At 56.5% G+C, this 57671-nt stretch carries 47 protein-coding genes and 2 pseudogenes (1 of these 49 running past the window's edge); 17 read left to right on the top strand and 32 right to left on the bottom strand.

What is annotated here, in order from left to right; translation table 11 throughout:
- From ACR0JW_RS21150 to ACR0JW_RS21110, 9 genes are all read right to left on the bottom strand, one after another.
- A protein-coding gene (locus tag ACR0JW_RS21150; RefSeq protein WP_170825360.1) for a 2Fe-2S iron-sulfur cluster-binding protein crosses the window boundary here: on the bottom strand, window positions 1-2297 show its 5' portion. It extends 502 nt beyond the left edge of the window; the window shows 2297 of its 2799 coding nt (coding positions 1-2297); its start codon is at window positions 2295-2297; its stop codon lies off the left edge, out of view.
- Window positions 2294-2560, bottom strand: coding sequence for a sarcosine oxidase subunit delta (locus ACR0JW_RS21145; protein ID WP_170613930.1), 267 nt, complete (start codon window positions 2558-2560; stop codon window positions 2294-2296). The genes ACR0JW_RS21150 and ACR0JW_RS21145 overlap by 4 nt, the downstream gene beginning before the upstream one ends.
- A 9-nt stretch (window positions 2561-2569) precedes the next feature.
- A complete protein-coding gene (locus ACR0JW_RS21140; RefSeq protein WP_170613929.1) occupies window positions 2570-3820 on the bottom strand; it encodes a sarcosine oxidase subunit beta family protein in 1251 nt (416 codons plus the stop codon).
- Window positions 3817-4491, bottom strand: a complete 675-nt coding sequence (locus ACR0JW_RS21135) for a TetR/AcrR family transcriptional regulator (RefSeq protein ID WP_170613928.1) — start codon at window positions 4489-4491, stop codon at window positions 3817-3819. Before ACR0JW_RS21135 ends, ACR0JW_RS21140 begins: the two co-directional genes overlap by 4 nt.
- Complete coding sequence (locus ACR0JW_RS21130) at window positions 4492-6042, bottom strand: trimethylamine methyltransferase family protein (protein ID WP_480714404.1); 1551 nt, start codon at window positions 6040-6042, stop codon at window positions 4492-4494.
- A 4-nt stretch (window positions 6043-6046) separates the two neighbouring features.
- Window positions 6047-8449 (bottom strand): GcvT family protein, encoded by a 2403-nt coding sequence (locus ACR0JW_RS21125; RefSeq protein ID WP_170825361.1) that lies wholly within the window; start codon window positions 8447-8449, stop codon window positions 6047-6049.
- Between the two features lie 151 nt (window positions 8450-8600).
- On the bottom strand, window positions 8601-10331 hold the full coding sequence (locus tag ACR0JW_RS21120) for a hypothetical protein (protein WP_170682427.1): 1731 nt from the start codon (window positions 10329-10331) through the stop codon (window positions 8601-8603).
- A 103-nt stretch (window positions 10332-10434) separates the two neighbouring features.
- Window positions 10435-11145, bottom strand: coding sequence for an MBL fold metallo-hydrolase (locus ACR0JW_RS21115; RefSeq protein ID WP_480714403.1), 711 nt, complete (start codon window positions 11143-11145; stop codon window positions 10435-10437).
- Between the two features lie 21 nt (window positions 11146-11166).
- A complete protein-coding gene (locus ACR0JW_RS21110) occupies window positions 11167-11973 on the bottom strand; it encodes a gamma-glutamylcyclotransferase family protein (protein ID WP_480714402.1) in 807 nt (268 codons plus the stop codon).
- A gap of 109 nt (window positions 11974-12082) precedes the next feature.
- On the opposite strand from ACR0JW_RS21110, the gene ACR0JW_RS21105 reads away from it, so the two are divergent.
- Window positions 12083-17293 carry an AAA family ATPase gene (locus tag ACR0JW_RS21105; RefSeq protein WP_480714401.1) on the top strand — a complete coding sequence of 1737 codons (5211 nt, stop codon included), beginning with the start codon at window positions 12083-12085 and terminating at the stop codon, window positions 17291-17293.
- A 42-nt stretch (window positions 17294-17335) separates the two neighbouring features.
- On the opposite strand, the gene ACR0JW_RS21100 is transcribed toward ACR0JW_RS21105, so the two are convergent.
- Both ACR0JW_RS21100 and ACR0JW_RS21095 read right to left on the bottom strand, forming a co-directional pair.
- On the bottom strand, window positions 17336-18658 hold the full coding sequence (locus tag ACR0JW_RS21100) for a hypothetical protein (protein WP_170825362.1): 1323 nt from the start codon (window positions 18656-18658) through the stop codon (window positions 17336-17338).
- A 4-nt stretch (window positions 18659-18662) separates the two neighbouring features.
- A complete protein-coding gene (locus tag ACR0JW_RS21095) occupies window positions 18663-20861 on the bottom strand; it encodes an alkaline phosphatase family protein (protein WP_170682431.1) in 2199 nt (732 codons plus the stop codon).
- Window positions 20862-21493: 632 nt separating this feature from the next.
- On the opposite strand from ACR0JW_RS21095, the gene ACR0JW_RS21090 reads away from it, so the two are divergent.
- Window positions 21494-22072, top strand: coding sequence for a helix-turn-helix domain-containing protein (locus ACR0JW_RS21090; protein WP_480714400.1), 579 nt, complete (start codon window positions 21494-21496; stop codon window positions 22070-22072).
- 40 nt (window positions 22073-22112) lie between these two features.
- Here the strand turns inward: ACR0JW_RS21090 and ACR0JW_RS21085 are convergent, their stop codons facing one another.
- The 8 genes from ACR0JW_RS21085 to ACR0JW_RS21050 form a co-directional block, all read right to left on the bottom strand.
- On the bottom strand, window positions 22113-22685 hold the full coding sequence (locus ACR0JW_RS21085; RefSeq protein WP_170682434.1) for a thiamine pyrophosphate-dependent enzyme: 573 nt from the start codon (window positions 22683-22685) through the stop codon (window positions 22113-22115).
- Window positions 22682-23230: a decarboxylase gene (locus ACR0JW_RS21080; protein WP_170682435.1), complete on the bottom strand. Its 549-nt coding sequence runs from the start codon at window positions 23228-23230 to the stop codon at window positions 22682-22684. Before ACR0JW_RS21080 ends, ACR0JW_RS21085 begins: the two co-directional genes overlap by 4 nt.
- Window positions 23230-24324, bottom strand: a complete 1095-nt coding sequence (locus tag ACR0JW_RS21075; protein WP_170682436.1) for an aminotransferase class I/II-fold pyridoxal phosphate-dependent enzyme — start codon at window positions 24322-24324, stop codon at window positions 23230-23232. The genes ACR0JW_RS21080 and ACR0JW_RS21075 overlap by 1 nt, the downstream gene beginning before the upstream one ends.
- Window positions 24325-24566: 242 nt before the next feature.
- The gene (locus ACR0JW_RS21070) at window positions 24567-25499 is read right to left on the bottom strand and encodes an AEC family transporter (protein WP_170682437.1); all 933 of its coding nucleotides are present in this window, start codon (window positions 25497-25499) and stop codon (window positions 24567-24569) included.
- Window positions 25500-25685: 186 nt separating this feature from the next.
- Window positions 25686-26183: an aminomethyltransferase family protein gene (locus ACR0JW_RS21065; RefSeq protein WP_170682438.1), complete on the bottom strand. Its 498-nt coding sequence runs from the start codon at window positions 26181-26183 to the stop codon at window positions 25686-25688.
- A gap of 1 nt (window position 26184) precedes the next feature.
- On the bottom strand, window positions 26185-29055 hold the full coding sequence (locus ACR0JW_RS21060) for a 2Fe-2S iron-sulfur cluster-binding protein (protein ID WP_480714399.1): 2871 nt from the start codon (window positions 29053-29055) through the stop codon (window positions 26185-26187).
- Window positions 29042-29299: a sarcosine oxidase subunit delta gene (locus ACR0JW_RS21055; protein WP_170682440.1), complete on the bottom strand. Its 258-nt coding sequence runs from the start codon at window positions 29297-29299 to the stop codon at window positions 29042-29044. Before ACR0JW_RS21055 ends, ACR0JW_RS21060 begins: the two co-directional genes overlap by 14 nt.
- Before the next feature lie 13 nt (window positions 29300-29312).
- Window positions 29313-30563 (bottom strand): FAD-dependent oxidoreductase, encoded by a 1251-nt coding sequence (locus ACR0JW_RS21050; protein WP_170682441.1) that lies wholly within the window; start codon window positions 30561-30563, stop codon window positions 29313-29315.
- A gap of 354 nt (window positions 30564-30917) precedes the next feature.
- Here ACR0JW_RS21050 and ACR0JW_RS21045 point away from each other — a divergent pair, with 354 nt between their 5' ends.
- Complete coding sequence (locus ACR0JW_RS21045) at window positions 30918-31706, top strand: phytanoyl-CoA dioxygenase family protein (protein WP_480714398.1); 789 nt, start codon at window positions 30918-30920, stop codon at window positions 31704-31706.
- Between the two features lie 44 nt (window positions 31707-31750).
- Here ACR0JW_RS21045 and ACR0JW_RS21040 read toward each other — a convergent pair whose 3' ends face one another.
- Together ACR0JW_RS21040 and ACR0JW_RS21035 are read right to left on the bottom strand one after the other, a co-directional pair.
- Window positions 31751-32800 carry an aromatic ring-hydroxylating oxygenase subunit alpha gene (locus ACR0JW_RS21040; RefSeq protein WP_170682443.1) on the bottom strand — a complete coding sequence of 350 codons (1050 nt, stop codon included), beginning with the start codon at window positions 32798-32800 and terminating at the stop codon, window positions 31751-31753.
- 98 nt (window positions 32801-32898) lie between these two features.
- Window positions 32899-33852 carry a LysR substrate-binding domain-containing protein gene (locus tag ACR0JW_RS21035; protein WP_480714397.1) on the bottom strand — a complete coding sequence of 318 codons (954 nt, stop codon included), beginning with the start codon at window positions 33850-33852 and terminating at the stop codon, window positions 32899-32901.
- Window positions 33853-33923: 71 nt separating this feature from the next.
- Here ACR0JW_RS21035 and ACR0JW_RS21030 point away from each other — a divergent pair, with 71 nt between their 5' ends.
- From ACR0JW_RS21030 to ACR0JW_RS21020, 3 genes are all read left to right on the top strand, one after another.
- Window positions 33924-35009: a hypothetical protein gene (locus ACR0JW_RS21030; protein ID WP_170682444.1), complete on the top strand. Its 1086-nt coding sequence runs from the start codon at window positions 33924-33926 to the stop codon at window positions 35007-35009.
- A gap of 156 nt (window positions 35010-35165) precedes the next feature.
- Entirely contained in the window at window positions 35166-36122 is a 957-nt protein-coding gene (locus ACR0JW_RS21025) for a fatty acid desaturase family protein (protein WP_170682445.1), read from the top strand.
- Window positions 36123-36125: 3 nt separating this feature from the next.
- Entirely contained in the window at window positions 36126-36443 is a 318-nt protein-coding gene (locus tag ACR0JW_RS21020; RefSeq protein ID WP_170682446.1) for a non-heme iron oxygenase ferredoxin subunit, read from the top strand.
- 39 nt (window positions 36444-36482) lie between these two features.
- On the opposite strand, the gene ACR0JW_RS21015 is transcribed toward ACR0JW_RS21020, so the two are convergent.
- From ACR0JW_RS21015 to ACR0JW_RS21000, 4 genes are read right to left on the bottom strand one after another with little or no spacing between them, the layout of a single operon-like run.
- Entirely contained in the window at window positions 36483-37364 is an 882-nt protein-coding gene (locus ACR0JW_RS21015; protein WP_170682447.1) for an amino acid ABC transporter permease, read from the bottom strand.
- A 55-nt stretch (window positions 37365-37419) separates the two neighbouring features.
- On the bottom strand, window positions 37420-38253 hold the full coding sequence (locus tag ACR0JW_RS21010) for a transporter substrate-binding domain-containing protein (protein WP_170682448.1): 834 nt from the start codon (window positions 38251-38253) through the stop codon (window positions 37420-37422).
- Between the two features lie 36 nt (window positions 38254-38289).
- Window positions 38290-39132: an amino acid ABC transporter permease gene (locus ACR0JW_RS21005; RefSeq protein ID WP_170682449.1), complete on the bottom strand. Its 843-nt coding sequence runs from the start codon at window positions 39130-39132 to the stop codon at window positions 38290-38292.
- A gap of 1 nt (window position 39133) precedes the next feature.
- A complete protein-coding gene (locus ACR0JW_RS21000; RefSeq protein WP_480492299.1) occupies window positions 39134-39880 on the bottom strand; it encodes an amino acid ABC transporter ATP-binding protein in 747 nt (248 codons plus the stop codon).
- A 313-nt stretch (window positions 39881-40193) separates the two neighbouring features.
- Between ACR0JW_RS21000 and ACR0JW_RS20995 the strand changes: the two genes are divergently transcribed.
- From ACR0JW_RS20995 to ACR0JW_RS20980, 4 genes are all read left to right on the top strand, one after another.
- Window positions 40194-40772, top strand: a complete 579-nt coding sequence (locus ACR0JW_RS20995) for a peroxidase-related enzyme (protein WP_170682450.1) — start codon at window positions 40194-40196, stop codon at window positions 40770-40772.
- An 11-nt stretch (window positions 40773-40783) separates the two neighbouring features.
- Window positions 40784-41371, top strand: a complete 588-nt coding sequence (locus ACR0JW_RS20990; RefSeq protein WP_480714396.1) for a helix-turn-helix domain-containing protein — start codon at window positions 40784-40786, stop codon at window positions 41369-41371.
- A 12-nt stretch (window positions 41372-41383) separates the two neighbouring features.
- Window positions 41384-42760, top strand: a complete 1377-nt coding sequence (locus ACR0JW_RS20985) for an MATE family efflux transporter (protein ID WP_170682451.1) — start codon at window positions 41384-41386, stop codon at window positions 42758-42760.
- A 377-nt stretch (window positions 42761-43137) separates the two neighbouring features.
- A complete protein-coding gene (locus ACR0JW_RS20980; RefSeq protein WP_170682452.1) occupies window positions 43138-43974 on the top strand; it encodes a fructosamine kinase family protein in 837 nt (278 codons plus the stop codon).
- 189 nt (window positions 43975-44163) lie between these two features.
- Here the strand turns inward: ACR0JW_RS20980 and ACR0JW_RS20975 are convergent, their stop codons facing one another.
- From ACR0JW_RS20975 to ACR0JW_RS20960, 4 genes are all read right to left on the bottom strand, one after another.
- A complete protein-coding gene (locus tag ACR0JW_RS20975; protein ID WP_170682453.1) occupies window positions 44164-45516 on the bottom strand; it encodes an amidohydrolase family protein in 1353 nt (450 codons plus the stop codon).
- A 310-nt stretch (window positions 45517-45826) separates the two neighbouring features.
- Window positions 45827-47350 (bottom strand): tripartite tricarboxylate transporter permease, encoded by a 1524-nt coding sequence (locus tag ACR0JW_RS20970; protein ID WP_170613887.1) that lies wholly within the window; start codon window positions 47348-47350, stop codon window positions 45827-45829.
- A gap of 1 nt (window position 47351) precedes the next feature.
- On the bottom strand, window positions 47352-47843 hold the full coding sequence (locus tag ACR0JW_RS20965) for a tripartite tricarboxylate transporter TctB family protein (protein ID WP_170682454.1): 492 nt from the start codon (window positions 47841-47843) through the stop codon (window positions 47352-47354).
- A 76-nt stretch (window positions 47844-47919) separates the two neighbouring features.
- Window positions 47920-48903 (bottom strand): tripartite tricarboxylate transporter substrate-binding protein, encoded by a 984-nt coding sequence (locus tag ACR0JW_RS20960; RefSeq protein WP_170682455.1) that lies wholly within the window; start codon window positions 48901-48903, stop codon window positions 47920-47922.
- 108 nt (window positions 48904-49011) lie between these two features.
- On the opposite strand from ACR0JW_RS20960, the gene ACR0JW_RS20955 reads away from it, so the two are divergent.
- The 3 genes from ACR0JW_RS20955 to ACR0JW_RS20945 are packed head-to-tail and all read left to right on the top strand — an operon-like array spanning window position 49012 to window position 52008.
- Window positions 49012-49680 (top strand): response regulator transcription factor, encoded by a 669-nt coding sequence (locus ACR0JW_RS20955; RefSeq protein WP_170682456.1) that lies wholly within the window; start codon window positions 49012-49014, stop codon window positions 49678-49680.
- Window positions 49673-51022, top strand: a complete 1350-nt coding sequence (locus ACR0JW_RS20950; RefSeq protein ID WP_170682457.1) for a sensor histidine kinase — start codon at window positions 49673-49675, stop codon at window positions 51020-51022. Before ACR0JW_RS20955 ends, ACR0JW_RS20950 begins: the two co-directional genes overlap by 8 nt.
- Window positions 51001-52008 carry an ABC transporter substrate-binding protein gene (locus ACR0JW_RS20945; protein WP_480714395.1) on the top strand — a complete coding sequence of 336 codons (1008 nt, stop codon included), beginning with the start codon at window positions 51001-51003 and terminating at the stop codon, window positions 52006-52008. Before ACR0JW_RS20950 ends, ACR0JW_RS20945 begins: the two co-directional genes overlap by 22 nt.
- 146 nt (window positions 52009-52154) lie before the next feature.
- Here the strand turns inward: ACR0JW_RS20945 and sigZ are convergent, their stop codons facing one another.
- Window positions 52155-52712, bottom strand: coding sequence for an RNA polymerase sigma factor SigZ (sigZ, locus tag ACR0JW_RS20940; RefSeq protein ID WP_170682459.1), 558 nt, complete (start codon window positions 52710-52712; stop codon window positions 52155-52157).
- Window positions 52713-52843: 131 nt separating this feature from the next.
- On the opposite strand from sigZ, the gene ACR0JW_RS20935 reads away from it, so the two are divergent.
- Both ACR0JW_RS20935 and ACR0JW_RS20930 read left to right on the top strand, forming a co-directional pair.
- Window positions 52844-53554: a glutathione S-transferase family protein gene (locus tag ACR0JW_RS20935; RefSeq protein ID WP_480714394.1), complete on the top strand. Its 711-nt coding sequence runs from the start codon at window positions 52844-52846 to the stop codon at window positions 53552-53554.
- 87 nt (window positions 53555-53641) lie between these two features.
- On the top strand, window positions 53642-54685 hold the full coding sequence (locus ACR0JW_RS20930; RefSeq protein ID WP_170682461.1) for a PLP-dependent cysteine synthase family protein: 1044 nt from the start codon (window positions 53642-53644) through the stop codon (window positions 54683-54685).
- Between the two features lie 415 nt (window positions 54686-55100).
- Here ACR0JW_RS20930 and ACR0JW_RS20925 read toward each other — a convergent pair.
- Together ACR0JW_RS20925 and ACR0JW_RS20920 are read right to left on the bottom strand one after the other, a co-directional pair.
- Window positions 55101-55700, bottom strand: a pseudogene (locus ACR0JW_RS20925) (substrate binding domain-containing protein).
- Entirely contained in the window at window positions 55660-55998 is a 339-nt protein-coding gene (locus tag ACR0JW_RS20920; RefSeq protein WP_170682464.1) for a LysR family transcriptional regulator, read from the bottom strand. Before ACR0JW_RS20920 ends, ACR0JW_RS20925 begins: the two are co-directional and overlap by 41 nt.
- Before the next feature lie 85 nt (window positions 55999-56083).
- Here ACR0JW_RS20920 and ACR0JW_RS20915 point away from each other — a divergent pair, with 85 nt between their 5' ends.
- Both ACR0JW_RS20915 and ACR0JW_RS20910 read left to right on the top strand, forming a co-directional pair.
- Window positions 56084-56515: a VOC family protein gene (locus ACR0JW_RS20915; RefSeq protein WP_170682465.1), complete on the top strand. Its 432-nt coding sequence runs from the start codon at window positions 56084-56086 to the stop codon at window positions 56513-56515.
- 122 nt (window positions 56516-56637) lie between these two features.
- Window positions 56638-57671: pseudogene (locus ACR0JW_RS20910) on the top strand (IS3 family transposase); the annotation flags it as partial.

Below are 57671 nucleotides of genomic sequence, written 5' to 3'. Positions count from 1 at the left end.
AGGCTGCGCCCAGACGATGCAGGGACCGAGATTTCATAGCTGAGGTCGCCGGTAAAACTGACACGTGATACCCGAACAGAGGCATCATTGAAGCTCCCTTCGCGAAAGTTCATGTGCGGGAACCCCTGAGCGGACAGATCAATGCCCAGATCGAGAACCGTCAGGATTTCCCGGGCTTTGGGCCCGGTGACCGTAACCGTGACATATTGATGGGTCAGGTCGTGCACAAAAATACGATCGGGGTCGTTGCCATCCTGACGCCAGGATTCCAGGTGCATGCGCACGCTGTCCACGTGGCTGGACGAGCAGGAAATCACAAACCGGTTCTGATCCAACCGCGAGATCACCCCGTCATCATAAACGATGCCGCCTTCGGTCAGCATGAATCCGTAGCGGATTGCACCGGGTTTGAGTGTTTTGATGGTGTTATAAAAGATGAAATTCACAAAGGCTTCGGCATCCGGGCCCATTACCTCGATCTTGCCTAAGGGAGAGCCATCGAGAATGCCCGCGCTCTCGCGAGTGCGCACTGCCTCGGCCCGGATCAACTGTTCCGGCGTTCCGTTGCCGTACCATCCCGGGCGTAGCCACCCGCCATATTCACAAAGCGCCGCGTCAAGCGCGCGGTGCTGCGGTTCCAGCGGCAAGCGTTTCAGCGGATTGCAAAGTTCCTTGGTTCGCGCCCCATGGTAGGTCTCTATCGGGACCGGCACAAAGGGGGGACGGAAGGTTGTGGTGCCAACCTCGGGGATTGGCCGGTCCTGAATGGCTGCCATGGCCGCAAGCCCGGCCATGTTTGATGTCTTGCCCTGATCCGACGCCATCCCAAGTGTCGTGTAGCGTTTCAGATGCTCGACCGAGACAAAGTTTTCGCGGGCGGCAAGTTCCACGTCTTTGAGCGTGACATCATGCTGAAAATCGATCCACTGGCGCCCTTTCGAGCCGGGTGTTGGCCACAACGGGTTAAGGATAATAGTGGTGTCCGGACGTGTTGTAGTTTCGCCCCGACCGGCCGCACTTGCCTCATCCAGCGCTGCGTTCAGATCGTAGGTGCCGTTGGCCGCGCCGATTGCGACCATCCCGCCAGGTGCGGCACCAGGCAGGAAGGTCTGCCGCGTGGCGCACCAATCCAGTTTACCCCCAGCGTGCCGCCACAGATGCACCAGCGGCGTCAACCCGCCTGAGCTCAGCACGGTATCGACCGGATAGGTTCTGTCACCTGCAAAGATTGATTTCAGAGACTTGCCGCCAGAAACTTTGACCGGTCCCGTCGAAGGGTCGATTTGGACGACCCGCGCCCCGGTGTCCTTGAGCTTGGCAATGATCGGATCGGCCAATGAGTGATTGCTGAGAACCGCAACCTCCCGCCCGGCCAGAACACCATACCGCGCAAGATACTCGGCCGCGCCCATCAGCGACACCACGCCCGGCCGGTCATTGTTGGCAAACGTTATCGGCCGGTCCAAAGCCCCGCTGGCCAGAATGACGCGCCCTGCCCTCATCCGCCATAGGCGCGGAGCGGTGCCGAAAGGGCCGTTTTCAACCAGCCCAACCAAACCGTGGTCATAGACCCCAAAAGCTGTGGTCGATGTCAGGATGCGCCCGCCTGCCAACTCGATGGCCATTCTTTGCGATGTAACCCATTCTACCGGCGCCCCGGATTCAATCGCCTCGAACTGATAGGCGCTGCCGCCGGTTTCCGGATGATCATCGACCAGAACGACGTCCTGCCCGGCCTCTGCGGCAGTGCGGGCAGCGACCAGCCCTGCCGGGCCCGCGCCCACAACCAGCGTGTCGCAATGCGCATGAGTTTTGTCCGAGGAATAGCCGTCGAAAACGTCCGTCGACACTGCGCCCAATCCGGCCATTTTCCGGATCGATGGTTCAAACAGATGCCAGTCGGGCCAGATGAAGGTTTTGTAATAAAACCCGGCAGACAACCAACGGTGAAAGAAATCAAGGCCGCCCTTGATATCGAACTGTGCAGTGGGCCAGGCATTGACCGCGCGGACCTGCATCCCCTCCTCAAGATGCGTGGTTGTGGCCAGGCAATTGGGCAGTTCGCGGCCGTTCAAGGTGACTGTCATGATCGCGTTGGGCTCATCCACCCAGGCACTCCAGACACCGCGCGGACGATGGTACTTGAAACTGCGCCCCATCACACGCGCGCCGCTGGCCATCAGCGCCGAAGCCACAGTGTCGCCAGCAAATCCCTGATAGGGTTTGCCATCGAATGTGAAATTCAGCGGCCGGGTCCGATCAATCAGCCCGCCCGAAGTAGTGCGAAATGACGTCATGGCGCGACCTTTCTGAGAGGGGTCGAGCCAAGGACATCCATCGTCACACTGTCACGCTCCAACAGGAACACTTCGGCGCAGGTTGTGTGCATCCAGATTTCCCGGACCACTCCCTTATCGTTGCGGTGCATGTGCAGATAGCCTGCCCATTCCGCATCGGAAACCGCGCCGCTGGTATCCGGGCGGGTTTTTCCCGCCTCGGCTGCAAAGTGAAATTCGCGCTCGTCCCGGGGACCGCAAAAGGGACAGGGAAATATCTGCAATTCAACCTCCTAGTGCGGAATGCCAGAGGCCGCGCTTTCATCCACAAGCGCGCCTGTTGCGAAACGGCTGATGTCAAAGGGGCGGCTGATCTCGTGATGGCCGCCCGTGGCCATCAGATGTGCCAGCAGATACCCGCCCGCCGGGATCGCCTTGAAGCCACCGGTACCCCAGCCGCAATTGAGATAGATGCCATCCACACCCGACGGCCCGATTATCGGAGAACTGTCGGGCGTCACGTCGACGATCCCGGCCCAATGGCGCAGAAGCTTCACCTTGGCCAAGGCCGGCATCATCTCGGCCAGCCCGCCCAAAACGACTTCCTGCATCGGCAGGTTGCCGCGTTGACCGTAGGACGGCACTCGGTCCAGTCCGCCGCCGACCACCAGCCCGCCCTTGTCGGATTGGCTGACATAAGTTCCCAGTGCCGGGCATAACACGACGGTATCCAGAACCGGTTTCAACGGCTCGGACACAAACGCCTGCAGCGCATAGGAATGGATGGGCAATTTGTACCCGGCAATTTGCCCCAGAACAGACGAATGTCCGGCCACGGAAGCGCCAATCACGCCCGCGCGCACTTCACCCAATGACGTCTGCACACCGACGCAACGCCCGGCCTCCATCACAAAGCCTTGCACTTCGCAGTTCTGAATGATGTCTACGCCCAATTGGTCGGCCGCGCGCGCATATCCCCAGGCAACCGCGTCGTGCCGACCGGTTCCGCCACGCGGCTGATTGACACCACCATGAATCGGATAACGCGCATCGTCCCGGAAGTTCAGAACAGGAACCCGCTTGCGGATCTCTTCCCGGCTCAGCAGCTCGGCATCTATGCCATTCAGACGCATGGCGTTGTACTGCCGCGCGGCCATTTCCATGTCATGCTCGGAATGAGCGGTCACAAGCATACCGCGTTGCGAGAACATGACGTTGTAGTTCAGCTCTTTGGACAGGCGTTCGTACAACCGGACCGAAAAATCATAAAGCGCGGCGCTTTCAGGATAAAAGTAGTTGGAGCGGATCGCGGTGGTGTTTCGCCCGGTATTGCCGCCGCCAAGCCAGCCTTTTTCAAGTACGGCGACATTGGTCATCCCGTGGTTTTTGGCAAGGTAGTAGGCGGTTGCCAACCCGTGCCCGCCACCGCCGATGATCACCGCATCATAGGCTGGTTTCAGCGTGGCAGACCGCCAGGCTTTGGCCCAGCCTTTCTGACCGCGCAAACCTTCGCGAAAAACCTGAAATGCCGAATACCGCGTCATTCTTTCTTATCCATTGCCAGTGAATAGGCCACGAAACTCTGAATCAACTCAGCTGAAGGTTCCTTTCCGGTAAAACCCTTCAGGAACCCTTCGATCCGGCTGACCCGCACCTCCATGGTTTCGCGCATTTCTGCCGCGTGATATCCGATCTGCATGAAATACAGGATGCGGGCCCGCGCATCTGCGTCGCCTGCGTCGTAGCCGTGGCGCGCGTACATTTCGGTTATGGCGTCCAGTCGGGTTTTATCGGCGGCGTCGATCAGAGCATTGACCTGATCGTCCCGGCGCGCCCATTCCCGCACCGCAAAATCCAGCCCCTGATCGAACAGATCCGAGGTCACAAAGCAGCGGAAGAAATTGCAAACCGCAGCACAGATATCTGGCGCGGGTTTTGCGCAGTGGGTTACGATCGTTTGCGTGTTCCGCGCCTCCCACTCCTCCAGAAGCTTTGCCAGAAGATCGGCCCTGTCCTCGAAGTACCAGTAAAAGCTGGACCGCGAGACCCCAAGCCGACGGGCCAGAGACAGTATCTTCAGCTCGGCAACACCTTCGTGAACCAGAACGTCGCGCGACAGGTTCAGCCAGTCTTCACGCGTGACCTTGATGTTTCCGACCAGCGGGTCCTTTTCCGGGTCATCCCGGTTCAAAATGGGTTGGGCACGCTTGTTCATTCAACTCTCCGGCGGTGCACCGCCTTCCGCCGTGCGCTTTGCGATGAACTGTTTCAGGTTTTCGACCCGTGCACCATCCAAATCGGGTCTTTTGTCTGCAGCAAGAATATCTTTCCAGACCTTGGTCGCCCGCACCGAGGCGTCAACTGAGCCGCGTTCGCTCCAAGTCCCGAAATTGGCATAGTCGTGCACAATCGGTTCATAGAATTCGGTGTTGTAACGCTCCATTGTCTGCGGCGCGGCAAAGAAGTGTCCACAGGGTTCTACCTGCGACAGTGCCGAATCCAGTCCGATTTCATCGGCCCCCGCCGCGCGCCCGGCGCAAAGTTCGGCCACCATGTTCAGAACCTCGGCGTCGGTGATGAGTTTTTCGTAGGAAACACTAAGCCCACCTTCGAGCCATCCTGCGGAATGAATGATCACCGTTGCCCCGGCCATCAGGCATCCCCACAGGCCAAACTGGTTTTCGTTTGCCGCCTGCACGTCGTTCAGATTGGACGCTGAACCGGCAGCCGAACGCCAGGGCAAACCTATGAAACGCGCCAGCTGCCCGGCCGCGAGCGAGGCGTGAAAATGCGCAGGTGTCCCAAAGGCGGGCGCCCCGGATTTCATGTCGACATTGGACGTGAACGTGCCGTAGCAGACCGGCGCACCCGGACGGGCCAGCTGGGTCAGCGTGATCGCCGCCAGCGCCTCGGCATGGCTGAGCGTAATCGCCCCGGCCACCGTGATCGGAGCCATCGCACCCATCAGCGTGAAGGGCGTGACAATCGAAAGTTGCCCGTGTCGGGCAAAATCGATCAGGCCCTGCGCCATCGGGATGTCGAGTGTACGGGGACTATTGGTGTTAATAATCGTGTATGCATGTGGCGTGGCAAGGAATTCATCGTCCGACAGACCCCGAAAGTTCCTCAGCATCTCAAAATTGTCCATTGCCTGCGGTGTGCCACGGGAAAACAGGAACGGAAACTTGTCTGACAGCGTCAGTTGAACTTCGGTCGTGAAATAGTGCCGCAGATGGGTCGGCACATCCTGAGGTTCGACCGAAGGTGACAGCATCTGAAACACATCGAAGTGGTGGTTGATCTGCGTGTATTCCTTGTAGTCCCGCGCTGATCCCGCGCGCCGCCCCCGTTCGAGGTCGGTCGCGTTGGGTGCCCCTGCCCCGGCCTGAAATACAAGGCTGCCAAGCTCCAGTGTCACATCCCGATGTCGCGCCCCCGCGCGGCAGGTGATGGACTTTGGCGCCGTTGCCAGCGCCGCGTCGACCATGTCGCGTCCGATATACACCATTTCGGTGTCCTCATCGACGCGAGCACCGCCCTCTGCGAAAATAGCCCGTGCCTCGGGCAGCAGAACTTTCACGCCCAGCTCTTCCAGCAATCGCAAGGCAGTTGCGTGCATGTTTGCAATCTCATCTGCCGAAAACACGTCCATCGCCGGAAACGGGTTTTTGAGCTGGCGGTAGTTCACATCGCGCGCCGGGGCCTTATCAGCCTTACCTCCGCGTCCCCTGCGCCTGCCACCCCGGCCGTTGCTTTCTGGGCTCATCGCATCACCCTCTCATCGCCAGACCTTGGGGATCATAGGGCGATGCGGCGATCACACGCGCCGTTTTTTCAACGCCCACCACATGGATCTGCAACTTGGTCCCTTCCTCGGCACATTCCCGATCCACCATGGCCATTGCCAGCGATTTCCGTACTGTGTGCCCGTATCCACCCGATGTGACAAAGCCCACGCGCCTGCCATCTTTCCAAACAGGTTCATAACCGCTGGCATCCGCATCCTGACTGTCGATCTCAACCGTGACGATGACCTGATCCGGTGTGGCCGTGCGTTCCGCTTCGGCCGCGGACTTTCCGATGAACGATTTGGACCAGTCGATCCAGCGATCCATTCCCGTTTGCGCGGGCGTGTACGCCTGCGTAAACTCGGCCGACCAGACGCCAAAACTCTTTTCCAGCCGCAGTGACAGCAACGCGTTGAAACCAACTTCACGTATGCCCAGATCCGCTCCGGCCTTCAGAAGGGTTTTTCGCAGAGCGATGTGTTCAGCCGCTCGACAGTGGATTTCGTATCCCAGCTCTCCCGCTACTGAAAGCCGGCCGACTTTGGCGCGGATCAGTCCGATATCGAACGTACCGCACCCCATAAACCGAAGGTCGTTGATAGGGCCATCCGTCAGTTTTTCCAGAACCTTGCGGCTGTTTGGCCCCGACAGGCTGAACCCAACAATATCATCGGCAATGTCGCGGATCGTGACACCATCGGTCAGGTAGGTATTGAACCAGCGCATGTGCCATTCGCGCAGGTAGTAGCTGCCCATGATCCACCATGTGCCGTCGCCCCAGTTGAAGACTGTCAAATCACCTTTCAGCTTGCCTTCGGGGGACAGCATTGGGGCCAGTCTTGCCCGTCCGGGTCCAGGCAACTTGCTGGCCATCAGATTGTCCAGCCAGGCTTCTGCATTGGGACCAGAGATTTCGAAACGCGAGAATCCGGAGATGTCCAGCAGCCCGACGGTTTCTCGAACGGCTTTACACTCCTCGGCCACGAGATCGAATGCGTTGGATCGTTTAAGGGTTGGTGTTTCTGCAAAACCCTTGTCGGGGGCGAAGTACAGCGGAACCTCAAGTCCCCAACTGGCGCCCCACTGGCAGCCCGCTTCGGTCATGTCCGAATAGGCAGGCGCCATTTTCAGCGGCCGGCCGGCCGGCAATTGCTCGTTCGGATAGGTCATCACAAACCGCCGGGTGTAAAACTGACCGGTGGTTTCCTTGATGTATTGTCTGTTCTCGGCAAATGGCCCGTAGCGCGCGACATCCATGCCAAAGACATCCGCCTCGGGCTCGCCATGGATCATCCATTCCGCCAGCGACTTCCCGACGCCGCCGCCTTGCAGAAAACCTGCCATCACCGCGCAGGCACACCAGTAGCCGGGCTTGCCGCGTACCGGACCGACCAGGGGGTTGCCGTCCGGTGAAAAGGTAAAGGCGCCGTTCACCCATGTTTTGACGCCCACATGCTGAAGATCCGGGAAACGCTCAAAACCCAGCGTCAGTTCTTTTTCAATCCGATCCGGGTCCTCCTGCTGCAACTCGAATCCGTATTCCCAGGGCGCGCCGTCCATCATCCAGTGTTCGTGATCGATCTCGTAAATGCCCAGCAGGATGCCGTTCTGATCCTGCCGCATGTAAGTAAAGCCCTCGAGATCCACGACCAACGGCAGTTCTCGTTCCAGCTTCTCGACGGCCGGGATCGTGTCGGAGATCAGGTAATGATGGTTCAGCGGCGAGACCGGCAGTTCGATACCGGCCATGCGACCCACCTGCTTGGCCCACAGGCCCGCGGCGTTGACAACATGTTCGGCGTGGATCGTCCCCTTTTCGGTCACAACCTCCCATCCGCCCTGGGCCTGGTTCAATTCCAGAACTCGGTTGTGTTCTATGACTTCTGCACCGTGCTTCCTGGCCGCGCCCGCATAGGCATGGACCGTGCCGGTGGTGTCGATATATCCTTCGCGCTCGGCCCACATGCCGCCCAGAATCCCGTGATCGGACATGATCGGGCACAGTTCTTTGGCCTCTTTGGGCGACACGAGACGCACGTCGTCGATGCCGATGGCCTGAAATGTCCGATACGCCGATTGCAACCATTCCCATCGGTCGGGTGTTCCCGCCAGGGTGAGGCCACCAGTCATGTGCATCCCGACGGATTGTCCGGATTCCTTTTCGATTTCGGACAGCAGGTCGATCGTATAGGCCTGCAATGCAGCGATATTAGGGTCCGCATTCAGGGCGTGAAAGCCGCCTGCGGCGTGCCAGCTTGAGCCCGCGGTCAAAATGTTCCGCTCGATCAGACAGACATCTTTCCAGCCGAATTTGGCCAGATGGTACAAAACAGACGCGCCGACAACGCCGCCACCAATAACGACCGCACGATAGTGTGACTTCATCGGTCCATTTCCTTCCCTGAGTGCTTTTGATCCGGACAGGCACAGTACTGTTCATAACTGTCCATTAGAGAACAGCATCAATAGACAGCTCTGTCCAGTGTTTTCTGCAAGGTACCCTTCGGGCACAAGCCCGCTTAAACTCGGACGCGGCCTAGTAGGATACCTTCAGGGTGTCACCGGTGATCACAAATGTCGGTGAATTGCCATCTATGGCATTTCCAACGAATTGCGCCACATCCAGTTCAGCCATGTTCGGAGCCTGAAGAACGGGGTACTCAACCCCGTTTTTCAGACCATGGCCGCGAGGGAAGGAAAAAACCAACGTTACCGGGGAACGATTTACGTTTACGGCCCCGGAAACACTGAGCGTTGTGGGGTTCGTACCAAGCTGGACCTTCAGTATGCCATTGGTCAAATCCAGTTGTCCGATACCAAGACCGCCATCATGTCCGCTGAGGTCGAGCACGCCATTGCCGATCAACTGAACCGTTGCCGAGCCTCCGGTAGATTTGTCGGAAAACAGGACCTGACCACCATCGCCGCCGCGCGCCCCGGCATAAGCAATCAAAGTGGCACTGGCTGCGGTGCCCACATCCGTGAACGAGGTATATCCGCCCTCCTGACCCGGTTCATTGCCGCCCAGATTGTGAAAGATCGCAGTTTCTGCGGTCGGTGGAAGATTTGGCGCGCCGGTGCCGTAGGAAGATTCAAATATCGTATAGCCGCCAGCCTGACCGGGGTGGTTCCAGATTGTCGCCTTACCGGCACTGGAAAAGAATTCGTTCGGGGGTTTGATTGAAAAGATCGTATGCCCCGCGCCCGAGTTGCGGTTTACGGCACTTCCGAAATTCACAATGGTTGCGTTGGCGGCTGTGGCATAACCGTAGCGCGCTGTGAATTCGGTATGCCCGCCGCCTCCGGGCCAGTCTTTTGTTGCACCATAGTTGATATAGGTCCCGTCGCCCGCTGATGCGCCGGGATTGTCCATCGCAGGATAGTTGGGGTTGTTGTTGAAACTGGTCACGCCGCCATGCGCACCGTCGATTGTAGCCGGGTAGTTGTTGAACTTTCCCTGCCCGCCTGTCGCGCAGCCGTCAAAAGCGACGTCACCGCCATTGGCCCCATGCCAGTCCGCATCCACTGCGGTGCCGCCAAAATTCAGGTAGGTCGCCTGTCCGGCGGTCGAATAGTCGTAAAACTGCGTGTTGCCGCCATCACCGCCCGGGACAGTGCCACCGTGATTGATGAAAGTGCCCCGATCCGCAGATGCCGCCTGATGAAACACGGCATTGGCAAAGGTATCCCCGTCGCTGCCCAGAGTTCCAAAAATCGAAAAGGTCGCGGTTCCCGCGCGGGCACGTTCGCTGAATTTTACTGTGCCACCAAGACTGCTGTTTCTGTCCGGAGGGGGCACTTTCCCGGTTCTGAGGGTGAAGTACGCGGCCCCGGCATCGGCGTCGTCATGAAAGGCGATCGTGCCGCCCCCGTAGGTCGTTTCCAGCGACGGAGGGCCTGCGTAAAAACTGACCGGCCCCTCGCCAGCGGATGCAGAACCGGTGAACTTCAGCTGAGGTTGGTTGTAGGTTCCAAAGGACGCCACGATGAAGCTTTGGGTATTGAGCGATTGATTGACGATGCCGCGCCCGGTGATCGTCAGCGCGGGCTGCTTGGCAAGATCCCGGATTGTGAATGAATAGGCATCCGACTGTTCCGAAAACTCAAGACACTCGATCTGAGCCATTGAATCAGGAGTGAAGGTTATCGCGGTATGAGAGGAACCTCCGAACTGGGCGTTTCCAGTCGGTATCTGATCTGTGTCCCAGTTGTTTGGATCATTCCACTGATCGGAAGACGGATTTGCTTTCCAATTTGCGCTCGTCATGACGAATTCCTCTGTGAACAAACAATAGGTCTTGGGCACGCTCCCGAGGGGCGGGCCAAAAGTAAAAGGATGCGCGCGTGCCGTTTGCACACGCTCACTTTAGTCAAAATTCAAAAAGCCGCTTGAAAGTCGCCTTGTAGGCGTCAGACGCGCCACCCAACACCGGCGCACCGTGGCCACAGAAAACGTGCCGGAATTCCAGAGCCGACAAGCGCTGAAAATCTTCGGCCTGAGGTTCAGACACCTGCATCCAGACCGGGCCGACATTGGCCGGTGTAAAAAACCCCATGCCTTCCATCATTTCGGCAGAATCCTTACTGAAGAATTCGTCTGGATTCAGATAGTTCTGCAAAGCGTCGCACGCGATCATTACGCCGCCGTCCCGGTCGAGCCCAAAAATGCATTCGGGGGTCTTGGTGGTCTTGAAGGTGAAAAGCTGCGCACCTGATACCGGCAGTTCGCCGCCTTCGACCAGTTCACGATCCACCGGAACGCCTTCCTGACCGGCACCAGGCTGGGCCCAGTAGGTCGCGCCAAATGTGTCCCGGTAAAAGGCATCGTCGGCTCCGTGCAAACCACCGACCTGAACGACGTCGGTAATCCGGCCCAACTGCTCCAGCGCCTTCAACCCGTCATCGGAAAGCCTGACCGCATTGAACAATATCAGCCTGTCACCTTCGCGAACTATCGTCATGTTCCGGCTGAACTGCCAGTCAATATCATTGAAATGCATCTCTCGTGTGCCGGTGACGAAAAAAATGTCAGGCAAAGGTTCCGAGATGACTCCATGCGGAGACGCTGCCAGATGGCCCATAATACCCCCCTTTAAAAAGCCCTATCCTAGCCTTTTTTCGGCTGGCAGGGAAGTATAGTCGAATTGACCTGCATACTGATACTCATCCGCAAAGGCGTGCAGATATGTGTTCAGACAGTCTTTCTGGTCCGGTCGCAGCCGGTCGTTCAGGATATCTTCGAGACATTCGGTCCCGTCGCTGGTGTCCAGTCGCTTGAGCAAAAAAACCGTGACTTCCCTGCCGCCGAACCAGTCCTTCCCGATAGATTGCGCCGGACGCGCATTCGTCATGTCAAAGACAGATCCCGCCAACACCGTCAGGTGCCGGGCAAGCCCGGTGTGGTCAATGACACGGGGAACAGGTCCCGGGTCAAAGGCGGGCAGGACCGGTGGCTGAAGAACCGGATGCCGGTTCAGCGCCGCAATGTATTCCGGGTCAATGCCGGCCTCGGACGCCCCGCGCGCCAGAATGTTCAGATAGCGGCGTGTTGGCAGGCAGGCGTCGTTGACAAAATCCGGCAAGCCAACATAGGCCAGCGCCCGCTCGGTCCCCTGAACAGTTTCGATGTCGACCACAGTCCGGTCATACCCCACGCCAAAGGCTTCCATCTGGTCGAGCGCTGCAAGGTCGGCCTCGTTGCAGCAATGCAGAACGCCCAGAACCCGGTCCTGTGGGTTTCCGGTGTGCTCGATATTTCCAACGCCCCCTTCGTGGCGAAAGAAATGCTCGACATTGAACGTCAAACGCCACCCCCTGAGCATCGCCGCACGGGACGCCGAAGGTGTGACGCCTTTGGCTCTTAATGAAGTAAAATTCATATTAGAGCCGTATCCAAAATAGTTAATCAAGGTTATGCTCTATCTTAATTTCATCCTGTGTAATAATGCAGGAGCCCGCGTTTGTGTCACAGTTTTTTTAAACAGTTCCTTGTAGTCTTTCAGGAAGGTAGTTTCTGCCTTGCATCTTGAAATCGCCGGATACCAGATCGAACAGCAGATCGAGGCGTTTTACGCAAGTTCGCTTTTTCATGCCCGCAACAGCAAAAGCGGGCAGCCGGCGATTGTCAAAACCTTGTCTGCCGAGTTCCCCGATATTCGGGATGCCAAGCGGCTGGAACGTGAGTATTGGCTGTTAAACGAGCTAGGCAGCCTGGACGGGATTATCCCGGTCACGGATATGGTCTTCCTTGGCAATGGTGCCCCGGTCATGATCAGCCCCGCGACCGGATGGACCTTGTCGCATTACCTGCGCGCCAAACGAACCGCCACATGGCCGCTTGAGCGTGTTGTCGACATCATAGTCCGGCTTACCACTGCGCTGGACGCCATCCATGCGCGCGGCATGGTTCACAAGAACATCGCACCACAGAACATTCTGCTGGATGACACGGACTGGAGCGTCCGGCTTATGAATTTCGAAATCGCGACGGCCCTGTCGCGGGAACATCAGGGGAAGGTTGCTTCGAAACTGATCGAGGGCCATCTGCCTTATATCTCGCCCGAGCACACCGCACGGATTTCGCACGATGTCGACTACCGATCGGATTTCTATTCTCTTGGTGTCGTATTCTTTGAACTTTTGTTTGGGCAATTGCCATTCAGGGCCGAAACGCAACTTGAATGGATCCATGCGCACATCGCCAAGCGGCCACGTGTCCCGGATGATGCCGGGGCATATGTTCCAGCGACGCTGATCGAGATTGTGCTGCGGCTTTTGGCCAAAAACCCTGAAGACCGCTACCAAAGCTCGTTTGGCCTGTTGCACGATCTTGAGATCTGCCGCCGAAGCCTCTCGCGCACAGGTGAAATTGCGCCCTTCGATATCGCACAGCGAGACACCTCCGAAACGTTTCGTGTTCCGCAAGTGCTGATCGGACGCGATGCCGAGCTGGAACAATTGACCCAATTGCTTGCCAAGGTAGAGGCCGGCGCATCCGAGCTATGCCTGATTTCCGGCAGTTCAGGGGTTGGGAAAACCGCGCTGGTCGCGGAACTGAACCGGCCAATTCTTGAGGCGCGCGGCTTTTTTCTGCGCGGCAAGTTTGACCAGTTTGAAAGGGTCAGACCTTATGGCGGCATTGCCGCTGCATTTTCCGGGCTGGTTCAGGAACTGCTGGCGGAACCGCCAGAGTCACTGGCGACGTGGAAATCAAAAATAGTGGGCACATTGGGACGAAACGCGCAGGTTCTGCTGGATGTCTTGCCGGATCTGGGGCTGATCATCGGACCGCAACCGCCGGTCCCGACCCTTCCTCCGACCGAGGCGCAGAACCGGCTGCAACTGACATTTCTAAGCTTCGTAAGGCTGCTGGCGGACGAAAACCACCCGCTGGTACTGTATCTTGACGACCTGCAATGGAGCGATGCACCGACACTTAACCTTTTGCAGAAAATGGCAACGGCCCGGGACATCGGTCATCTGCTTATTCTGGGCGCTTATCGCGAGAATGAAGTGGACAGCGGCCACCTGCTGAGCCTGATGCGCAAAGAGGTTGCAAAGACACGGGCGGTACATGATCTGACCTTGCCGCCGCTGGATCAGGCGGTCGTGAACCAGATAGTTGCCCGGACATTCCGAACGGATGAGGCGGACACGCAAGAGCTTGGCGCTGTTCTTTTTCAACGAACCGAAGGCAATCCCCTGTTTGTAAAAGAACTGCTTCAATCCCTGTTCGACGATGGGATGATTAACTTTGACCGCACACATGGCCGCTGGGCATGGGATCTGGCTGCGATCAGGCAGGCCGAAATAGGCGACAACATTGTAGAATTCCTGATTGGAAACCTGAACAAACTTCCGGATGACACCAAGGAAACGTTGCGCATGGCCGCTTGTATCGGACACGAGTTCGACATGGCCAAGCTGTCGCTGCTTCATCAGCGCTCGAAAGAGCAGCTGGGCCTGTCCCTGATGAGCGCCCTGGCCCGCAACATCATCCTGCCCTTGGACGACAGTTACCAGCTTTTCGATCAGGCAGCAGCTCTGACGGACGCCAGGGCAGATGCGGCAGTCAACCCGCGCTACCGGTTCCAGCATGATCGTCTGCATCAGGCCGCTTACGAGTTAATTGATGATGCCGAAAAACAGCCTGTTCATCTGTCGATCGGACGACTTTTGCAGAGCGAAGATACGGATGAGCCGCAAAACGAACGCCTGATCAAGATCGTTCGCCATCTGAACGTGGCGCGCGATCTGATCACCCGGAAAGATGACAAACGCGAACTGGCAGAACTGAACCTGGCGGCTGCGCGCATTGCGCACAATGCGTCCTCGTATCAAGTGGCTTTGAACTATTTGCGTGTTGCCCGGTCCCTCCTTCCTTCGAACCCGTGGCAGGAGGCTTATGGGCTGACCAGATCGCTGTCATCGCTTTATGCACAAACCGCATATCTGAACGGCTTGCATGACGATGCCGATGCCGAGTTGTCACGCGCGCTGGAAAACCTTCGGACCTCGCTGGACAAGGCGCGTGTGTTGTCGATGAGAACAAGGCATTACTCGACCTTGGGCCGGATGAAAGACTCCATCGATTCAGCACTCGAAGGGCTTTCCCTTCTTGGGATCAGGTTCACGGCGGATGTCTCGGATGCAGAGGTTGACGCAGAAGTCGCAGAGATTTCTGTCAACCTGGCAGGCCGGGAGATTGCCGATCTGATCAACGCGGGCCGTATGACGGACGCCAATATGGAAACGGCAGTCGGACTGTTGATGGAGATCTTTCCTGCGGCCTTTCTGTCAGGAGCGGGAAACCTGTTCCGTCTCTTGATCCTGAAATCCGTTAACCTGTCACTGCGGTTCGGAAACTCGGCCGAAACCGCCTTTGCCTACTCGACGTACGGGATGTTGCTGTGCGGGGGCATGAACCGCCCTGCTGAAGCGATCGAGTTCGGCAAGCTCTCGCTTGCAATGAACGAGGCATATGACGACATCGCCCTGAAATCCCGTATCATTTACGTCTACACGATGTTCATCCACCACTGGGGCCACCACTGGAGCACGATGACAGAATGGTTCACCCGTGGCTTGGAGGCGGGATACCAGTCGGGCGATCTGTTGTATCTGGCCTATAACGCTCAGGATTGCATCATCTGGGACCCGCGTCTGGATCTTGAAACCGCAATTGCCGAACAGTCGCGATACATGGTGATCGTCAAAGACTGCAACTATGCGGACAGCTACGATTCAGGCAGTCTTTTTCTGCAGATGTTGCAGAATTTCGCAGGCAACACCCGGGATTTGTATTCACTTAGCGTTGACACGTTCGATGAAGTTTCCTGCCTGAAGGGAATGACCGAGCGCGGTTTCATGACAGGTGTCGCGAATTACCACATCTATAAGGCCGAACTTCACTGCCTGTACCGCAACTTCAAGGGGGCCGTTCCGCACGTAGCCGCGCAGGAAAGGTTGATGGACAGTGTCATGTCGCTGCCGCAATCCGTTCGGTTCCGGTTTCTGGCCTTTCTGACCTATTCCGCGACGTACGAGACATCCCCTGCGGACGAGCAACCGCACCTATGGCTGAAGATGGAAGAACACGCCAATCATATGGCCGACTGGGCCGCGCACTGCCCCGAGAATTTCAGCCATCTCGACCTTGCCATGCGCGGAGAGTTTGCGCGTTTGCAGGGCGATATGTTGAATGCGCTGTCGTGTTATACCCGGGCCGTCGCATGTGCCGAAGAGAACGGGTTTACCCGCGACCGGGCCATGATTCACGAACTCGCGTCGTCGGCCTTTGAGAAGATCGGGCAGAGTTTTGCGGCCAATGCGCATCTGGACGCTGCTCGCCGCCTGTATCACCGATGGGGTGCGACTCGGAAAGTCGATTTGATGGATGCCGAGAACCCCACCCTTCAACTCATCGCACCAGCCCGTTCATTGGGGGACAGGGATGCTGAAAACAGCGCATACTCGATCTCGCACAGCGCTCTGGACTTGCAGGCGGTTATGAATGCGGCCCGCGCAATTTCGGGCGAAATCGTGTTGAGTAATCTGCTGTCACGCACAATGCGCATTCTACTGGAAAGCACGGGCGCGCAGCGTGGTGTTTTCCTGTCAATGAATGACGATCAACTACTGGCCGAAGTTGAATGCGTCGTAGAAGAGGGCGACCTGGAAACCCGCAATACTCAGTTTGAACCCAACCCCGATACCCTTGCAATGTCCGTTGTCAATTATGTGGCCCGAACCCAGAAACCTCTGGTTCTTGACGATGCAGCCGGCCATCCACGGTATGGCATTGATCCTTATGTCGTCAGGAATCAGATCCGCTCGGTCATGTGTGTTCCGGTGATCCGTTCCGACCGGTTTTCCGGGATTGCCTATCTGGAGAACAACCTGGCCGCCGGAGCTTTCCCGGAGGAGCGGGTTGCGATTGCCGAATTGCTGACGGCGCAAGCCTCAATATCGATCGAGAACGCCAAGCTTTATGTCGACCTTGAGCAGAAGGTCGAACAGCGCACCGCTGAACTAAGTCAGAAAACAAATGCACTAGAAGCCGTTGCAAACCAGTTGTCCAAATACCTGTCACCGCAGGTTTATCGATCGATCTTCGATCGCAGGAAAGAGGTCAGACTGACGTCGGAGCGCAAGCTCCTGACGATCTTCTTTTCGGATCTTGTCGGGTTTACCGAGCTTGCCGAACAGATGAGTTCCGAAGACCTGAAGACATTGCTGAACCACTACCTGTCAGAGATGTCCGAAGTTGCTTTGTCTTTTGGCGCGACCATCGACAAGTTTGTCGGCGACGGAATTGTCATCTTTTTTGGCGATCCGGAAACCCGCGGGCCTGAAAATGATGCCATTGCATGCGCCAAAATGGCGATTGCCATGCGTGACAGACTTGGAGCGCTGCGCGAGGAGTGGCTGAAAGAAGGCATCCGAAAACCTCTGGAATGCCGCATGGGCATTCATACCGGATACTGCACCGTTGGCAATTTCGGCAGCGAGTCCCGAATGGATTACACCCTGATTGGCCGTGCCGTAAACCAGGCTTCGCGCCTTGAAAACGCTGCGCGCACCGGCAGCATTCTGATTTCGCAGGACACGTATGACCGGATCAAACCCGAGATCGCCTGCGTCGAACATGGAACGGTTGAACTGCGCGGCATCGGGGCGCCCGTCAGAACATACGAAATCACTGGTCTGAAACAGGACGAAAACACCTGAGGTACATGAAAGACATCAATTGTCCCGTTTTTGGACGCCTCGCTAGCTGTTTGTCATACTGTTCTTCGGTCCGGACGGAGGCGCAATCTTGCACCCACAGGTTTCATTCCCAGCCCCGGCGCACCGCGCCATCGCTTCGTCGAATGTGTATTTCGGGTGCGGCGGTGGTCCCGGGCAATAGAACAAGTCCATCTGGGCCAGCGCGCACATGACCTGCGCGTCGTGTGGGTCACCGGGATTGGGCGGCCCGAGCCCTTTGGTGTTGCCGAACCAGCGTTGGCAGGCGTTCTCCTTTGCCTGCTCCGGCTCGATATCGGGGTTTTTGGTGTATTCAAACAAAAAGGACGCAGCCACCAAATCCTGCGCCTCGTACATCCGAATATCCGGTATCTTTTTCGCGCAGTCAGTGCACTTTCCGGTTACCCCTGCCGCGATCATGTGATTGGCAACCATATACGGCGTCTCGCGTGGGTCGTCGGGGGATATCCGTACTTTCCCGACCTGCAAGACCGGCGTTTCCGGCGTGCCGTTTTCGTCCTTCGGCATATCATCCTTGAACGCGACCCTGAACCAGCCGGGAGCCTGCGGATCATAAAGAGGTGATCCGCAGACCAGCAGCGGCAGCGTGTGACGCTCACCTGTTGCATTAGGCCCGTTCAGATAGAGGTTTAGCATCGATCGGATATAGCTTCGCTCGGGCGGGCCGTCGAAAAAACCCGAGGCCATCATGATGGGAAAATAGTCATTGGGGTATTCGCTTTGACCCGCACCGGGCGCGGCGATTGGATTTACATCCACAATGGTTCGGTAAAAACTCACGTCATCCGCGGGAATTCCGCTGGCCCGCAACACGGTATCCCAGCGATGCATGGTCATACACTCCAGAAAAGTACCCTGCTGCAACACCTGCCACGGCGGGTAATGCATCAGCAACAAACCCCTCTGACCCATGACGTTCAGCCCCAGGGGCGGGAAGAGATGCCACTTGCACAGGCCGTCGTCCTTGTCGCTGTTGACCGGATAACCGGCCATCGGGTTCCAGACCCCAAGGTCCTGCAACAGGTTTTTTCCCGCGACCGCCTTGCCCGCGGCATCCGGCGCGAACAGTTTCTGATGGTGTTCGGCAAAGACAGACAACGCCGCTTCCGGCTGATCAGCCGAGATCGAAACCCGGTATTGCCCGCCTGACTTTGTGACCTGCACGTTGCCCGAGGAAAACCCGTCAGCCTCAAGCGAGTTCCTTGTGTAATGCGCAATCACGCTTTCGCGGTCGGTCAACCCGAGATTGGAATTGGCAAGTTCGGCAGGTGGGAACAGTTCGTTCAACAGCTCCACCGCCCCCAGAGAATAGGAAAACTCAGCCATCGGATCAGCCATCCGAACCGATAGGCGGATAGTCCTTGTCGTAAGGCACCGAGAGCTTAGGGTGATCGGTGCGCGGATCGCTCAGTTCAAACACCGATTCAAAAGTCGGTGCCGCCTGTACCCGATCGCCCAAGCCCCAGCGCGCACGCGGGATGCCGTACCAGTCCAAAACCGTCGACAGCAGAGAGGTGCCTTCATACGGCTGCGGTTGGCCACTGCGAAACACTGTGTTGGATTTCACTCGCGGCGACACCACTATTGTCGGAACACGCGGACCCAAAACATCATACTTGAACCCGTCGTTCACATCCCTCGGCCAGGCCGGTTGCGCCATCGGAGGTGCCTCATGGTCGTACATTCCTCCGCCCTTGCTGAACGTGATCACCAATGCGGTTTTGTCCCATTTTGGGCTGGCCCTCAGCGCCTCGTAGATCTCTTTCAGTTTGCGCTCACCCGGCACCATGTCGCCGGAAGCACCGGGATGATACGAGGTCGCGCCACTTGGTGCGATCCAGGCGGGTTCGAGGAACGAGAATTTCGGCAGCATCCCCGCCTTCGCATCTGCAATGAATGTGCTGAGCGGCTGCACGTACTGAAACTTGCTTTTGTCCACGCTGGGCAACTGATTGCGCATATACAGGTGATAGGTGAACACTTGGTTCTCCCATTCCACCGAGTAATAAATCTTCCAGTCCTGATGGCCATTGTTTTGAAGCACTTTCCAGATCGGCTGCCGCAAGGGCCGCTCTGCGTATTGCGTGTATTGCGGCTCACCTTCGCAGTTTACCGTAATGTTGTAGTTCGATCCCGACAGGGCAAAACCCCGGTTGGCAATTGTTCCGCCCGGCATGGGTGAAAACCAATAATCACTCACCGCGTAATTCTCGGCCAGACCGTTCAGCACCGGTAATTGTGTCGGGCTGAACGAACTCATTGCTTCGGGGCTGAGGTTGTTGGACACAAACCCGCCCATGTCCGGCACTGCACCGCTTTGATAGGCAGGAAAACCGCCGCTGTATTGCTGCTGAATGCTGTCGGCTGTCGAATGAAACGGATCGATCTTGGGCGAGGAAAGTACGAACTGATCGCTCAGCTTGCCATCCTCATACTGGTGCACCGGATACGGGGTGCCTTTGTAAGTGTTCGTATAGGATTTCGAGTTTGCCTTGAAAGGCGGTTCCGCGTTCACGTAGTTCAGATGGGGTGCGTCCGCCTCGTACAGCCAGCCCAGAACACTGTCCATTGTCCGGCTTTCAAGCATGTAGACGACCACATGTTCGATATTGGTGCGCATGAAATCCATCGTGCCGGGAACAAGGGCTTTGGCCGCATCAATAGGAACCGGCATCTGTACCGGAGTCAGCTGACCGGAAACATCAAACCCTTGAGGCAAGGCGCCCTGTTTCAGGGGGCCGACAAACGGGTCGGGAAGGAACGGATCAAACCCCCAAAGCCGGTAACTGCCATCTCCGGGCGCAATGTCCAGAATGTTCTCACCCATGGCGATTAGGTGGTGCGAGGCATCAATGTCCGGGCGCGTGCCTTCAGATATCGTCGGCATCGACAACGGATGCCAGTTTTGCGGATCAAAGTTCCACACGCGGTATTTCGAATGCTCGGCGATCCATTCGAGCACATAGTTGCCCATGGGCAGCAACGCGCTACCGCCGGTGATCTCGGCAAAGGCATCCTGCGGCCCCATCGAGGTAGGCAGCGGGTCGGGCGGCGACATCGGGCTGGGTGCGGGATCGAAATTCCACAGCATATATGTCCCGCGTGCAGCTGTCGGCATATAGGCCAGGACATATCCCGTCATGGGCACAAGCTGCACGATATCCGTTTCGGTTGCATCCCAGGTGTAGTGATCGAAATACTGCCAGAATTTGTGCTGCTTCCACTTCCCCGATTGCAAAGGCTGAACGCTCAGCGGGTCGGGGTTGGTCGGGTCAAATTCGAACAGATCATAAGGAACATGGGGATCTTTTTGATCCTGAAGCTGCGACAGATCATAGGAGAGCATATACCCGCCGATCGGACACAGCTTTGTGCTGGATGGAAAGTTTGATCCGGGCGACAACAGGATCTGTTCGAACAGCTCAGGCAGATCCATGTTCAGCCGCCACAGGCTGTAGGTGTCGCCGCTGTTGACCTGGTTAATCAGATAGGTTGGTGCTGCATTTGCGATAAAGTCTTTCTCGGCCATGTTTCCGTCCAATCCATGCGGGGTCAAAAACTGAAAAAAGAGAGAAATGAGAAACGATTTGTTCACTAATTTGCAACAAATACGCCAAATCAAAAAGAAAAATCTTCTGACCTTCGAATGAACCGCGCATGGCTGGGGGTGGATATTTGGCTTTGAGTTGCGCTGCTATGAGGCGCTGGAAACCGACCCAAGAGACTGTCAGCCAGTTTTCCGTCGACAATAACGATTGCCGTGGGCCACGTCCCAAGAAGACGACCTACGTTCAAGATTGCATTACAGAACAAAGGTCTGCCGTGTGAACGTAATTCTGTTGTCGTCGACAGATGGGGGTGGTGCCGAGTTTTTCGGTAAGCGAATTGAGCATCCGAAAACCAATATGCCCAATACGCGGGCGAGCAATAAAGGTTGATAACCTCATCAAGCTTCATTTGTGGATGCTCAAACCCGCGGGAGACCGGTTTTGTTCCGCCAAAAGTGAAAAGAATCACCGTGATGTGATTGCAAAAATCCAATCGAAGCAACGGATGACTAATAAGCCTCGCGACAATGCTTTTTTGTGAATCCTGCACTGGTAAGGATGTCGATGCTGTGCCAATCTCGTGCCCCGGATAACCTGATCGGCAGCGTTGAAAGTGGAAAAGAAAAACGACACTGAAAGTGAAGTCGGTCAGACGCTTCAGCGGTTGCGGCATGAACGGGAACTGAAGCTGGGCGATCTTGCAGTTCGGGCGCAAGTATCCACTGCGATGATCAGCCGGATCGAAAACGCCAACGTCTCGCCTTCGCTGTCGACACTGCAATCTTTGGCAGATGCTCTGGATGTGCCGCTAATGGCGCTGTTTGCCCGGTCGGATATCGCTGCAGATGTTCATCACGCGCGCGTTGGCGATGGTCTGCCCGCGCGGCGCATCACGCAGGGGCATGCGCATGACTATCTCCTGTTGGGCAAGCACTCGGCACCCGGGGGGATTTTTCAGTCTGCGCGAATTCGCATTTCAAAAGAACAATCCGGCAACTTGCCCGCCTATCAGCACGAAGGTCATGTGTTCATCTACATGATCGAAGGGCGGGCCACCTACCGTTGCGGAGGAGAGAATTTCCAGATGTCGGCGGGCGATACACTGAGTTTTGATGCCAAGCTTCCTCACGGCTTCAGTGAAATCCTGTCTGATGCTGTCGAGTTCATTACGGTCTCAACCCGCCCGCAATAGGGCGCTGCCAAGCTTCGGCCTGTGAGGCCGAGCCTTGCAGCTATGGGCGATTGAGCGCTGCGCGAAAAGTCGAACGTGCCTCTGCACTGTGAATGTATGCGTAGTCTCTGGGATAGGAGGTTCCTGCCGTGACCTCCATCGAAACAAACTGAGGGCCTGCCAGAGACAGGATCTGCGGCGCGGCTTCGGCGAACCTGTCAAGATTGGTGAATCGCTGAACGCCAGCATAGCCGGCCGCCCAGGCCATTGCAGCAAAGTCGACCTTTTCAGCGCCGGGCAACGGATGCGCTCCGTTCACCTCGTAAACCCGATTGGCCGAAAGAAAGTGATAGAGGTTCGACACGCCAGCGCCGGCGATCGTCACCAGCGACCCGAGGTTCATCAGCAGGCTGCCGTCGCCATCAAGAACAATTACGCGCCGGTCCGGATTGGCCAGCGCCAATCCCAGCCCGTGGGACGATGCCTGACCCATCGCGCCAACGGCGACATAGTTCAGGTCTCGCGGGTTCAGGGCCAGCCAGTCAAAGCAGCTTTGATAGACTGCAACTACAATGTCACTGTCATGAATGTGGGGGATCAGCGCCCGCAGCGCCTCGTCGCGACGCATCGTCATGACACTTCCGGAGGTCTGCCGATCAGAAAGATATGAGGCTGCGAGGATGCATAGGCCATTGCGATGGCCTGCGGTATGTGGGTTTCGTCGCCGGGTTCTTCGATCAGCGAATGCGATACCTCCATCGCGTCAAGGACAGGGCGGATTATCCGAACACCGTAGGAGGAAGATTGATCCGGGTGCACATGTGGTTCCTTGCCCTGCAAACCAACCATCATCACAATGGGCAATTCATAATCCATCCCGATGGCACGAATTGCATTCAGGGAGTCCATCAACCCTGTTTGCTGCATCATCAGAACGGCCCGGGTTCCATTGTAGGACATGGCGCCGCAAATACTGACACCTTCATCCTCTTTGCAGATCCGCGTTAGTCGAAAATCGGGATCCTTGGAAATGGGCCACAACAGACCGTCGCTGGTGACGATATCCGGAAGGGCGACGATTTCCTGAACCTGTGCGGCCTTGAGCTGCGCAATGATCGCACCCCCCGACGGGTATGCAACCTTTGGCGCGTCCACTGTAATCCCGGAAGACATACCCATTACACGCCACCGTTCAGGAATTTGGCAATTCCGTCCCGTGCAATTTTCAATTCATGCATATGCCCAACTGTAATGCGCAGATAGTCCGTGTACGCTGGCGATGCGAACCGCCGCACGGCAATGCCGTGCTGCAAAAGCCCGCGTGTCGCAGCTTCTGCTGACTTGTTGCCATCCGGGAAGTGAACAAGAACGAAATTTGCCTGACTGGGGATGACGTCCAGTCCCAACCCCTGCATCTCGGCGGTGATCCAGTTCCTGCCCAAACGGTTGGCATCGCGAACATACTTAGTGTGGGCTGTGTCCTCCAATGCGGCGATCGCAGCCATTGCCGAAGGCGAAGCAACCGGAAAGGTCAGCCCGATCCTGCGAACGACATCGACGATGTCGTCAGGCCCATACAACCAGCCCACGCGCGCGCCTGCCAGACCGTAGATTTTTGAGAATGTACGGCACATGACCACGTTTTGGGCCTCATCAACCAGAATATGCGCTGGCTCGTAATCCTCGGCATCGATGTATTCTTCATACGCCGCGTCGATTATCAGCAGTACATTGTCTGGCAAGGCGGCGTGCAGGCGGCGAATTTCAGAGCCGTTCAGATACGTGCCTGCAGGGTTTTCCGGGTTGGCCAGATAGACGATACGGGTCCGTTCGGTCACGGCTTCGATCATGCGGTCGACCGAGGGTTTGAAACTATCGTCCGCAACCGACACGACGCCTGCATCGTTGGCGTGCGCATAGTTCGGGACTTTCAGGTACCCGTTCGCGCTGCGGATCAATTCGGTACCCGAACCCAGATAAGCGCGGGCAAGCCGTGCCAGCAGGTCGTCCGATCCCTGCCCGGTTGTGATCCGCGCGGCATCGAGGCCGAAATGTTCAGCGATGGCCGGGGCGAGAGTTAGATCGGGGTTTTCCAGATACCGTTCGATTGAACTTGTTGCTGCCTGCGCGGAGGCCCGGGCCCAACGGCTGGGACCAAACGCGCTTTCATTGGAATTTAGCAGGACAGACGGTGGAGGTGATGCATCAATCGCCCCTGCGACCATGTGGGGTTTGATGCGCGAAATTCCTGATTTCGCCAAGGCTACAGTCATTCTTGTCCTCCAGCAGTCACTGGCCGGGTAGGTGGCGCTTACTTTTATCATACAATGTTTATTCTATGGCAATTCAATTTCAAAAATATTATGAATAAAGTAAGCCTTCTTGGATGAAGGCGGCGCGACGCTTGTTTTCCCTGACACCTTCGGCATCGGGTTGAAAATGACAGGCATGAAACGGCAGCCCAATGGGCAAACGGCTTTTGGGCAAACTTCAGCAAGGGCGGCTTGGAACTGTATTACCCGGCCATCGGAAGCAGTATCGCCAATGAAAGTGGTATACTGACCGCAGCAATCAGCGTCTGTAGCGTGACGATCGCCGCCATCAAAGGCGCATCTCCGCCCAGCTGTTTTGACAACGTGTAAGAGGACGCACCCGTCGGAACAACGGAATAAACCACGGCGATCTGCAGCACGTTCTGCGGCAGTCCAACGGCCAGTCCGATTACCAGAACGGCGACAGGGAAAACCACCATCTTGCCCGTGAACGCAAGGACCAGGGGTATTGTGCTGGCAGCCATCGCGCGGACTCTCAGGTTTGCGCCAACGGCCAGCAGAGTAATAGGCAGCGCCCCCGCACCCAGAACATCGGCCACATCGTGAACCACCGGAATCCGGTCTCCGATCAGCTGGTTGGCACCCACTGCCAGCAGGATTGAAATGACATAGGGGTTGCGGGCCAGTTCCCGCAGAATGGCCAGCGGCAGACTCGTGGTCCTGTCGCTTTTCAAAGAGCCGACCAGCATGATCACCATGACGATATTGGTAATCGGAACAAGGATCGCCGTTGCCAGAATGGCGATGTCAAACCCGGCCGGACCGAAAAGGTTTGCCGCCAGTGCAAGTCCGATGAAGGAATTGTGCCGGGCACTGCCCTGCAAAATAGATGTCCCCTGCGGCGGCGCGAAACCCATCTGGCGCGTGCTGACAACCGCAAAGATCAGTGCAGCAACAAACCCGCCAAGGATCGTGGCCGAATAAAGCCCAAGCGCTGATTTGTCCAAAGGCGACATTGAGATCTTGCTGAACAGCAGGCATGGCATCAGTACCCAGTAGACAAGTTTGTCGTTCAGGTTCCAGAAGTCCGTGCTGGGAATGCCACCTTTCCGAAGGGCCAGCCCAAGGGCAATAATCAGAAAGATCGGAAGAATTGAGGTCAGCGTTGTCAGCATGGCAATCAGCAGTTCGAAAGGCGCTTATTGAGCGGACCTTTTCATGCCGGAAATTGCAATTCAACCGATGGTTTCGCTCTGACTTCAAGTCAGGATCTTTATTCTCGTGAATTGCGGAAACTGGTCCGCTAAGCGGCCCTATCTAAGGTGCAAGAACAAAGGCCCAAGCTTTGAACCGCCGTTTCTTCAGGCGGTCGCCCGGGCCAGATAATCCTCAATCATATCGCCAAAACTCTGTTCGACTGCGAATTCGAAACCGCCATCACACCTTGTCACGAGCGCCTTCAGGCCAAACACCTCGGAATAGGTCACGTCATCCGGGCCGAATATGGTTTCGTTCAGATCCAGCGGACAGGCAACGGCCATCACGTCCGCCGCCTCGGGTCCGGCAACGCGGAAAAACGTCAGCGTGTCCGAAATTCGTACGATGCTGATATCTTCCGGGCAATCCGCCGGTTTGAGCCTTTCCTCATATTCCTGTTCACGATTTAGCCCAGTCCGAACGATCCAGTGATTTCGGCCGACATGGAACAGTTCGGCCCCCTCTTGCCCGATGCGGGTATTGGGTTGTTTTGGCAAGCTCGGCAACAGGCCCTTGACCCAGCTTTCGATTGCCTCGGGTTGCCCCTTCAGATCGAAAAGTGCGCTCGGGCTCTGGCGCGCAACTTGTACGTCATAGCTCATCTCAAGACCTCAGAAGTTTGCCGTCGGGGTCGTGAAACACCGGTCTGGTGATTGTGACCGGGATGACCTTGTCCTGAAGACGGACATATGCGGTTTCACCGTGCCGGGCATGTCCGTTTTCCAGCAAAGCCAACCCGACCCAGCGGTCGTTTGCCACGCTCCAGACGCAGGCCGTAACCAAGCCTTCGGTCGCCTCCTTTCGGCCGCCGGGGGTCAGTGGCGCGCCTTCCGGAACCTGCTGGTTGGTGTCTTCGGGCAGAATGCCAACCAGTTCGCGGCGAACGCGCCCGCTTTCGCGTCGCAGCAAGACCGAGCGTTTGCCAAGATAGTCCGGCTTCTTTTTGGACATGACCCAGCCCATCCCCAGATCATATGCGTCGACGGTGCCGTCGACTTCGTGACCCAGCGAAAGAAACCCCTTTTCGACCCGCAGTACATGGCTGGATTCCGAACCGACCGGCAGAATCCCAAATGGGGCACCCGCCTCCATCACTTTGTCCCACAATTCGGCCATATGCCGCGGGGCAACATTGACTTCAAAGGACAGCTCTCCGGTAAAACTGACGCGAACGACACGGGCCGGAAACCCGGCAACAGTGCCGTCCCGGAAAGACATGAAAGGGAACGCGTCAGATGACAGATCAATGTCCGTACCCAGTGCCTGCAGAACATCCCGGGCGCGCGGCCCGCAGATCGTGGCGTTGTTCCACTGGCTCGTGACTGTGGTGATCATCACCTGCCAGTCCGGAAACTCGGTCTGCAGAAGTTTCTCCATATGCTGGTTGATCGAACCCGCATGGCCCGTCGAGGTCGAGATCAGCCAGCGATGCGCGTCCAGCCGAAATGCCACCCCGTCATCCAGGATCAACCCGTCATCCGACAGCATCAGCCCGTACCGCCCCTCGCCAGGTTTCAGGCTGGACATGGCGTTCGTGTACAGAAAATCGAGAAAGCGCGGTACGTCGCGGCCCTTTAGTTCAAATGTTCCAAGTGGCGAGCCGTCATAGACACCGACACCTTCCCTGACTGCCCGGCATTCGCGGTTAACGGCCTCCTGCAATCCTTCGCCGGGTTTTGGGAAATAGCCAGGACGCCGCCAGCGTGCGCCGGCCTCGTACATCACCGCGCCGTTGTTTTTGTTCCATTGCGTTACCGGAGTGTGACGATAGGGAAACAGAACGCTGTCCTCTCGCAGCCCTCCGATCGCGCCAAAGGAGACCGGAGTGTACGGGGACCGGAACGTTGTCGTACCGACCTCCTGCAACAGTACGCCCTTTTGCATTGCGACAGTGCCGATGATGTTGATATTGCCGGTTTTCCCCTGATCGATGCCCATGCCACCCGTCGTGTAGCGCTTGACGTGTTCGACATTGTCATAGCCTTCGCGCAAGGCCAGATGCACATCGCTGACCGAGACATCGTTCTGGATGTCCAGAAACGCCTTGCCGCGTTGCCCCGGCACATCGACACGCCAGAGCGGTTCGATGTCGTATATCAGATCTTCGCCGCCATCGATGATCCGACCCAGGTTCATTTCCCCGGCCGCAGCACCCGTGGCCCGGCAAGCCTGGGCCGCTGCTTCGGGAACAAATGCGGCCAGATTGTCATCGAACCGCAGCGAGCTGCGGGATTGCGACCACAGATGCACAGTCGGGTTCCAGCCGCCGGAATGACCCAGTACATCGCAGTCAATCCATGTTTCAGCGCCGCTGTCGACGGCGACCGCGCGGACGGCGCGCAGACGTTTGTGCCCTCGTACGCCCGCAGCAACCGTTCCTGGATGAACCGAGATACCCGGCACCTTGTCCAGCGCCGCCTGAGGCACCGCCTTGCGGCTATCGAGAATTGCAACAACAGCCAAACCCGCCGCCAACAGATCAGCGGCGACCGCGTAGACGCTGTTGTTGTTGGTGAACAAGGCCACACGTTGCCCGGGAACCACGCCCCAGAGGTTCACATAGGCCTGTATCGATGAGGCCAGCATGACACCGGGACGATCATTGTCGGCAAAGACCATTGCACGCTCCGTGGCGCCGGTGGCAATGATCACTTCACCTGCGCGCACCCGCCAGCTGCGCTCCAGAATACTGTTCTGTTCCGGCTCCCGTTCGTTCACGATCAGCAGGTTGTGTTCGCGATAAGCCCAGACAGTTGCGTGTTGCAGATGGGTAACATTGTCCATCTTGCGCAATGCCCGAACTGCTTCGGCCACCCATTCCATTGCTGGTCGCCCATCGATGGTCAGCGTCCGGTTGAGCAGACTGCCTCCTGCCTCGGGTCCCTCATCCGCGATGAACACCCGCTTTCCTGCGCGACCTGCCTCAAGTGCGGCCTGCAGGCCGGCGGGACCTGCTCCGGCGATCAGAACATCAGCATGGGCGTGCCGCGCCTCGAACCGGCCCGCGGAGGGGGGCCGAGAGGGTGCTGCGGCGAGCCCCGCAGCCTTGCGGATTGTGGGTTCAAACAAGTGCCAATCCGGCCATTTGAAGGTCTTGTAGTAAAACCCGGCCGGGATGAAGCGACCAAGCAGTTGGTTCACCCCGCCCAAATCGAAATCGGGCGAAGGCCAGCAATTGACGGAACGGGCGCTCAGCCCATCCCGAAGGGGTACGGTGGTTGCGGGGCGGTTGCCCGATGCGCCCTCGCCATCCAGTTCCACCAGAGTTGACGGTTCCTCGGGGCCATGACCGACAATGCCGCGCGGGCGGTGGTACTTGAAACTGCGGGCTGTCACACGAACGCCATTGGCCAGCAAGGCCGAAGCCAGAGTGTCGCCCTCGTAACCTTCGTAGCGTTTGCCGTTGAACCGAAACTGCAAAGGTCGATTGCGGTCTATGCGCCCCCCGGACGCGAGGCGGTTACGCTGTGCCAAGGGGCGCCTCCACAATCTCGTGTGTCCGGGTATCGCGCCAGATTGTCAGCCATTCACCGCATCCGCGCGCGTGCCACCATTTTTCCTGCACAGGTCCCAATGGGTTTGGCACAACAGTCAGGTATTCGACCCACTCCGTGTCACTGACGGCATTCGGATCGGGCCGGTCCGCCCCAACCGGACCGCCAAAGATGAATTCGCTTTCGTTTCGCTTGCCGCAATATGGGCAGGGTATCAGCATCATGGTCCTGTCCTTTTCATCGCGCCGTGGTGGTGCCGGCTTCCATCACGAATTCAAGATGACGGAACCGGTCGAGGGTGAAGGATGCCATCAGCGGGTGCGGTTCTCCTTTGGCGACCAGATGCGCCAACGTCAGACCGCCCGCCGGGATTGCCTTGTATCCGCCCCACCAACCCGCCGTGACGAACAGTCCGGGCACTTCGGTCTGGTCCATGATGGGGGATGCATCATGCGCAATGTCCAGATGCCCGCCCCATTGGCGCATCAGTTTGAGTTTTTTGAAGGACGGGAACAGGGAAAGCATCGAAGCAACCGTGTCTTCAAAGACGTTTTGCTTGATGTCCCGACGAAAACTCTGCCCCATATCCGGAGCGCCGCCGATCACCATTTCGCCTTTGTCGGACTGACTGAAATAGAACCCACTGTCCGGGCAATTCACTATGACATCGACCAGCGGTTTGACAGGTTCCGACACAAAGGCCGTTAGGTTCATCGTCCGCAACGGCAGTTTTAGCCCTGCGGTTTCCGTCAGCGTCGTTGTATGGCCCGACACCGCCACGACAACCTTATCCGCGTGTATTGTTCCCCGATTGGTTTCGACACCGGCAATCTTACCATCCGAGCTGCGCATCAACGACTGCACGGCGGTCTTTTGATGGATTTCCACACCCATGGCGTCAGCCGCACGTGCATACCCCCAGGCCACAGCATCATGTCGGTTCACGCCTGCATCGGTATGAACCATGCCGCAAATGACCGGCAGGCGCGCATCCGGCCCTCCGCCGGTCAGCGCCGGAATACGACGGCGCAGCTCTTCCGTCGTGATCTGTTCATAGGTCGAGCCATAGATATCCATGACCAGTTGGCGCCGCCGCAGCTCCCGCAGTTTGGGCCAGGTCTGCACAACATCAACCATGGTGCGTTTTGAATGCATCATGTTGAAATTAAGCTCGTGCGTAAGGCCTTCGTACATCGCGACAGATTTGACGTAGAAAGGGATCGACTCGTCACGCATATAGTTCGACCGGATCGTCACCGTGTTGCGCGCGATATTTCCACCGCCCAGCCAACCGCGTTCCAGAACTGCGACATTTGTAATGCCGAATTCTTTCGCCAAATAATAGGCCGTAGCCAGACCGTGCCCCCCTGCCCCGATCACAACGACCTCATACCTGTCTTTCAATGGTGGGCTGCGCCAAGCCAGAGGCCAGTTGTGGTGTCCGGACAACGCATTCCGAGCGAGCGAGAATATGGAATACTTTTGCATGATGGTAATAATATTTATTAATAATCAAAACACGTCAATAAACAAATTTACCAGGAAGCAACCAAAATTTCGCGTCCAGAACCTCTGAACCGAACCGTTGTTTTGGCGGACCACTCGGGTTGCTTCCGTATTTTCTGGCTATTCACACCAGTTTGGCTAGGATGTCGCCATGATACGCCGCGTTGAACAGTTTCATCGAAGCCTTGCCGGCAAGTGGTCGGCCCGGTCGAAATGGCCCTGTTTCATAATCAATTGCCGCAGTTCACCGGCTTCCTGAATCCATGAAAGCCCGGGCGCGTCGCGCCCATTTTCAACCGTCCTGCAATTCGGGCGGATTTAGTGGATGGAAATGCAATGACATATACAATTGACACAAAGGCCGTTCAGGAAGCCTATGCACGCGATGGTGTCGTGTTGCTGAAGAATATCCTGTCCGAGGAGTGGTTGGCCAAACTGCGCCAAGCTGTGGACACCGAAGTCCAAAAAGGCGATCGGTATTTTGCCTACAAAAACATGCGTGAAATGCCGGGCGTGTTTCAGGATTATTGCCTGACCTCGGACATAGGCCAACGTGTGGCAGAGGTGGCCGGCAGCCCCTGGACATCGTTGATATATGACCAGATTTTCGTGAAAGAGCCCGGCACACAGACCCAGACCGGGTGGCACACGGATCAACCCTATTGGCCGGTGTCCGGCCCGATCATGACGATGTGGATCGCGCTTGACCCAGTCGACCCTGACAATGGCGCACTGGAATTTGTGCGCGGATCACATGCCTGGGGCGCCAAATACCGACCGTTCAAAACCGATCAACTGGGTGGTTTCCTGCATTATCTTGAGCAGGACAACCCGGAATACATCGACATGCCGGACTTTGAGGCCAACCGCACAGATTATGACATCTTTCACTATGACCATATGGAGCCCGGTGACGCTTTGGCCTTTGACGGGATGACCGTGCATTCGGCGATGGGCAACAGAACCACGACCCGCCGAAGACGCGGATATGCAATACGGTTTGCAGTCAAAGGGGCAACCTATGAACCGCGCGATGCGGTGACCGAATGGCTGCATGATGAAAGCCTGCAACCCGGCGCTCGGTTCGCAGGCGGACGTTTCCCGGTTATCTACGAAACTGCATAAGCTGAATGTGGCAAGGGCCGGTGTTCCGGCCCTTCACCGCGACCTCAGGCAGATTTCGCGACGTTTTCCGTTGCGGCGCTTTCCGCCTCGATCGCGCGGTCAAGCACACGGCGGAACTGTTTTGCCCCGGCATCCAGGCCAAGATCTATGTGGGGCGTTTTGGCGTATTTCATTCCCTTGTGAACTTCTTCCAGCACGTCTTTGTCCTCAAGAAACGCCATTCGAGCCCCATCATTCATGAATTTCGAAACTTCGGCATTGTCCGGATAGGAGTTGCGGTGCTGGAACCAGAAATACCGCGTCCGGTCCTCATCAATCGGGGTCATGAAATTGTACGAGATATTTATGAATGTCTCATCAACCGGGTCCTTGTCATATCCACCTGTACCAACGGGTGTGTAGATGGATTTGTTCAGTCCGATTGCCGGCATACACATCTCGTAATGCTGTAACCGGTCACAATCCCCGTCGAAGGACACCAGTTTCGCATAGTACGGAGACGGCGGCTTCTTCTCGATCCACCGGGATACGATCACGCCACGATTCGTCTTCTCGACGTTCAGGGGTTCTTCGTCGGTGCCCGCTCCCGCAAAGGACGTAACGTGCACCCAGGCCACATGGCTGGGATCCAGCAGGTTGTCGCAGACCCAAAGGTAGTGGCAGTCGATGTCCATCACGCCGCCATCGGTCAGACCCCAGCTTGGATCGTCGAAGTTCTCCACCGGGAATATTTTGTCGGGATCGGCCAGCGCCGGGTCGCCCATCCAGATCCAGAGCAGACGATACCGATCAACCACGGGATAGGATTTCACAACCGCACGCCGGGGCGTCATGCCACGTTGTGTGGGACTGTCGATACATGTGCCGGAACAGTCGAAGGTCAAACCGTGATATCCGCACTCGACCAGATCACCCTTAAGGTTGCCTTTCGAGAGCGGCAGCTTGCGATGGGGACACGCGTCTTCCAACGCGACCGCAGTTCCATCTTGCTGCCGGTACAGCACGATATTCTCGCCCAGAAACGTCTCGGCCCTCAGGTCGCGGCTGATATCCTTGCTCCACGCAGCGACATACCAGCAGTTCTTCAGATACATGATCCGGATCTCCGTTCGGTTTGTTGGCTTTGCGCCAGTATGGAGCAATTTGCCCGCGTTTCGCCATGCCGGATTGGTAATGCGACATATAAGGTGGACTAATTTGAAACCGGTGCAGGATCGGGTATGTCCGGCTGCGCCCGAGCCTCTGCCTGAATCCAGTTCAGGAACTCGCTTACCTTCTGGCTGTCCTTGGTTTCGGGTCGGCGCACAAGCCAGTAAGACAGGGGCGATTGCGTCAGGTGGGGAAAAGGCCGTACCAGGCGACCATCGCAGAGCGCATCAATAACCAGAGGCTCACGACCAAGCGCCACACCCAACCCTTCGATTGCGGCCTGCACAACCATATTCGATTGCCCCAACCTGCGCGTCCGTAGTGCAGTCGGCAAACTTAAATCACATTGCCGCGCCCAGAAATCCCATGTCGGACTGGCCGTGCCATGGTGCAGGTTTTCATCCACCAAAAGCGTATGAAGGGACAGATCCTCGATACTCTGAAGCCTTGGCAGAAGGCCGGGCGCACATACAGGAAACAGCTGTTCCTTCATAAGCAAATCGACCTGAAACCCGGGGTATTCGCCCAGTCCATATCGAATCCCGATATCTGCATCAACGCGTGAAAAAGGGTGTTGCCCGGTGTCGGTGGCAATCGAAATCGAAAGATCCGGATGGGCCAGGTCAAAGTGAATGAGCCTTGGAAACAACCAGTTAAAGGCGAAACCCGGCAAGCACGAAATAACGATTGTCCGGTCACTACGGGTTTTGTCCCGCAATTGCGTGCAAACATCCGAAATGCGCCCTAACCCATCGGAGATTGCCAGGGCCAGTTGCTCACCCTCGCGCGTGGGACGGGACTGGCGCGCTCCACGGACCAGCAATTCTCTGCCAAGCCATTCTTCCAGAGATCTGACGTGCTGACTTACGGCGCTTTGACTGACACCCAGTTCTTCTGCTGCGGGCGAAAAGCCCGAATGGCGCACCACGGCTTCAAATGCGCGAAGCGCCGAGTATGGTAGGTTCAGGATCATATTAGTCACCCTAATGTCAGCCATTATTTCTTTCAAATGGATTAGAACCGCGTGCGTCCATTAAATTCATTAAAGTCAGGTATTAGGGGTTATTGATGTCCGACACGACGCCCGAGCGAGGAGCGCGAAATCTGCTGGTGAATTGTGCCCGTGCATCCACAGGTGACCGGTTGCTGATCGCGTATGAACCCCCGGAGTTTGGGTATTTTGATGCCGACTGCGTCAAGGTGGTCAGAAATGCCGCCCAGCAGCTGGGGCTGGTCGTTGACGCGGTCGATGTCGGTTTCAACCCTGACAACCCGCATCTTTCGCCCGATCTTCTGGCCCGTTTTCAGGCCGCGGACATCATTTTGTTTCTGGCGCGTCTGGGGGATCAGTTGCGGTTTTCGGACATGCCGCAGGGAAAGAAGATCATCGTCAGCTTTGCCGTGAATCAGGAGCTTCTGGGTTCAGGGTTTTCCAACGGACACCACGACGCCTTCATGGAACTCAAGGCCGACGTCAACGCGGTTCTGGATAGGGCGGATGACGTGCGGATCACCTGCCCTCTGGGATCGGATGTGCGGGGGCGACCAATCATGGATTTGAAACCCACCGGCGACACATCCATTTTGCGGTTTCCGATGTCCGTATTCACACCGGTTCCCGCGTACAGTTTTTCCGGTCGTGTGGCCATCAGCTTCCTGACGGGCACAGGATCGAAATACTATGACGATTATACACTGGAATTTGACAGACCGGTCTTCGCCATGATGGAGAACGGTCGCCTGACGCGGTTTGACGGTGACGCCGAAAATGCCGCCAGAGCCGAGGCACACTATGATCGGGTCGCCGGACAGTTCGGCATCGACCGGAATTTTGTACATTCCTGGCACGCGGGCATTCATCCCGGCTGCGGATACCCATGGGACATGCGGGAAAATTTCGAGCGCTGGGGAGGTGCCGCTTTCGGCAATCCTCGCATTCTGCATTTCCACACATGCGGAGCATATGCCCCGGGCGAGATTAGTTGGAACGTGATTGATCCGACAATCGTGATTGATGGGGCGACGTATTGGGATCACGGTGTTTTCCACGCGGAAAGGTTGCCCAACGGTCCGTCGATACTCGCCCGGCATTCCTGCGCCGCTGATTTGTTTGCAAATCCCGATCCGGATATCGGGCTGCGCGTGGCTGTCTGACCTATCCTGGCTTGATCGAATCACGCTCTGGTTAGATAATCCATTGTTAATAAGGCCTGACCGAGTTGGCCTTATGGTGCGGAGCACTCCCGTCTCCGGTGCCGGATCATGTGCAGAGGGCGCGACCCCCACACCGGCAAAAATTGTGGAAATCACATGCCAAAACCAATCGTCACGCCGCTGACTCAGGCCCTGGCCGAAGGAAAACTCACGCGCGAAGAGCTCAGAAGCTTCATGCAACGTTCGAACGGACCGGGATTACGCCACCTGGCGCTTTGGGTCCTGTTACTTGCCCTTACATCAACACTCATCACTCTTGCCTGGGACAGCTGGCTGATTTGGCCTGCCATGTTCCTGCAAGGCGTCGTTCTGGTGCACCATTTCTCGCTGCAGCACGAATGTGTGCACTATACGGTATTTCGGACGCGTTGGCTGAATGATCTGGTGGGACAGATCTGCGGGCTGATCATCATATTGCCGCACCGCTTTTTCAGGTACGAGCATTGCGATCATCACACGTACACACAGCTGACCGGAGAAGACCCTGAACTGATACCGCTGCCCAAGTCCTTGGGGCAGTATTTTCTATACCTTTCCGCTCTGCCCTACTGGCGCGGCAAGTTCACAGAGGTGTTTCGCCATGCATCCGGCCGCCTGAGCGAGGCCGAGCTTCGATTTATCCCGAAGGTCGAACACCAGGCCGTATTTCGGGACGCACGAATGATGCTGGGTATCTATGCCGCACTATTCTTGGCCATGGCGCTGACCGGGTGGTGGGGTTTGATCTGGTACTGGATCATACCGTTGTTTCTGGGCGAACCGGTCATGCGGTTTGTGCGCATGACCGAACATGTCGGGCGGCCCACCGTTGCCCGGATGTCGGAAAACACCCGGACTAACCTGGTATCGGCGCCGATGGCATTTTTGTGTTGGAACATGAACTATCATGCGGAACATCACTATGTCGCCTCTGTGCCGTTTCATGCATTGCCCCGTCTGCATGAAAAGCTGAAGGACCACATATTCGTTGAAAATGGCGGGTATCTGGCCGCCCATCGCGACATTTTACGGCAGATCTTGCAGCGCAAACGCGAACATGCGGCAGAGGTTTGAACGATGACGGCCGAAAAAACCTGGCGCGATGTGATCGCGGTGTCCAAACTTGAGAAAAACTGGGTTACGCGGGTCGAAATCGGCCCACGCATGATCGCGGTCTACGATACGCCAAGCGGCATCCACGCATCGCTGGCGTTGTGCAACCATGGCGGGGCCGATCTTTGCGACGGCTATTTTGATGGCCACGTGATCGAGTGTCCGCTGCATCAGGGTGCGTTCGACGTGCGGGACGGCAAGCCTGTGTCTGCCCCGGCCACGCGTTCTATGCGGGTGTTCGAGACGCGGGTTGAAAACGGGATGGTTCAGGCCCGTTTCTGACAACCGCGCTGAACGTTCAGGTTCAGACGGATTACGAACTCATCTTTTGTCTGATCGTTTTTCGAGGCGTGCAAAAAGGCGGCTTAGGCCGAAACATACGACGAAGTAAAACGCTGCGGTCGTGATCCACGCCTCGAATATCATCCTAGATGAAGCGACAAGTTCAACTGTCTTGTAAGTGAGTTCCTGAACCGAAATCAGTGAAAGGATCGAGCTGTCCTTGATCAGGGATATGAACTGGTTTGCCAGCGGCGGGACCACTTTTTTCATCGCCTGAGGCAGCACGATGTAGCGCAGCTCCTGAAAACGGCTCATCCCGATCGAACGAGCAGCTTCGCGCTGGCCTTTTGGGATGGACTGAATCCCGGCCCGGACAATTTCCCCCACAAACGCGCTTTCGAACAGGGCCAGAACGATGACGCCGGAAACCAGCGATGGGAAACGTCGCATTTCGCCGAAGAAAAACGTCCAGATCTGGTTGTCTTCCTGTCGTGCAATTCCGCGGGCCCAGCGTTCCAGGTTCAACGCATCGATCAGTTGCTGGGACAGGAAAAAGAAGAAGATAAAAACAACAACAACGGGCGGGACATTACGCAGGAATTCCAGATAGGTGCGCGCCAGCATCCGGATCGTCAGGTTGGCCGAACAGCGCGCGACACCCAGTATCGTGCCCAGCAGCAAAGCCAGAATGCCCGAATAAATGCTGATGCGAATGGTGGCCGCCAGACCCTGCAACAGCAGGTTGGCAAAATACTCCTCACGACCTGTATGCCAGCCAACGATATATCCGGGGATCAGTTCCCAGCGCCACTTGTAGTTCAGCGTGCCTTCAATCGACACCCAGATATACCCGAAGAAGGCGAGCAAAATCGCCATGATCAGGTAATCAGGCAATCTGAGTTTCTTGAGGAAGTTCTGCACCGGGTTCGCTCCGCCTTAGCTCCGGGGGCGGTGTGCCCGCCCCCGGTCGGATATGTTACTGTGCGACCTGATCAGCCCACTCTTCGGTGGCGAACCAGTAGTTATGACGCTCTTCCAGCCAGCCGGACCGCCATTGCTGGGCAATCCAGTTGTTGAAGAAGTTCATGGCGTCCGGGTCGCCCTTGCGCATGCCAAATGCTTCACCGCGCGGGTCGAAAAGTTCACCCTCGAGAACAACCAATGTCTCGGGGTTGCGACCTGCCTCACGGTTGGGGGTCGGTTGCGACGCCATCGTGGCATGGGCATTCCCGTTCAGAACCTCCTGAGTGGACGCGCCGTCTTCATCAAAAAGCAACAGGTTGGCTTCGGGGAATGCCTTTGCGATCACGGTCGCCGGGGTCGCGCCGCGACGGGCCGCGAAGGTCACCTCGGACGAATTCAGATCTTCGCGCGCCATGCCTGCCGTCAACTCCTTGTTCGCCAGAATTGCAAGGCCCGAATATGCATACGGGTCTGTGAAATTGATTGTCAGGTTACGCTGTGCGGTCACGGACATGCCCGAGATGATCACGTCGAAATTGCCCGACACCAGCGCCGGAATGATTCCGTCCCAGGCGGTGGGCACAAATTCAACTTCGACGCCCATGTCCTCAGCCAGTTTTCGGCCGACATCCAGTTCAAAGCCGATCAGATCGCCATTCTTGTCGCGCATCGACCATGGCACGAACAGCGATAGGCCGATCCGGATCACCCCGTCCTGTTTGATGGTTTCAATAACACTTTCGCTGGACAGTTCTTGGGTCGCGCTTTGCGCCCAGCCCGACGTCGCCACACCAGTCGCCACGACCGCGCCCAGGGCTGCCCCGAGCATTCTGCGAGAAAGCTTCATCTTGGTTCTCCTTGTTGTCCGACAATTGTTTCAGTTTTATTGGTCGACGGCATATTTCTTCTCCAGATGGCTTACGCCAATCGACAGGATCAGGGTCACCACCAGATAGGCCAGTGCGATGGTGAACCAGATTTCGAAACTCATATACGTGTCTGAAATGATGTTGCGTCCGAAAGTGGTCAGTTCGGCCACCGCAATCACGCTGACAATCGCTGAGGATTTGATGAGGTGCACGACCTCGCCGGTCATCGGCGGCAGCATGAAACGGACGGATTGGGGCAGGATGATATAGCGATACGTCTGGGCAGGACTCATCCCGATGGATTTGGCGGCCTCCCACTGCCCGATCGGAACCGCGTTGATCCCGGCGCGCAGGATTTCCGAAATCAGGGCGGAATGGAACACGGCCAGCGTCAGGATGCTGGCGGTATAGCGATCAAACCCGAAAATCGGCCCCAGAACGTAATAGAACAGATAGAGCAGGACCAGCAGCGGGATGTTTCGGATCAGCTCCAGATAACCGACGGCGACTGCCGACCCAACGACCAGACCGGACAGGCGCAGCAGCGCCACGAACAATCCAATAACGGTTGCCAGCAGAAACGCGGTAACCGATAGCTTGATTGTGGCCACCAGCCCGATCGGGATTTCGCCCCATTCGAACCCCAGTTCGGTGTTGCGGTACAGAAATTGCGGCACCCTGTACCATTGCCAGTTGTATCCCATGCCCTGCGCGCCAACGTAAGAGCCATAGGCAATCAGCCCCACGATGATCGCATACATGACGACAGAAACGGGGACCGAGCCGAAAAAGCGCTTGTAGAGCGGTGGCTTGGGCAGTGGCTGGCCCTTTGGTGCAGATATGCCCAGATCGCTCATGTCAGTGTTCCAGTATCTGGTTCAGGAACAACCGGCACCGTTCGCTGGATGGGTTGGTAAAGAACTGTTCCGGCGGCGAAACTTCGACGATCTGACCGGCTTCCATGAAAACCATCGTGTCAGCGACTTTGCGGGCAAAACCCATTTCATGCGTGACGACAACCATCGTCATGCCTGTGTCGGCAAGCTCGACCATCACATCAAGCACTTCATTGATCATTTCAGGGTCAAGTGCGGAAGTCGGTTCGTCAAACAGCATGATCCGGGTCTCCATGCAAAGAGACCGGGCAATGGCCACGCGCTGTTGTTGACCGCCGGACAACTGCGCCGGGTATTTGTCGGCCTGTTCCGGAATGTGGACACGGTCAAGATAGTTGCGCGCGGTTTCTTCGGCCTTCGCCTTTGGAACCTTACGTACCTTCATGGGGCCGATCATCAGGTTTTCCAGCACAGTCAGATGTGGAAACAGATTGAACTGCTGGAAGACCATGCCAACTTCCTGACGCAGCTCGCGAATTTCCTTGGCCCCTTCAAAAACCTCGATCCCATCAATCACGAGGCGCCCGGAATTATGCCACTCCAGCCCGTTGAAACAGCGGATCAGGGTCGACTTTCCGGAACCTGAGGGACCACAGATGACAACCTTTTCACCTTGGTGCACGGTCAGATCGATGTTCTTAAGCGCGTGAAAGCCACCATAGAACTTGTCCAGATTGCTTACCTCGATCATCGGAGTGGGTTGGTTCATGCCTGACCTGTTCTAATTCGGGATCGCATATTGAGGGCGTTGTGCGTTCAGGAAGCCTGTGGCGAGAGCGGTCGCCTTCGGAAATACCTGCGCGCGGAACATTTGTTTCGGCGCAATTTTGGGTCGGCCCAAGCAGTGCCATCGACTTGGCGATACGATTGAGTGGGGCAATCTGGTAAGGCCATGGAATCCTCAATTCTGTTGCGCACTGATTAATATGGTTGCTTAATATGCAATATTCGTCAATAAAAAACTCAGCGGGTAGTTTCTGACTGCCTGAAATTTGATCTGACGGCCAACGGAAGGAGCATGAATGTCTGCCTGGATTCGGATGATTTCTGACGAGGATGCCGACGATCAGCTAAAGGCCGCATTGGACCTGGCCCGTACGCCGCACGGAACCGTCGACAATGTCATGCGCGTGCATTCGCTGCGGCCCAATACGATGAATGGGCACGTTATTTTGTACCGGGCCTGTCTGCACGATGACGTCAACACCGTGCCCATGTGGTTTCAGGAAGTCATAAGCTCTTATGTGTCCACCCTGAACGGCTGCCCCTATTCCTATGCCAATCACTGGGCCAATGCCCGGCATCTGATCGGGGATGATGCACGCGCCGACAGGATTGAAGCCGCGCTGAAAGCCAACCGCCCGGAGGACGCATTTGACGGCGCAGAGCTGGCAGCGATGGTCTATGCCGGAAAACTTACCCAATCGCCCGCTGCGATGGCCGAGTCTGACGTCTCGGCCCTGAAGGAAGCCGGATGGGACGACGGAGAGATCCTCGAAATCAACCAGATTGTTGGATATTTCAACTACGTGAACCGGTTGCTGAACGGTCTCGGCGTGACCACAGAGGGAGATGTCGTGGGTTATTACGCCGACGAGTGACGGGATGTACCATGCAGGATGACACTCCGGGAAGACAGATTGACCGCGCGATCGGTGCATCGCTGAAGGAGCTGCGCCAAAGCCGGAAACAATCGGCCCGTCGTCTGGCCGAGCAATCGGGCATTTCAGCGGCGATGGTCAGCCGCATTGAAAACGGGCTTGTGTCGCCTTCGATCGATACATTGGCCGCATTGGCCGAGGCGCTTGAAGTGCCTATCGTCTCGCTGTTTCGCGAAGCGCGGACAGATCACACCGACTATACCCTGGTTCGCCATGGACAGGGGCTGAAGTCCACCCGTCTTGCTGGCGGGCATTCCCATGAATACGTCAATCTGGCCCTGCATTCCCGCAAGGACCTGCGATTTCAGGCGCGGCGGGTCACTCTTTTGCGCGATGAATGCCGCCCGCCGACTTATGTCGGCCACGGGGTCGTCTTTGTTCAGGCGCTGGAGGGTCAGGCTGTCTATCGTTACGGCGAGGCGCGATTCACCCTGTCAGCCGGGGACAGCATCAGCGTCGACGCCGAACTGAACCATGGGTTCGAAGAGGTTTTGACGCCAGAGTTCGTTTTTCTGACCGTTCAGGCCGAGCGCCCGTAAAGAAATGCTGAAATGGCCATTCCTGCCGAACTTGATCTGACGCGAGGGCCGATCTCGGTGCATTTTCGCACCTTGGCCATTCCCGGCGCCATCGGGATGCTGTTCAACACGCTCTACAATGTTGTCGACATGTTCTTCGCAGGGCTCTTGTCCACAAGTGCTCAGGCCGGGCTCGCACTTGGGTTTCAGGCGTTTTTTGTTGCGATCTCAATAGGCGTTGGGCTTGGCGCCGCCATGAGCGCACTCGTCGGCAACGCACTGGGCGCGGGTGACCATCGCAAGGCTCGCAGACTGGCTGCACAAGGCATGAGCTACGGCTTCCTGGCCGCGTGCGTTCTTGCCCTGGCTGGTCTGTGGTATGGTCCCGCGTTGATCCGATTGGTGTCCGAGCCCGGGGATTATCGCGATGCAGGTCTGCGGTATTTCTTTTGGTTGCTCCTTGCTCTTCCAGGTTTTCTGCTGGCCTTTGGCTGTAACGGTATCCTTCAGGCACATGGCGATGCCGTTTCCATGCAGCGGGCGCTGATTGTCGCTTTTTTCGCCAATATTGGACTGAATCCATTGCTGATCTACGGGGTTCCGGGCCTTGTTCCCGGCATCGGGTTTGACGGTCTGGCGGTATCAACCGTGATCAGTCAGACAGGGGTCATGCTCTTCCTGATACGTCAGGTGCTCAGACGGCGCAGGATGCAACGGATGCGGGTGCGGAATTTTGTTCCGCGCCTGGAAAAATTTGCTGAAATCTCGCTACAGGTATTGCCCACAGCCACGTCGTTCATGGTGATGTTGCTGTCCGGGTTCGTGATGCAGTTTGCGCTTAAGATTTTTGGCGAACACGCAATCGCAGGGTACGGCGTGGCCATTCGTCTGGAGCAAATCCTGCTGTTGCCCGTGTTGGGCGTCACCGGCGCCCTTCTGCCCATAGCCTCCCAGAATTTCGGAGCCCGCGACGGTGCGAGGGTGCGCGAAGCCTTGTTCTATTGCTGGAAGGTTGGGTTCATCATGACCGCCATCGCCGCACCTGCCCTGTGGATTTTCGGCGGTCCGGTTCTGGGCCTGTTTACCGACGACCCCGAAGTGATCCGCGTAGGACTAAGCTACCTGCGCGTCGACAGCCTGATCCTTCCGTTTTACATGATGCTGTTTTCGATCAACTCGCTTTTGCAGGCACTGAAAAGGCCGATCTGGACCGTCTGGATCAGCCTGTATCGGCAGGGTTTTGGGGTTGCTTTCTTCGTCTGGATATTTGTCGGCCTGCTGAGTTTCAACGAGATCGGCGTGTGGATCGGAACGGCCGCAGCGGTCATAACCGGGTGGATGATTGCCCTTCTCATCACAACACATGTGGCACGTCGCGAGCTTGGTGGACTCTGGAAGCCGGTGATCTAGTCAGAGGCCGGTACGTATGCTGCTAGTGATGAAGAATTGACTTTCCCACTAGCTCGTTCTCGGGGCCACTGAATCCGTCCGGCGGGCCTGAGGGACGATGTCGCTCAGCGTCAATTGTTCCAATTTCGGCGTAATCTTCAGAAGGGCACTGCCATGTTCCAACATATCCGGGATTGAGCATGCATGTACAAGACCGCCAGCCTCACGGTGCTCCGGGCTATCGCGCGCCAGTAATTGAAACCACCATCCCGATGGAACAAAGGTCAATGATACACTAGCATTCGAATTGGATCCGTCAGATGAGGCCGCTCACTCGCCTCCATGCACTGCCCGCTCTGAAGTTGCCTAAAGTGAGTTCCCCTTGAGGACACATTGTGATGAGCGCCCGACACTCAAATGCAACAGAAAACCAGATCGTAAGAGACGCATTGACGCTCTTGGACGACACAGCTCTTGCTTGGGAATCATTTCACGGCGGGGATCTCTCGAAAGTCATCCGGCTTCGCCTCGGATCAGGCAAAGATGTGGTTGTTAAGTCAGGTCCGCACCCTGATCGCGAAGGACGCATGTTGCATAAGTTGGCGGGTGCTGGCGCACACGTGCCGCTGCCGATCATGAGCAGCAACAGTGTTCTGGTTCTCAAGGACCTCGGCGCAGCTGCAGCCCCGTCTGATCAATCATGGCTTGCATTCGGTACAAACCTGCGCGCCATGCATAGTTGCAAATCGGATCATTACGGCTGGAGCGAGGACTACGCTTTCGAAACCGTGCGGATACGCAATGGATGGAGCGATGACTGGTCGGCCTTCTGGTTCGAGAAACGTCTGGCCGCCGATATCGACCTTTTGCCTGCCGACGTCGCACGGAGATTGGAAAAGCTCCAACCCCTTGTCAATCAGATCGTGCCAGTTCGCCCAAGACCCTCCCTACTGCATGGTGACCTCTGGTCGGGAAACGTTCATTTCGCAGCGGATGGTGCAGCATATCTGATCGATCCGGCTTGTTATTTTGGCCACTCCGAAGTTGATCTTGCAATGCTGACACTATTCGGGTCTCCGCCGAAAAAGTTTTGGCAGGCCTATGGCATACCGGATGAAGGCTGGAAACTCCGTCGGCACGCCTACCAACTCTGGCCAGCGCTTGTGCACCTTCGCCTGTTTGGAGCAGGATATCGTGCGATGGTTGAGCAGCATTTGTCAGCGCTGGAGAGATAGGAGCTAGAATAAACCGCCAGTACTCGGAGCCTGTCGCCAATAAGGGAATTTTGCATCCCTTACCGCCTGTTCACTGGTTGCAAGATTGCCTTCAGCAATACCGGGGCTAAGCTCCCAAAACCTCTGACATAGCATAGGGGACATGATGTTCATCACCGAGAGCGGGAAGCAGACGTACGGTGAACAGTCTTAGCCCCCGAGTGCGTTTTTGTAGATAACGCCGTCCTTCATTATAATAAGAAAGTTTGCGTCCGGGTCGACCAGCAAGTTGATGTCCTCAACCGGATCACCGTCAACGAGTATTAAATCCGCATATGCCCCCGCCTCAATTACTCCAAGCGGACCTTGCTGGTAAGGGTTTCGTGGCCCTGACATCGCCAAAAGCTTCGCGGTGTTAAACGTGGCCTGTTGCAAAACTTCTGCCCCTGACCACCAACGACCTCGGCGTTCGAATTCAAGGTTCTGTAAGGCCAAAAGCTCGGGGGCTCCAAACAAGTCCACGCCGAAGGCAATCGGGAGGTCGTACTTTTTGATCAAAGAGACATAGTGTTCGACATTGTCGCGCAGCGGCGCGCCCTTCTCGATGGTAGCTGGATCGCCAGCGGCCAACATATTCTCGTCCGGCGTGAATATGAGGAACTGAGGATTGAGGATGGCTCCGGCATCACGGATGGCGCTAATGGTCTCCTCCTCAAATATCATATTGCCATGATCAATACTCTTTACGCCGCCCTTGAGCGCCCTGATCACAGATTCATCAGTGTAGGCGTGAACGATGACATATGTATTCCAGTCCTCGGCAGCTTCTACCGCAGCGCGAATCTCTTCGGGGCTGTAGTGGGTTGTGTCCAATGGATCGTAGGGAGTCGAGTTGCCGCCACCAAGGCTGATCTTTACCTGAGTGGCCCCGAGGCGCAGCACTTCGCGGGTCGCCGCCCGCACCTCGGATACACCATCGGCGATGAACGACCATTCTCGCTCAAAGGCAGTTCGGTCAGTGCGCTGTCGATGGTGGGTGTCATTGTATAGACGGAAGTCGAAGTGACCGGATGTTTGGCCGATCCAGTGTCCAGAACTAAAAATGCGCGGTCCGGGTACAATACCCTCGTCAATGGCCTGTGCGATACCATAGGACGGACCACCCGCATCCCGCAAAGTGGTGAAACCCCGCATCAGCATTCGTTCCGCTTCCCGCGTAACGAGAGCGCCGGTGTACGACCAGTGGAGATTGTATGCCAAAGCCAGGGGCGAGGTCGGCAGCATGATGTGGTTGTGGCCATCAATCAGCCCCGGGATCAAAGTCCGGCCCTGACCGTCTATGACAACAGCACCGTTCGGTTCGATTGGATCGGTTGAAACCTCGGCAATCAAGTTGCCCTCGACGAGGACATTGGCGTGCTCGATCACTGTCGCATTTTCGCTATCAAAAACGTCGACATTGACGAATAGGGTTCGTGACAGGTCTTCTTGTGCAGTCGCTTTGAAAGCCAACAGGAGCAAAAGTATGGCGGCCAAGATTGCCCGCAATGCGACCGCAGTCATCGCTTGTATTCCTTCCAAAGTGTTCAAACACTATGCAGCATTGCTTTCGAGGTGATTGGAGTCAACGTTGCCGCCTGCTTCAGTACACGCGTTTTCCTGCAGTTAGGCGACTTGCAAATCTCAATCCGTCCGAAACAGCGCCGCAGGGTCTGCTTGGGCTCAATTTAGGCGCTTGTCGCCATGCCCTTTGCGATGACTTAAAGTACCCAGCGGCCTCTGCTTTGAGCTGAAGGAAACTCTGCTTGCGCTGTCTTGCAAATGAAGGCCGAACAGTTTGTTCGGCCTCTTGGCCCGTCATCGACTGAAATGCTTAGTCACCATCGGCGACGCCTTCGGCCCGTGCAAGTGCTCGGCGCTGGCGATAGCTGGGAAGGACGACCAATACGACGGCCAGCACCAGCAGACCCAAAGTCATCGGACGTTCCCAGATAAAGCTTACTCCGTCATACAGTTGCATCGCGCGCGAGAAGTTGTTCTCCAGCAGCGGGCCAAGGATGAACCCGATCAGCAGGGGCGCAAGCGGGTAGTCGGCAAACCTCAGCAACGTGGCGCAAACACCAAAACCGACCAGAATAAGCAGTTCGGTCGCGTTGTTCTGCCCGATATAGGCACCCATTAGGGTGAAGAACAGAATGAACGGTATAAGGAAGTTGCGCGGTACGGCCAGAATCTTGGCGATGTAGGGAATAAGCGGAAGGTTCAGGATCAAGAGAACCAGATTGCCCAGATACATCGAGATAATAACCGCCCAAAAGATCTGCGGTTCGTCGACCATAAGGCGCGGACCGGGCGACACATTCAAGGCAATCAACGCACCGAGTAGGATGGCCGTCGTACCAGACCCGGGAATGCCGAGCGTCAGGAGCGGAACAAACGACCCCGTACACGCGGCGTTGTTGGCGCTTTCCGGTGCGGCGATCCCCTTGACGGAACCTTTGCCAAATTGCTCCTGCTCTTCTTTGGACGCGATATTGCGCTCGACGGCGTAACCCAGGAAAGAGGCGATCGTCGCCCCAGCTCCAGGCAGTACTCCGATGAAGAACCCCTGAAGGGACTGACGTCCGATGACCGGGGTAATCCTGCGCGCCTCGTCGCGTGTGATCCTAAGGTCCTTGATCTCGCCGGCCTTTTCGCCATCACCCGTCTTGGATCGGTTCGGATCAAGCACCAGATAGATCGCCTCGGGCAACGCGAACATCGCCATGGCCAGAGTTATGAAGCCAAAGCCCGACTGCAAATCCATGATGCCCATCGTGAAACGCGGTGAGTTGAACAAGACGCCTTCTCCGACGGTGGCCATGATCAGGCCGAGAAACGTCATCAACAACGCCTTGCTTACCTGCCCCGTTCCGGCAAAAGCGGCGATTGCCGAAAGCCCGACAACCATCAGGGCGAAGTACTCGGATGAGTGGAACAGAAGTGCGACTGAAGCCAGCGCAGGGGCAAAGATCATCAACAGGACCGCGCCAATCGTACCACCCGCAAAGCTTGAAATTGCGGCGACCGTTAACGCTTTGCCAGCTTTGCCCTGGCGCGTCATGGGGTAGCCGTCAAAGCTCGTGGCCACGGTTGAGGCAACCCCGGGCGCATTGATCAATATCGATGAGGTCGAGCCCCCGAAAACAGCACCATAATAGACACCGGCCAGAAGGATCAAAGCCGCCGAGGGATCACCGATGGTGATTGCGACCGGGATCATGATTGCGATGATCGACATTGGGCCCAGGCCCGGCAACATGCCGATGAATGTTCCGATCAGGCAACCGCCGACAACCATTAGAATGTTGGTGAATGTGAAAGCCGTTGAAAGGCCCGTCATTAATCCTTCGAGCATCTCAAACTCCGTTCAGAAGTGATGGCATCGGGCTGAGGAAAATGCCCAGGACCACATCAACCAGATACCAGATACTGCCTGCCGCGATGGCCGCTACCACAGCCATCAGGACATAGCGGCGTTCCCCCAGAATGAAGTTACCGAAAGTAAGAAACAGGAACGTGGCCGCCAGGAACCCAAGCGGGCGGAGCAAAAAAGCATATGCAACCATGAGGCCTAACAGAGACAGCGCTTGCCCAACCTTGTACTCGCCCAATCGGGACAGGTTGATATCCGCGGCTTCCTCTTTCGCCGGGGCTTTTTCGAAGCCGAGCAGAATAGCCAGTGACAGCAATATTCCACCTGCGGCAAGAACCTTGGGAAAGGTCGACGGCCAGAGCGGCCGCTGTTTCATGATCGGCGGCAGCAGATCGTCCATTGTGAAATAAGCCGCGTAGCCATAGGCAAGACATAGCATCAGGATGACAAGCGCTATCCAGCGATCAATCACCATCGACCTCTCCCTCGTTTATCGGTACCACGCCCGGGCAGTCCCGGGCGCATTTGTGTTTGGAAGCGAATTAGCGCGATCAGAGGAAGCCAAGCTGCCGCATCAGATCGCCGATAACCTTCTCCTGATTTTCCAGGAAGGTCTGGAAATCGTCGCCGGGGTTGTGAATGTTCACCCAGCCGTTGCGCGAACGAACTTCTTCCCATTCGGGCGTGTCGTACATTTTGGCGATGGCCTCCTGATAGGCCGCCAACTGTTCGACGGGCAGACCCGGTGCCGCGAAGAACCCACGCCAGTTGACAAACGTTGTGTCGTTGCCTTGCTCGACCATGGTCGGTGCATCCGGGTACGCGTCCACGCGATCCGAGGACGTCACTCCGATGATACGGACCTCTCCGGCCTTGGCCAGTTCCACGGCTTCGGAAAAGCCGGTTGAAACCGCCTGTACTTCGCCAGACAGCAGACCCGCCATCGTCGCGCCGCCGCCGTCATATGGGACATACTTCATCGCGACCGGGTCGGCGCCCGCCGCCTGGAACACCATCGCGGCAACCAGATGATCCATCCCGCCCGGGACCGAACCACCACCTACGGCAACGCCCGCGGGATCGGCGTTGAACGCCTCAATCAAGCCATTGACGTCTTGAATGTCGCTGTCCGCAGGAACAACAAGCGCCGCGTAGTCACCGATAGTTCCCGCAACCAGTGTCAGATCGCGGAAGCTTTGCGGGAAAACACCAGTCAATGAACGGATCACGATAGGTGTTGAGTTCACCATCAGCGTGCCGTGATTGCTGGCCGCGTTTTCGATCAGATAACCGATGGCTTTGCCACCACCGCCACCTGACATGTTCTCGTAGCTGGCAGTTCCAACAAGACCCGACTTGGTCAGCGCTTCGCCAGTTCCGCGCGCCGTGCCATCCCAGCCGCCGCCGGCACCGCCGGGGATCAGAAAGTGGATGCTGTCCACGACCTGGTGACCATCAGCAGCCGCCGAGCCGACAAGACCAAACGCCGCAACAGCCGCAAGAAGGGCCCGACGGCCCAGTTCGAAATTCGACATAATGTCCTCCCAATTGACAACCGTCCGCACTACGGATCAGTTGATGTGGGAGAATGCACACCAACCTGACACAGACCTGTCACGCAGAAAAAATCGTTCCAGAGCGCAATGAAGTTCCTTCTTGTCGAAGACAATCTTGACCTTGCCAATGCCATCGCATCACGCATGCGAATAGATGGTCATGTCATTGATCACGCAGAGAAACTTGGAGACGCCTCAGCCTTTGTTGCGACCGGGGAATACGATCTTATCCTGCTCGACATCATGTTGCCTGATGGCGATGGCCGCACGTTCCTTGAGAAGCATCGCGCCAGTGATTTGGACACTCCGGTGATCGTTCTGACCGCCCGAAGCCAGGTGTCGGATCGAATCGGTTCGCTTGATCTGGGCGCTGATGATTATGTCACCAAACCCTTTGATCACGCCGAGTTGGAGGCCCGTATCCGCGCCGTCCTGCGTCGCAGGTCCGGCAATGCAAGAACCACGATCGAGATCGGTGGCGTCGTTTTCGACCCTGTCGCAGGCCACCTGACTGTCGGGGGTGAGGCCGTTACAATGCGCAATCGCGAACTGCGCCTTCTTGAACTGTTTCTCAACGCACCCGGCCAGATCTTTTCCAAGAACAAGCTGTCCGATCGGTTGTTTTCCTACGATGAGGACGTTTCGGAAAACGCGATCGAGGTGTATATTGCACGCCTTCGCAAACATTTGTCAGCCTCGAAGTTGAGGATCACGACATTGCGTGGCCTTGGCTACCGATTGGACCAAGATGGATAGCGTTGCGGTATCAGGATCGCTCAGAAATCGGTTGGTGCTGACCCTGATCGGAGGCGCCGCGGTTCTCGCACTGGTCTTGTTTCTCGCCGTCCGAAACTTTGCGGTGCAGGTGGCGCAACAGGGTCAGGACAACATCCTTGACGCTTCGGTCACATCGATGCTGGACGCCGCCACAATTCGGGATGGCACGGTTGAGCTTGACCTGCCCTACTCGGCGTTTTCGATGCTAAGCACCCCGGCCGACGACCGCGTGTTTTATGCAATCCTGCAGGACGGCCAATTCCTGTCGGGCTACGAGGACCTGACATTTGCCGATGATCAAACATTTCAATCCGACAATATTCGCGGTTCAGACGTCCGGAAAATCAGCGCAAGCCGCACCTTGATCGGGGCGAACCGACGAACAGAAATCCAGATTGTCCTTGCGCAAACGCAAGACGCTCTTTCCGAAACACTCGATCAGATTTCACGAAATGCTGCCCTTCTCGGTATCGGCTTTTTTGGGCTGGCTGCTGGACTTTCATTTTGGGCGACGTCGACCACAATTGGCCAGCTTGGCAAGCTGACGACATCCGTCGCGCGACGGGGGCCGCAGGACCTGAGCCCGTTCGCCAAACCAGTGCCACGGGAAATGGCTCCACTGGTCAAGTCGCTCAACTCGCTGATGGGACGGCTGGACCAGTCCCTAAGCCAGTCCGAGGACTTCATCGCAGAGGCTGCGCACCGAGTCCGCACGCCACTTGCAACCGTCCGTTCCTACGCGGAAGCCACGTTGCAGCGTGTTGAAAAAGAGGAAAATCGCGAAGCCATGCGGTCGATGGTGAAGGCCATCGACGAAAGTTCTCGTGCGGCAGGTCAGCTTCTGGATCATGCGATGATCACATTCCGGGCCGATCATCTGGAACGGCACGAGATCGACCTTGTCGAACTTGTGCGCGATCTGGTTTTGCGCCTGACGCCCATCGTGGAAATGAAAGATCTTTCTCTTTCTTTGGCAGGGGACGCGCACGTTCGTTATGCCGGGGACGCGATTTTGATCCAAAGCGCTGTGCGAAACTTAATTGACAATGCAATGAAATACGGACCTGTCGAAAGTGAGATCGAGATCACGGTTTCGAGCAAACCGACCCCTCGGATCACGGTGTGCGACCACGGGCCCGGTTTTCCATCTCATGAAATCGAAACTCTGACCACGCGTTTTCAGCGTGGGGCAAATGCCTCGAATACCATCGGCTCAGGACTAGGACTGACGATCGCACGGGATGTCGCATCGGTCCATGGCGGCCAGCTAATTCTGAAAAACCGACCGGAGGGTGGCGCGTGCGTAACCTTATCGCTTTAGGTTTGATCTGGCTGTGCCAAGTCGGATGGGCGCAGGGCTGGGAAGATCGGCAGATCTTCAACGAAACCCAGAGGACCACGTCCCTGCGTATAATCTCAAGCACTGACACGGACCTGTTTGCGCCACTGATCGAAGCCTTCGTCGCCAGAAATCCGGACGTGGCCATCGAATACCTGGTCACCGGAACAGCCGATATCGACCGGCGTTTTCGTGAGGAGCCCGAGGCTTTCGATATTGCCATTTCCAGCGCCATGGATTTGCAGTTGAAACTCACAAACGATGGCTACGCCCTAGCTCTGGAGGACCTGTCACATCCGGCCTGGGCGCAATGGCGGCAAAGCCTGTTTGCCTTCACTTCGGAACCAGCGGCCATTGTCATCAACCGCGCCGCCTTCAAAGGGCTGCCAATCCCGCAATCCCGGCAGGAGCTGATCGAGACGCTGCGTGCACGCCCAGACGTATTCAGAGGCCGTATTGGAACCTACGACGTTCGCCAATCCGGTTTGGGCTATCTTTTTGCGACGCAGGACGCACGGGCGTCCGAAACGTTCTGGAGGTTGATGGAAGTGATGGGCGGGCTTGATGCCCGGCTTTATTGTTGTTCGGGCGAGATGATCGACGACCTTACCAACGGAAAAATTGCGGTCGCCTACAATGTGCTTGGCAGCTACGCCGAAGCGCGTGCCGAAAGCCAGGACATCCTTGAAATTGTGCTGCCCTCTGACTACCCGACAACAATGATGCGGACAGCGTTGGTTTCAAGGGCATCCGGTGAACCGGCAACAGCCCGGCGGTTCATCGAGTTTGTTCTGAAGTATCAATCCAACCCCATGGACGGAGCGCGTACTCTGCCGCCGCTTCAGGAAAGAAAGAACGGCACGGAACACGCAACCATTGCGCTTGAACCAGCCCTGATAACATTTCTGGACACCCTGAAGCGAAACAAGTTTCTTTCAGAATGGGAAAACGCGCTGATTCACAACTGAGGTCCTCTGGCGGTTCTCAGTTTTTTCTGTCTTCGACCATTCGTCGATCTTAAGTGATTGATCCTTTTAGGCTACTGGCGGGTTTCGTATAATGCGCATCATCCCGTGATATGTTTAGGGGTCTAGGGCAGGTCCACGATTGTGGTTCAACACGGGCCACAGTTTCCCACTTTGCGTTCATAACCAACAATGTTGCCCTTTTGATCCAAAGAGAAATCACAGCAATTCTCGAAAAGTTTACGCAGTTGACGACGGCTGGCCTGTACCTTGGATTTCAGTGTTGAGTAACTGATACCTAGTTCGGCCGCTTGATCTATTTGCGATACGCCCTGCAAGTCTATCCTGCGCAGCAGCTCGCCCATTTCGGGCGGCAGAGCATCTATGAATGGTGCAACACAATTCTCCAGCACATGCCGGTCATTTTCATCCAGATCGCCGTACCAAAGGTCATCCGGATGAACAGATTTGTGCCGCCCTCTGCTTCGATAAAAGTCCGTGATCGTGTTGCTCGCAATCTGAAACAGCCACGATTTCAGGCTTTTGACCTCATTTGGACCGCTTATGCCCTGGTGCGCTTTCAGCAGGATCACTTGAAGCAGATCTTCTGCATCTTCTTCGTTCGGTACTTTTGAGCGAAGGAATGCAAACAGGCTGGCCCGGTATTCCGACCAAACACTCTCGAGATCCGGTTTCGCTTGCGCCATCCGTAGCCACCCCATCACCGCCAAAAAATATCACTCAAGATCAACTTGTTAGAAGGTATTTTCCCAATAGGTTCGTCTTTTTGCATCGCTGGTCGTCTTACAGGTCGGATCAACCAGAAAGGACTTCACCCATGATCAAGATCGTCAGTTTCAAGATCTGCCCGTTCGTTCAGCGCGTCACCGCGATGCTCGAGGCCAAGCAGGTTCCCTATGATATTGAGTACATTGACCTGAAGAACAAGCCCGCGTGGTTTCTCGATATCTCACCCACCGGCCAGGTTCCTGTATTGATCACCGAAAACGGCCAGTCATTGTTCGAATCCGATGCAATCGTCGAGTACATCGACGAGATCACGCCACCACTCCAGGAGAACTTGACGCCCGAGCAGCGCGCGGCCAATCGGGCCTGGAGCTATCAGGCAACCAAACATTATCTGGTTCAATGCAGCACGATGCAAGGCGCCAACAAAGAGGTTTTGGACGAACGCATGGCGAAACTCAGAAAATCCTTCGAAAAGGCCGAGCGCCAGTTGGGTCAAAGACAGTATTTCTCGGGCGATACGATTGGGAACGTGGATATCGCCTGGCTCCCTCTGCTGCATCGCGCGGCTATTGTTGAGGAGCACAGCGGTTACGACATGCTCTCGGATTTCCCGAAAGTAAAGGCCTGGCAGCAAGCGCTTTTGACCAGCGGAGTTCCTTCGAAATCTGTGCCTGAAGACTTTCACCAGAAGTTTTCTGACTTCTATCTGGCCGAGCGGACATGGCTGGGACGAGGGGCCAATCCGAACGAAGTCCCTTGCGAACCAACACAAACCAAATCGGTTGCGTGCTGTGGATAACATGACGCGTCGGATCCTGCCCATTTGCTATCTGCAAATGGGCAGGCGCATAATCGAACAGGATAAAACTGCGGACATGAGGGTGAAATGAACAGGTGGGTCGCGGGCGCTATCGCAAAGATCAATGCAGATGCACACAGGTCGGCGGATACACACCTGTTCAAACTGCCGGTTCCGCATCTGGAAGGTGTGGACATCTACCTGAAGGACGAAAGCACACATCCGACGGGCAGTCTCAAACATCGGCTGGCCCGATCCCTGTTCCTCTACGCCTTGTGCAACGGCAAAATCAAAGAAGGCACAACGATCGTCGAGGCGTCATCCGGCAGCACGGCGGTGTCCGAGGCCTACTTCGCGCGTATGATCGGCGTTCCCTTCATCGCTGTAATCCCGAGAAGCACCGCGCATAGCAAGATCAGAATGATCGAGTTTTTTGGGGGCCAAACGCATTTCGTAGACTCTGCACCGGAAATGCACGGCGCATCGGTTGAACTTGCCAACTCCATTGGCGGCTACTTCATGGATCAGTTCACTTATGCAGAACGGGCCACCGATTGGCGCGGCAACAACAACATAGCGGAAAGCATCTACCGTCAGATGGAATGTGAACCTCATCCAGTGCCTGCGATGCTGGTGATGAGCGCGGGCACCGGCGGGACGTCGGCCACGCTTGGTCGTTTCATTCGCTATAAAGGGTATGATACCGCCCTGACCGTCGTCGATCCGGAGAACTCTGTGTTCTACGACAGCTACCTGACGGGAGACCGAAGCCTGACGTCTGAAACCTCCAGCCGGATCGAGGGCATTGGTCGACCCAAAGTCGAGCGCTCATTTCAACCAGATATCATCGACCGCATGATCAAAGTGCCGGACGCAGCAAGTGTCGCCACGATGCTCTGGCTGGAAAAGCGGATCGGACGACGCGCCGGCGCGTCGACGGGAACCAACCTTTGGGGTGCGTTGCAGATTGCAAACGAGATGATGGACGCCGGCCGGAACGGCTCGATCGTCACCCTGCTGTGCGACAGCGGAGATCGGTATCTGGATACGTATTACGATCCAGATTGGGTCAAAGCTCATATCGGGGATATCCTGCCCTTCGTCGAGGAACTGGCCGGTGAACCGAGCTGAGACCCGATCTTTTGGACATTTTCACACTGATCATCCAACACAGCGTCAGCCCAACAAACGCCCAAGGGTTCAATGGGCGCCTCCCAAAAAGAAACGGGACTACGCGCAGGGATAGCTTGCGTAGCATTATTTTCCTAAGGATCCCGTATGCCTTTCGGTGCACTGCACAGCTTGGCTGTCAGAATTATCGACCTCAGTGACCAGCTCGTTAGAATACCTGATGCCAAAGGCTGAGGATGGCTCAACGTCGGACGCCAAGGGTGGCATTTCCATTCTGTATCCGAGTTCTGCAGATCAGAATATTGGCTCAGATTTTGTCGCGCGGCACGACATACTTGATGTTCGGAGACATGTTGTGCCCGGACGACAGCGAGTAGAACGCTTTGGTCAAGGAAGTATTCGGTGGGTTCTGTTTTCAGCGGCTCTTTTCGACCAGAAAATCGATCATGGCACGGGTTTTGGCGGGCAGGTTTTCGCGGCTGGCATAGATCACGTTGACCCCGATCAAGGGCGGGCGGAAATCGGGCAAAATCGCCACCAGTGTTCCGGCATCCAGCTCAGCCTGACAGGAAAGTTCTGGAAGACGGGTAATCCCGCAACCAGCAAGGGCAAGCACCTTTTCAGTATGTGCATCGTTGCATCGAATACGTGGAGCGATTGGCACTGCGATCTCTTTTCCGTCTGGCCCTGGATAGGTTCAGTTTTGGGTGGACCCGTGAAACGAAAAATCAATCAGTTGATGCCCTTTTAGGTCATCGGGATGGCCCGGTGTGCCGTTTCGTTTCAGATAAGCAGGGGACGCCACCGTAAGACCCTGCGTGCGAAAAATTTCGCGGGTGATAAGGTCAGACGGGGGCATCTCACCGATGCGCACCAGCAGGTCGATACCTTCACCGATCAGGTCAGCGCGACGCTCTGATACGTCGATGTTCAGATCAACGTCGGGGTATCGCCGGAGAAATTCGGGCAGCCAGTCATTCAGCCACCCGTGGGCGAAAACCACAGGCACGCTCATCCGCAATTCCCCAAAAAGGCCGGTCGCCGACCGAATGCAATCGGTCCTGCAACGCGCGGGTATCATCTACAATCCGGCGCGCGTTTTCATAATACATGCGCCCGGATTCCGTCAGGCTGATCCGGCGCGTTGTACGATTCAGATGCCGGGTACCAAGCCGCGCTTCAAGGCGAGCGATCTCTTTGCTGACATGGCTCGGCGTATGGCCCAACAGCTTGGCGGCTGCGCTCATACCGTCCTGCTCCACAACCGTGCAGAACAGAACCATGCCGTCGAAAAGACCCTTATTATGATCCATTGGGAATAAATGCCGTTCCAGATAAGCTATTAAAGTTCAATACAAGCACAGATACCTTTGTTGCAAGCAAGGGAAAGGTCAAACCATGTTGGACATCAGAAACTTCGATCACATCGGCATCCGTATCAGTAACCGCGATGCATCCGTCGCCTTCTATGAGCGGTTGGGGTTCGAGATGATCGCCGATGGTGGTTTTGACGATGGGCATCCGTTGGTGATGCTTCATCCTTCGGGGATCAACATCAATCTTTTGGGCCCGGCAACGGCAAAGGCGGGCGAGAACGTTCTGATGGACGAGGCAGAGAAATACCCGGGCATCACCCACTTGGCCGTGAAAGTGAAGGACGCCGAAGCAACTGAAGCTTTTGTTGCTGAAAACGGCATTGCCATCACGGGCCGCCGAGAATTTCGCGGCACCAAGACAATCTTCATTCGCGACCCGGATCGCAATGTTCTGGAGCTTGTCGGCCCCGGACCGTCAGTCGCGCAACTTATTGCCGAACATGTGCACGGCTAAGGCATCAACGAAAGAGGCGCTGATATGATCACTTTCCTGTCTGACGTCAGCACCAACGGGACAGTTTAGGCCGATTTGATAAGGGAGGGTTTCTGGCACATCGTGACCACCAAGGAGTGGAGATGAGACAGAAACTTGGAACCCGTAAGAGCCACGGCGAGAAGATCGTTAAAGACATCCGTCGAGCCACCCGCAAGCAGTATTCAGCGGAAGAGAAGATCAGGATCGTGCTGGATGGCCTGAAGGGCGAAGAGAGCATTGCCGAGTTGTTCCGGCGTGAGGGCATTGCACAGAGCCTCTACTACAGCTGGTCCAAGGAGTTCCTCGAAGCTGGGAAGAAACGTCTGGCGGGCGACACGGCGCGTGCAGCGACATCGACTGAGGTCAAGGACTTGCGGCGCGAGGCACGTGACCTGAAAGAGGTCGTGGCCGAACAGGCGTTGGAACTACGACTGCTCAAAAAAAGCATGATCGCGGATGGGGAAGATGGCGAATGAGGAATCCTGCATCCGAAAAGCTGGAGATCATCCGCCTCGTCGAAGGGTCACATCTCTCGACCAAACGCACACTGGACAAGCTGGGCATTCCCAAGACAACCTTCTACCGCTGGTATGACCGGTATCTGTCGGGTGGTCCTGAAGCGCTTGAGGATCGTAGTCCCAAGCCATCACGGGTCTGGAACCGTATTCCGCAGCCTATGCGTGAGAAGATCAAGGACCTGGCTCTGAAGGAAAGCGATCTGTCGCCGCGCGAACTGGCCGTGCAATTCACCGACACGGAAAAGTATTTTGTGTCAGAGGCCTCGGTCTATCGCATCCTCAAGTCTTACGACCTGATCACCAGCCCGGCCTATGTGGTTCTATCGGCGGCCGACGAGTTTCGTGACAAGACGACCCGACCGAACCAGCTGTGGCAGACCGACTTCACTTATCTGAAGGTCATCGGCTGGGGGTGGTTCTATCTCTCGACGATCCTCGACGACTACAGCCGCTATATCATCGCATGGAAGCTCTGCACGACGATGAAGTCCAGTGATGTCACCGATACGCTGGACTTGGCTTTGCAGGCTTCGGGCTGTGCCCAGGCGACCGACTTCCACAAGCCACGGCTGCTCAGCGACAACGGGTCCAGCTACATCTCTGGTGAACTTGCTGAA

The organism is Ruegeria sp. BG6 (assembly GCF_056538465.1).
This window is presented reverse-complemented; position numbering and strand designations above follow the sequence as displayed.

Excerpts from the sequence above, each read along its gene's own strand:
- ACR0JW_RS21140 (WP_170613929.1), bottom strand. The coding sequence starts at position 3,820 with ATGACGCGGTATTCGGCATTTCAGGTTTTTCGCGAAGGTTTGCGCGGT.
- ACR0JW_RS21135 (WP_170613928.1), bottom strand. The coding sequence starts at position 4,491 with ATGAACAAGCGTGCCCAACCCATTTTGAACCGGGATGACCCGGAAAAG.
- ACR0JW_RS21130 (WP_480714404.1), bottom strand. The coding sequence starts at position 6,042 with ATGAGCCCAGAAAGCAACGGCCGGGGTGGCAGGCGCAGGGGACGCGGA.
- ACR0JW_RS21125 (WP_170825361.1), bottom strand. The coding sequence starts at position 8,449 with ATGAAGTCACACTATCGTGCGGTCGTTATTGGTGGCGGCGTTGTCGGC.
- ACR0JW_RS21120 (WP_170682427.1), bottom strand. The coding sequence starts at position 10,331 with ATGACGAGCGCAAATTGGAAAGCAAATCCGTCTTCCGATCAGTGGAAT.
- ACR0JW_RS21115 (WP_480714403.1), bottom strand. The coding sequence starts at position 11,145 with ATGGGCCATCTGGCAGCGTCTCCGCATGGAGTCATCTCGGAACCTTTG.
- ACR0JW_RS21100 (WP_170825362.1), bottom strand. The coding sequence starts at position 18,658 with ATGGCTGAGTTTTCCTATTCTCTGGGGGCGGTGGAGCTGTTGAACGAA.
- ACR0JW_RS21095 (WP_170682431.1), bottom strand. The coding sequence starts at position 20,861 with ATGGCCGAGAAAGACTTTATCGCAAATGCAGCACCAACCTATCTGATT.
- ACR0JW_RS21085 (WP_170682434.1), bottom strand. The coding sequence starts at position 22,685 with ATGACGATGCGTCGCGACGAGGCGCTGCGGGCGCTGATCCCCCACATT.
- ACR0JW_RS21080 (WP_170682435.1), bottom strand. The coding sequence starts at position 23,230 with ATGGGTATGTCTTCCGGGATTACAGTGGACGCGCCAAAGGTTGCATAC.
- ACR0JW_RS21075 (WP_170682436.1), bottom strand. The coding sequence starts at position 24,324 with ATGACTGTAGCCTTGGCGAAATCAGGAATTTCGCGCATCAAACCCCAC.
- ACR0JW_RS21070 (WP_170682437.1), bottom strand. The coding sequence starts at position 25,499 with ATGCTGACAACGCTGACCTCAATTCTTCCGATCTTTCTGATTATTGCC.
- ACR0JW_RS21065 (WP_170682438.1), bottom strand. The coding sequence starts at position 26,183 with ATGAGCTATGACGTACAAGTTGCGCGCCAGAGCCCGAGCGCACTTTTC.
- ACR0JW_RS21055 (WP_170682440.1), bottom strand. The coding sequence starts at position 29,299 with ATGATGCTGATACCCTGCCCATATTGCGGCAAGCGAAACGAAAGCGAA.
- ACR0JW_RS21050 (WP_170682441.1), bottom strand. The coding sequence starts at position 30,563 with ATGCAAAAGTATTCCATATTCTCGCTCGCTCGGAATGCGTTGTCCGGA.
- ACR0JW_RS21045 (WP_480714398.1), top strand. The coding sequence starts at position 30,918 with ATGACATATACAATTGACACAAAGGCCGTTCAGGAAGCCTATGCACGC.
- ACR0JW_RS21040 (WP_170682443.1), bottom strand. The coding sequence starts at position 32,800 with ATGTATCTGAAGAACTGCTGGTATGTCGCTGCGTGGAGCAAGGATATC.
- ACR0JW_RS21035 (WP_480714397.1), bottom strand. The coding sequence starts at position 33,852 with ATGGCTGACATTAGGGTGACTAATATGATCCTGAACCTACCATACTCG.
- ACR0JW_RS21030 (WP_170682444.1), top strand. The coding sequence starts at position 33,924 with ATGTCCGACACGACGCCCGAGCGAGGAGCGCGAAATCTGCTGGTGAAT.
- ACR0JW_RS21025 (WP_170682445.1), top strand. The coding sequence starts at position 35,166 with ATGCCAAAACCAATCGTCACGCCGCTGACTCAGGCCCTGGCCGAAGGA.
- ACR0JW_RS21020 (WP_170682446.1), top strand. The coding sequence starts at position 36,126 with ATGACGGCCGAAAAAACCTGGCGCGATGTGATCGCGGTGTCCAAACTT.
- ACR0JW_RS21010 (WP_170682448.1), bottom strand. The coding sequence starts at position 38,253 with ATGAAGCTTTCTCGCAGAATGCTCGGGGCAGCCCTGGGCGCGGTCGTG.
- ACR0JW_RS21005 (WP_170682449.1), bottom strand. The coding sequence starts at position 39,132 with ATGAGCGATCTGGGCATATCTGCACCAAAGGGCCAGCCACTGCCCAAG.
- ACR0JW_RS21000 (WP_480492299.1), bottom strand. The coding sequence starts at position 39,880 with ATGAACCAACCCACTCCGATGATCGAGGTAAGCAATCTGGACAAGTTC.
- ACR0JW_RS20995 (WP_170682450.1), top strand. The coding sequence starts at position 40,194 with ATGTCTGCCTGGATTCGGATGATTTCTGACGAGGATGCCGACGATCAG.
- ACR0JW_RS20990 (WP_480714396.1), top strand. The coding sequence starts at position 40,784 with ATGCAGGATGACACTCCGGGAAGACAGATTGACCGCGCGATCGGTGCA.
- ACR0JW_RS20985 (WP_170682451.1), top strand. The coding sequence starts at position 41,384 with ATGGCCATTCCTGCCGAACTTGATCTGACGCGAGGGCCGATCTCGGTG.
- ACR0JW_RS20980 (WP_170682452.1), top strand. The coding sequence starts at position 43,138 with ATGAGCGCCCGACACTCAAATGCAACAGAAAACCAGATCGTAAGAGAC.
- ACR0JW_RS20975 (WP_170682453.1), bottom strand. The coding sequence starts at position 45,516 with ATGACTGCGGTCGCATTGCGGGCAATCTTGGCCGCCATACTTTTGCTC.
- ACR0JW_RS20970 (WP_170613887.1), bottom strand. The coding sequence starts at position 47,350 with ATGCTCGAAGGATTAATGACGGGCCTTTCAACGGCTTTCACATTCACC.
- ACR0JW_RS20965 (WP_170682454.1), bottom strand. The coding sequence starts at position 47,843 with ATGGTGATTGATCGCTGGATAGCGCTTGTCATCCTGATGCTATGTCTT.
- ACR0JW_RS20960 (WP_170682455.1), bottom strand. The coding sequence starts at position 48,903 with ATGTCGAATTTCGAACTGGGCCGTCGGGCCCTTCTTGCGGCTGTTGCG.
- ACR0JW_RS20955 (WP_170682456.1), top strand. The coding sequence starts at position 49,012 with ATGAAGTTCCTTCTTGTCGAAGACAATCTTGACCTTGCCAATGCCATC.
- ACR0JW_RS20950 (WP_170682457.1), top strand. The coding sequence starts at position 49,673 with ATGGATAGCGTTGCGGTATCAGGATCGCTCAGAAATCGGTTGGTGCTG.
- sigZ (WP_170682459.1), bottom strand. The coding sequence starts at position 52,712 with ATGGCGCAAGCGAAACCGGATCTCGAGAGTGTTTGGTCGGAATACCGG.
- ACR0JW_RS20935 (WP_480714394.1), top strand. The coding sequence starts at position 52,844 with ATGATCAAGATCGTCAGTTTCAAGATCTGCCCGTTCGTTCAGCGCGTC.
- ACR0JW_RS20930 (WP_170682461.1), top strand. The coding sequence starts at position 53,642 with ATGAACAGGTGGGTCGCGGGCGCTATCGCAAAGATCAATGCAGATGCA.
- ACR0JW_RS20920 (WP_170682464.1), bottom strand. The coding sequence starts at position 55,998 with ATGGATCATAATAAGGGTCTTTTCGACGGCATGGTTCTGTTCTGCACG.
- ACR0JW_RS20915 (WP_170682465.1), top strand. The coding sequence starts at position 56,084 with ATGTTGGACATCAGAAACTTCGATCACATCGGCATCCGTATCAGTAAC.